Source organism: Roseateles sp. GW821-FHT09G03, from assembly GCF_059416045.1.
In genome coordinates this window covers 133,180-190,850 of sequence record NZ_JBWKOK010000008.1, presented here as the reverse complement: position 1 = coordinate 190,850, position 57,671 = coordinate 133,180, and the positions used below count along the sequence as shown (strand labels likewise).

Genomic DNA, 57,671 nt, shown 5'->3' with positions numbered 1-57,671 from the left:
CCCGAGGGCGCATTCGCTTCGGCCATCCAGGCCATCGGCACGCTGCGCATTGCCGGCGCCACAGTGCTGGCCGTCGACGTCCCCAGCGGCATCGATGTCCGCACAGGCCAGCCACTGGGCGCCGATGCAGTCCATGCACATCACACGCTGACCTTCCTGACGCTGAAGGCCGGCCTGTTCACTGGCGAAGGCCGTGCGCTCGCGGGGCGCGTCTGGTTCGACGATCTCGACATACCGGTCGGCGAGAAGGGCGTAGGCCAGCTCTTCGGCGCCAGCCGCATCGCGCGGTGGCAAGGCGAGTTCGCACGCTCGGCGTCGAGTCACAAGGGGCGGCATGGCGACGTCGTCGTCCTGGGCGGCGCGCCGACGATGCGCGGTGCCGCGTGGCTCGCCGCCACCTCGGCGCTGGCGGCCGGCGCGGGTCGCGTGTACGCCGCACTGCCTGACGACGACGGCCAGCCATGGCCCGCCCGGCCGGAGCTGATGCATTGGGATGCCGCGCGCTGGAGCGCTCCGACCGACACCTGGCGGGACATCGTCGCCGTGTGCGGCTGTGGCGGCGGCACGGCGATCGCACCGTCCCTGTCCACGGTGCTGCACGGCGCGACGCGCATCGTGCTCGATGCCGACGCGCTGAACCTCGTCGCCGCCGACGAGACGCTGCAGCACGCGCTGCGCCGCCGCGCGGCGCACGGCTGGCCGACGATCCTGACGCCGCATCCGCTGGAAGCGGCACGACTGCTGGGTCTGCCTTCCGCCGCAGCCGTTCAGGCCGATCGCCTGGACGCCGCGACGCAGCTCGCCATGCGATTCGCGGCGACCGTGGTGCTCAAGGGATCCGGCAGCATCGTCGCAACGCCCAATCGACGCCTGTCGATCAATGGCACCGGCTCGTCGGCACTGGCGACCGCAGGCACCGGCGACGTGCTGGCCGGCTGGATCGGCGGACTCTGGGCGCAGTCGCCCGGCATCGCGCCGCATGACCTCGCCTGCACGGCCGCGGCATGGCACGGCGCGGCCGCTGAAGGCCATGCCGGCCCGCTGCTCGCCGCCGACCTGATCGACGCGATGGCCGCGCTGCACAACCCCTCCGCCTGAACACCGGCGAGAGCACGCACCAGAAACACGAAGGGCCTGGCATGACCAGACCCTTCTTCATCCGAGGCTCGATCGGCGGCGATCGAGCCCATCAGGCAGCACTCATGCGCCGCGCTTGCGCCGTGACGTCTTGGCTGCCGGCGCGCCACTGCCCTTCGCGGCAACAGACTTCGCCGCGCTGCGGGCCGTGCGCTTGGCCGCCTGAACCGGATGCGTCGACGAGCCCTTCGTCGCGCGCTCCGATTTGCGGCGCTCAGCCTTCAGCACGCGGTCAGCCTGCTCGATGCGTTCGAGCGAGTCGACCGCCGTCGGCGGATCAGGCGGCGGCAACGGCATCGGCTCGACCGTCGCGGCCGGAGCTGCGGCGGCCTCTCGCCGCGCGCGTTGCTCGGCGCGCTTGTCCTGCTTCCTCGCGGGGCCCTTGCCGTCGCCGCCGCGCCGGTCGCCGAACTTGTCGCGGTGCGCGCCGCGCAGCAGGCGCTGTTCGTCCCCATCGCGCACCAGGCGGAAGTCGATCTTCCGGCCATCCAGGTCAACACGGCTCACCTGCACCTGCACGCGTGCGCCGGTGGCGTAGCGGATGCCGGTGCGTTCGCCGCGAAGTTCCTGCCGGACCTCATCGAAACGGAAGTACTCGCCACCGAGTTCGGTGATGTGGATCAGGCCCTCGACATACAAGGCGTCAAGTTGCACGAACAGGCCGAAGCTCGTCACCGCGCTCACCGTGCCGGCGAATTCCTCGCCAAGGTGGTCGCGCATGAAGCGGCACTTCAGCCAGGCTTCGACGTCGCGCGAGGCCTCGTCAGCACGGCGCTCGTTGGCGCTGCAGTGCGCGCCAACGACTTCCCAGCGCTCCGCCTCGGTCGATGCGGAGGCCGGGCTCGGTGCCTTCGAGGCCGGCTTGCCCGGCCGCTTGGGCATCGGGTTCGCGGCTTCCATCTTGTGCGCGTCGAGCGCGTACTTCTTCGAGCCGAGCAGCGCCTTGATCACGCGGTGCACCAGCAGGTCCGGATAGCGCCGGATCGGACTGGTGAAGTGCGTGTAGGCCTGGTAGGCCAGGCCGAAGTGGCCCGCGTTGGCCGGCGTGTAGATCGCCTGCTGCATCGAACGCAGCAGCATCGTGTGGATCTGCTGCGCGTCGGGCCGGTCCTTGGTCGCCTGCGCGATCGCCTGGTACTCGCCCGGCGACGGATCGTCGCTGATGCCCATGCCGATGCCCAGCGCGCGCAGGTAGGCCTGCAGCGTGCCGCGCTTCTCGGGCGTCGGACCTTCGTGGACCCGGTACAGCGACGCATGCTTGCCGCCCGCGATGAAGTCCGCCGCGCAGACGTTGGCGGCGAGCATCGCCTCCTCGATCAGGCGGTGCGCCTCGTTGCGGGTGCGCGGCACGATCTTTTCGATGCGGCCGTTGTCGTCGCAGACGATCTGGGTCTCGGTGGTCTCGAAGTCGATCGCACCGCGCTTGGCGCGCTGCGACAGCAGCGCGCGGTAGACCTCGTGCAGGTGCAGCAGGTGCGGCACCAGCGTCTTGCGCTTGTGGGCCTCGGGGCCGTGCGTGTTGCCGAGGATCGCCGCCACTTCCGTGTAGGTGAAGCGCGCATGCGAGTTGATGACCGCCGGATAGAACTGGTAGGCGTGCAACTCGCCAGACTCGCTGACCAGCATGTCGCAGACCATGGACAGGCGGTCCTGCTCCGGATTCAACGAGCACAAGCCGTTCGACAGCTTCTCCGGCAGCATCGGGATGACGCGTCTGGGGAAGTAGACCGAGGTCGCGCGCTCGTAGGCATCGCGATCCAGCGGCTCACCCGGCTTCACATAGTGGCTGACGTCGGCGATCGCGACCAGCAGCCGCCAGCCCTGGAACGCCGTCTTGCCCCGGCCCTGCTTGTGGGGCTCGCAGTAGACCGCGTCGTCGAAGTCGCGGGCGTCCTCGCCGTCGATCGTCACCAGCGCCACGTCGCGCAGGTCGATGCGGTGCTTCATGTCGACCGCGCGGACCTTGTCGGGCAGCTTCGCCGCCTGCGCCAGCGTGTCGGCGCTGAAGGCGTGCGGAACCTCGTACTTGCGCACGGCGATCTCGATCTCCATGCCGGGGTCGTCGATCTCGCCCAGCACTTCGGTCACGCGGCCGACCGGCTGCGAATACAGCGACGGCGGCTCCGTGAGCTCGACGGCGACGATCTGGCCTGCGGTCGCATTGGCGATCGCATTCTTCGGCACCAGGATGTCCTGGCCGTAGCGCTTGTCTTCAGGGGCGACGAGCCAGATGCCGGACTCGAGCAGCAGGCGGCCGATGATCGGCTTCTTGCGGCGTTCGAGGATTTCCAGCACGCGGCCTTCGGGACGGTTGCGCTTGTCGTGGCGCACGATGCGCACCCGCAGGCGGTCGCCGTGCATGACGGCGTGCATCTCCTGCGAGGACAGATAAACGTCCGATTGACCATCGTCGGGCATCAGGAAACCGTGCCCGTCGCGGTGACCCTGCACCGTGCCTTCGATCTCCCCCATCAGCTGAGCGCTTTGAGCGCCCTGGGGGCTTGCATTCTTGAAGTTTTTGATAGTAGAATCCTTGTCTTTCCTGAAACGCAGAAGCACTTCTGTGTTCCGAGAAACCGAGGGCTCAAGAATACTTCAAGAAGTGACTTGAGCTGGGTTTCCGGGAAACTGGCTTCTGACCTTGCCCAGGTGGCGGAATTGGTAGACGCACTAGTTTCAGGTACTAGCGGGTAACTCCGTGGAGGTTCGAGTCCTCTCCTGGGCACCATATTCGAAAAGCCGGCCATGAGCCGGCTTTTCTCATTGGCGCCTCGTCGAGGACTCGTCAGCGAGACTCGCGACGCCAACAAGAAAAAAGGGCTGACAGTTGTCAGCCCTTCCTTCATCAGATTGCGAACTTCTTCGCCAGCGCATCGGGGCGCAGTGCGTCGTAGTCTTCGAACGGCTGATGGATCCACGGGCTGGTTTCCAGCATCTCGACGTAATAGTCCGGCGTGTACTCCGAAACGCTCTTCGTCCAGATCACGGCCGAACGCAACTCGGTGATCGACGGCATGCCACGCAGCCGCTCCACCACCGCCTTCAGCGTCACGCCCGAGTCCGCCAGATCATCCACCAGCAGCACACGCCCCGCCAGCTCGCCCTTGGGCATGGTGATGTACTTGGCAATATCCAGACGACCCTGGATCGTGCCCGCTTCCGCACGGTACGAGCTGGTCGACATGATGCCCAGCGGCTTGTCGAACACGCGCGACAGCACGTCGCCGGGACGCATCCCGCCGCGCGCCAGACACAGGATCTGGTCGAACTCCCAGCCGGAGGCGTGCACCTTCAGCGCCAGGCGTTCGATCAACAGGTGGTATTCATCCCACGACACGTACAGATGTTTGCCGTCGTCGGTCAACATGGGGGAGGCTCCTCAGCGATGGATGGGGTCAGGTCTGGATAAGACGGAAAACGACAGGGCTCGAGCGGTCGCTCAACCCTGGAACGGATGCTGCAGCAGGATGGTGTGCTCGCGGTCGGGACCGGTGGACACCATGGCGATCGGCGCGCCGATGACTTCTTCCACGCGCTTCAGATAGGCGCGCGCGTTGGCCGGCAGTTGATCCCACTCGGTGATGCCGAAGGTCGATTCGGTCCAGCCGGGGAAGACTTCGTAGACCGGCTTGCAGGCCACGATCTCGTCCGCGTCCAGCGGCAGGATGTCGATCTGCTTGCCGTCGAGCTCATAGCCGACGCACATGCTGATCTCGGCCAGGCCGTCCAGCACGTCCAGCTTGGTCAGGCACAGGCCGGTGATGCCGTTGATGATGATCGAGCGCTTCAGCGCGGCGGCGTCGATCCAGCCGCAACGGCGCGCGCGACCGGTGACGGTGCCGCGCTCCTGACCGACCGTCGACAGGTGGTGACCCACCGTGCCTTCGGTTTCCCAATCCAGCTCGGTCGGGAACGGGCCCGAACCCACGCGCGTCGCGTAGGCCTTCGTGATGCCCAGCATGTAATGCAGCATCTGCGGACCCACGCCCGCACCCGCGGCGGCGTTGCCCGCCACGCAGTTGCTCGATGTCACATACGGATAGGTGCCGTGGTCGATGTCCAGCAACGTGCCTTGCGCGCCCTCGAACAGGATGTTCTGGCCGGCCTGATGCGCCTTGTGCAGCATGTAGCCGACGTCGGCCATCATCGGCTTGATCTGGTCGGCCAGCGACATCGCGTGGTCGAAGATCGGCTGGAACTCCAGCGCCTTCGAATTCAGGTAGCCGGTCAGCGCCGCGTTGTGCAGGTCGATCAGTTCCTTGAGCTTCTTCGCGAAGCGGTCGGGATGCTTCAGGTCCTGCACGCGCAGCGCGCGGCGGGCGACCTTGTCCTCGTAGGCCGGGCCGATGCCCTTGCCGGTCGTGCCGATCTTGCCGCTGCCGCTGCTCTCGCGCAGCGCCTCGCGGGCGCGGTCGACCTCGACGTGGAACGGCATGATCAGCGGGCAGGACTCGCTGATGTAGAGGCGCGAACGCACCTCGACACCGGCCTTCTCCAGGCGCTCGATCTCCGACAGCAGATGCGTCGGGTCCAGCACCACGCCGTTGCCGATGTAGCAGGCGACGCCGTCGCGCATGATGCCCGACGGGATCAGCTGCAGCGCCGTCTTCACGCCCTTGATGACCAGCGTGTGGCCGGCGTTGTGGCCACCTTGGAAACGCACCACGCCTTGCGCGTGGGGAGTCAGCCAGTCGACGACCTTGCCCTTGCCTTCGTCACCCCATTGGGTGCCGACGACCACCACGTTGCGCCCGCGCGCGATCTCACTGCTTTGCATGTCGTTCATCCGATGATTTGGAGGTTGAGGGTGGAGGGGCGAATCGCGTCGCTCACAGCGATCGCAGCACCCATTGACCGCCGGACTGCACCAGCTCGCGGTCGCATTCGAATTCGTCGTTCTCTTGCTCGTGGCCCGGCAGGACGCAGACCACGGTCTCGCCCTGTTCGCGCAGGCGGCGGACCGCCGCGCGCAGGTCGGGATCCTCGCCCCACGGGGCGCGCACCGCGGCCCGCAGCGACGTGGCCGGGATCAGACCCACCAGCGTCTTCAGGTCCAGGCTGAAACCGACGGCGGGACGCCGCCGGCCGAAGACCGCGCCGACCTCGTCGTAGCGGCCGCCGCGCAGGACCGCATCGCTGCCGCCCTCCGCGTACAGCGCGAAGCGCACGCCGCTGTAGTAGCCGAAGCCCGGCAGATCCGCCAGATCGACGCCGATGCGAACGTCGGGATACGCCGCGCGCAGGTGATGGATCAGCCACTCCAGGTCGTCCAGCGCGGCCGTGACCAGCGCATTGACCGGCAGCGCACGACGCGCATCCGCCAGCACTTCGACGCCGCCATACAGGCGCAGCAGCGTCTGCAGCGCGGCGACGACATCCGCCGGCAATTCGTTCGAGAACGCGGCCACACCGGCAGCGTCCTTGGCGGCCATCGCGGCCACCAGCGCATTCAGACGGTCCTCGCCCAGCGCATGCTCGCCCAGCACGCCCCGCACCAGGCGCGCATCGCCCAGGTCCAGCACCAGACGCGTCACACCCGCGCGTTGCATCGCGTCGATGGCAAGCTCCTGCGCTTCCAGATCGGCTTCGAGGCCGGCATGGCCGTAGATCTCGACGCCGAACTGCAGCGGCTCGCGCGTCGCGGTCAGGCCCTCGGCGCGCGTGTGCAGCACGGGCCCGCAGTAGCACAGGCGCGTCACGCCGGCACGGTTCAGCAGGTGGGCATCGATGCGGGCGACCTGCGGGGTCGTGTCCGCGCGCAGGCCCAGGCTGCGACCGGAGAGCTGGTCGACGAGCTTGAAGGTCTTGAGGTCCAGCGCCTGGCCGGTGCCGGAAAGCAGCGAGTCGAGATGCTCCAGCATGGGAGGCATCACCAGCTCGCAACCGTAGGTCCGCGCCATGTCCAGCAATTCGCGTCGAAGTTCTTCGATGCGGCGAGCCTGGGAGGGGAGGACGTCAGCAATGTGCTCGGGCAGCAGCCAAGCAGAGGCCATGGACGTTCAGGGAGGGGGTTAAAAACGGCATTGTACCGGGGTCGCGGCACGCCTTGACCGCCGAGACCCTCGGGCAAGGGTCCGACGCGCGTTCGTCAAGGATTCAGCGAGGCTTCGTGACGGGCCGCGCAGCCTGGTCACCGTCCTTTGCACTCCACTGCCGCATGCCTGCTCAGAGGAGCAACAACAGCAAGCCCCCGCACACCAGGCTCGCCAGACCGAGAAATCGCAACTGGCCGTCGCTCATGGCCAACAACTTCGAGAACAGCTGGCGCCACGCGCCGGGATTCAGGAAAGGCAACAGCCCCTCCATGATCAGCAGCAGCGCCAGCGCCGCCAGCCACTTGTCGCCGCTCATGATGGGGCCGCCCTCCCCGGCTGCTGCCGGTCAGCCTGATGACCAGGGCCGGCCGACCCGGAGGTCGCCAGGGCCGGCCCCGCCCGGGTTCACTTCTTCGACGCTGGCGCTGCCGGAGCGCCCGGACCGCCGTTGCGCATCGCGTTGAAGAACGGGCTCGACGGGTCGAGCACCATCACATCGCTCTTGCCCTTGAACGACGCCTGGTACGCATCGAGCGAACGATAGAACTGCGCGAACTGAGGGTCGCGGCCGAAGGCCTCGGAATACAGCGCCGACGCCTTGGCGTCGCCCTCGCCCTTGATCTTCTGTGCGTCGCTGTAGGCCTCGGCGGTGATCACGTCGCGCTGCTTGTCGGCATCGGCCTTGATCTTCTCGCCCTCGGCCGCGCCGGTGGAGCGCTGCTCATTGGCGGCGCGGGCGCGTTCCGTCTTCATCCGGTTGTAGACGGCCTCGGTGATGTTGGCCGCGAAGTCCACGCGCTTGACGCGCACGTCGACGATCTCGATGCCCAGCTCCTTGGCCGTGCTCTCCAGACGCTTGCGGACGTCCTGCATGACCTTCTCCCGCTCGGTCGCCAGGACGGCGGCCACGGTGCGCTTGGTCACCTCCTCGTTCATCGCGGAATTGACCACCGGGCTCAGTCTCGATTCGAGATTGCGCAGCTGGCTGCCGTTGTTGCGGATGAACTGCTTGGGATCGACGATGCGCCATTTGACGAGCCAGTCAACGACCAGGCTCTTCTTCTCGGCGGTGAAGATCGCGCGGGGTTCGGACGAGTCCAGCGTCTGGACGCGGCGATCGAGGAACACCACGTTCTGCATGGGCGGTGGCAGCTTGAACTTCAGGCCGGGCTCGGCGATCACGTCCTTGATCTCGCCCAGCGAGTAGACGACGGCGTACTGACGCTGGTCGACGACGAACAGGGTCGAACTGGCGATCATGAACAGGATCAGCAGACCGACGACGACGGAGACGATGCGATTCATTGTTGTGGGCTCCTGTCGATCAACGGCCGTCGCGGTCGCGACTGCGCATGCTGTCGCGCGAGCGCGGATCGGTGCTCAGCGAGGGGCTGGCCGTCGACGCATCGGCGGGCGCGACCGGGGTCGGCACGGTCGTCGTGACGGTGCCCGTCTGCTGCTGGATCAGCTTGTCCAGCGGTAGGTACAGCAGGTTGGACCCGCTCTTGGCGTCGACCATCACCTTGGTGACCCGCGAGTAGACCTGCTGCATCGCGTCGATGTAGAGGCGGTCGCGCGTGACGGCCGGCGCCTTCTGGTATTCGGCCAGCACGGACTTGAAGCGCTGCGCATCGCCCTCGGCGTACGAGACGACCCGGGCACGGTAGGCCTCGGCGTCCTCGCGCAGGCGGGCGGCCTGGCCCTGGGCGCGCGGGATGACGTCGTTGGCGTAGGCCTCGCCCTCGTTCTTCAGACGTTCCCGGTCCGCGTTCGCGCGGAAGGCGTCCTCGAAGGCGGCCTGCACCTGCTCCGGCGGCTGCACGCTGTTGAGGTTGACGGCGGAGATCTGGATCCCCGTCTTCAGCCGGTCCAGCTGCTGCTGGATCGACGTCTGCAGTTCGTTCGCGATCTGGTCGCGCTTCTCGTAGAGGACCGCGTTGGCCTCGTTGCGGCCGACGATCTCGCGCACTGCCGATTCGGACGCCAGCGTGACGGCCTCGTCGGTGTTGACGTTCTCGAACAGGTAGTCGCGCGAATCCTTCAACCGGTATTGCACGGTGAAGCGCACGTCGATGATGTTCTCGTCCTGGGTCAGCATCGACGAATCGCGCAGGCCCGTGGCCTGGCCGACCGTGTTGCGGCCGATCTCGACCGAGCGCAACTGCGTGACCGACACGACCTCGTGCGCCTGGAACGGATACGGGAAGCGGTACTGGATGCCGGCGTCCACCGTGCGGCTGTACTTGCCGAACGAGGTGACCACGCCCTGCTGGCCTTCCTGCACGATGAACAGGCCGCTGGCCAGCCAGCCGAGCAGCACCACGCCGACCACCAGGCCGGCGCCGATGCCGGCGCCACGCATGTCGGGCTGGGGATTGCCACCGCCGCCACCCGTCGGGCCGTTGCCGTCATTGCCGCCCCGGCCGCCGAACAGGCGCGAGAGCTTGCGGTTGAAGTCGCGCCACAGCTCGTCCAGGTCAGGCGGGCCTTCGTTGCGGCCATTGCTCATCCAGAGCCCCAGCCGGCGGCGCAGGCTGCCGGCTCCACCCCGCGGGTCACGTCCGCCACCGGCGACGGACATGCGATCGTCTTGATTCATACGCATCCTGATGAGGAAGTCTTGTTGCAAGTATCGGGCATTGGCGAACGGCCTCAGCCTGTGCGTCCCTGCGGATGATCCTGCGGGTCCGACCGATCTTGGGGCAGGTCTTGAGGGTTCAAGTCGACATCGTCGGCGTCGATCGCATCCGCCTCTCCGACCTCGTCGTCGGCATCCGTCATGCCGCTGTATTCGGGCACTGGCGCGGCCTGCATCAGCGACGCGATCATCGTGCGCAGTTCATCCAGGCCCTCGCCCTTGACCGCGCTGACGAAGATCCGCGGCAGGCGCTGTCCGCCGTGCTCGCCGCCGACGCGGGTCAGCCAGTCCTGCAACTGGCGCGGACGCTGGTTGTCTTCCAGCAGGTCGAGCTTGTTGTAGACGAGGATCTGCGGGATGTGCTGCGCGCCGATCTCGGCGAGCACCCGCTCGACCTCCTCCATCTGCTCGGCCAGGACCGGGCTGGCGGCGTCGACCACGTGCAGCAGCAGGTCGGCGTCGGCCGCCTCCTGCAGCGTGGCCTTGAACGCCTCGACCAGCTTGTGGGGCAGATCGCGGATGAAGCCGACGGTGTCGGACAGCGAGACGCTGGTGCCCGCCTCCTCGAGGTACAACGAGCGGGTCGTCGTGTCGAGCGTGGCGAAGAGCTGGTTGGCGGCGTAGGCCTTGGCCTTCGTCAGCGCATTGAACAGCGTGCTCTTGCCGGCGTTGGTGTAGCCCACCAGCGAGACGCGGAACACGCCGTTGCGCGCGCGGGCGCGGCGCTGCGTGGCGCGCTGCTTCTGGACCTTCTTGAGCCGTTCCTTGATCGACTTGATGCGGTCGTCGATCATGCGGCGATCCAGCTCGATCTGGCGCTCGCCGGGGCCGCCGCGCATGCCGATGCCGCCGCTCTGACGCTCCAGATGGCTCCAGCGGCGCACCAGGCGCGTCGAGAGGTACTGCAGCCGCGCGAGCTCCACCTGCAGCTTGCCCTCGAAGCTCTGCGCGCGGGCCGCGAAGATCTCCAGGATCAGCGCGGTGCGGTCGGCCACGGGCACGCCGAGGTGGCGTTCCAGGTTGCGTTGCTGGGCGGGGGAGATGGCCTGATCGAACAGCACGGTGTGGGCGCCGAGCGCCTCCACCATCAGCTTGATCTCGTCGGCCTTGCCGGAACCGATGAACAGCGCCGCGTCGGGCGCCTTGCGCCGGGCGACCACCCGGGCGACCGGGGTGTCACCGGCCGACTCGGCCAGCAGCGCGAGTTCGTCGAGGGTGGGGTCGAAGGCCTCGCCGCGGCCCAGATCGACCCCCACCAGAATGGCGCGCGCCGCCTCGGGGGGCGGCGTCGAATGGGTGGGGTCTTGTGTGGTCAATCAGCTCAGGCAGCGTCGTTGCTCTCGCCGGTGTGGAAGTTCACCGCACGGCCCGGAACCACCGTCGAGATGGCGTGCTTGTAGACCATCTGCGTCACCGTATTGCGCAGCAACACCACGTACTGGTCAAAGGACTCGATGTGGCCTTGCAGCTTGATGCCGTTCACGAGGTAGATGCTCACAGGAACATGCTCCTTGCGCAGCAGGTTCAGGAAAGGGTCTTGCAAGAGTTGTCCTTTGTTGCTCACGATATGCTCCGTGTTGGAAGTGAGGTGTTGGAATGCCACACCTTATCACAGCACCGGGTTTCCCCGGACCGCGCTGTCTTCAGGTTTCGGCGAACGGGTTCTTCGAGGATCGCAGCTCGATCTTCATCGGCGTGCCGACCAGCTTGTAGTGGTCCCGGATGCGCCCTTCCAGATAACGCTTGTAGACGTCGCTGACGCCTTCCAGCGCATTGCCGTGGATGACGACGATCGGCGGGTTCATTCCGCCCTGGTGGGCGTAGCGCAGCTTCGGGCGCGAGATGCCCGAGCGCTGCGGCTGCTGGTGCTGGACCGCCTCCATGATCAGGCGCGTCAGCACCGGCGTCGTCATCTTGCGGTAGGCCGACGAATAGGCGTCCGCCAGCGCCTTCCACAGCGGGCCCAGGCCCTGCCGCTTCAGCGCGGAGATCTTCAGGATGGGCGCGAAGCGCAGGAAGCCCAGCCGCGTCTGGATCTGGCGCTCGATGGTCTCGCGCTGGTAGCTGTCGATCGCGTCCCACTTGTTGATCGCGATGACCACGGCCCGGCCGCTGTCCAGCGCGTAGCCGGCGATGTGCGCGTCCTGGTCGGTGACGCCTTGCGTCGCGTCGATCAGCAGCAGCACGACGTTGGCGTCGGCGATCGCCTGCAGCGTCTTGACGACCGAGAACTTCTCGATCGCCTCGAAGACCTTGCCCTTGCGGCGCAGGCCGGCGGTGTCGATCAGCTTGAACTTCTGGCCGTTGTGCTCGAAGTCGACGCTGATGGCGTCGCGCGTCGTGCCGGGCATGTCGAAGGCGACCAGCCGCTCCTCGCCCAGCCAGGTGTTGATCAGCGTGCTCTTGCCGACGTTGGGACGGCCGGCCACCGCCAGGCGGATCGCCCGTTCGTCGTCGGGACCGGCCCCCTCCGCGGGCTCCTCGTCCTCGGCCGGCGCCTCGAAGCTGTCCAGCACCGCCTCGAGCAGCGAGCGGATGCCCTGCCCGTGCGCGGCGGAGACCGGATGCGGCTCGCCCATGCCGAGTTCATGGAACTCGGCCAGCAGCGGGCTGTCGCTCATGCCTTCGGCCTTGTTGACGGCGATGAAGACGCGCTTGTTGCACTGGCGCAGGTAGCGGCCGATGTCCTGGTCCTGGCCGGCCAGGCCGGTGCGGACGTCCAGCACGAAGATGACGGCATCCGCCTCGGCCACGGCCTGGCGGGTCTGCTTGGCCATCTCCTTGACGATGCCGGTGGTGCTGTCCGGCTCGAAGCCGCCGGTGTCGATGACGATGAACTCGCGATCGCCCAGGCGACCGTCGCCGTAATGGCGGTCGCGCGTGAGGCCGGCGAAGTCCGCGACGATGGCGTCGCGGCTCTTCGTCATCCGGTTGAACAGCGTGGACTTGCCCACGTTGGGGCGGCCCACCAGGGCGATCACAGGTTTCATATCAGTCTTGACGCAGCGCGAACAGGCGTCCGCTGCGAGTGGCGATCAGCACCGTGCCGCCGAGCTGCACCGGCGCCGCGGCGATGCCGGAGCTGTCGGTCTGCAGGCGCTGCACGGTCAGACCCTTGTCCTTGGACAGGAAATGCACGTAGCCCTCGCTGTCACCGACGATGACCGACTTGTCGGTCACCAGCGGCGCGCTGAGCTTGCGGTTCTGGAACTGGTCTGCGGTCCAGACGACATCGCCGGTGCGGGTGCCCCAGGCGGTCAGCCGGTCGGAGGCGTCGCCGCCGACGACGATCGTCGAGTCGGCGCCGACGCCGCGCAGGCCGGCGTTGTTGCGGGTCCAGATCGTGTTGCCGCGTTCGCCGTTGACGCAGGCGACGGCCGACTGGAACGCGCGGGCGCAGAACACGTCGTTGTCGCGGGCCAGCGGTCCGACCAGGTCGGCCAGGCGCTCGACCTCATTGGTGCCGCGCGGGTTGGCGACGGTCGCTTCCCACATCAGCAGGCCGCGGGTGGGATCGATGCCCGCCAGGCGCGAGCCCTGCCCCACCAGCAGCGTGTTCTGGTAGGCGCCGATCACGCCGGCCTGCTGCAGCGTCAGCGGCTCGCCCGGACGGCGCAGTTCCCACAGACGGCGGCCGTCGACCGCATCGAAGGCGAGTACGGCGCGGTCCAGCGTCAGCACGAACACGCGTTCGCCCGCGACGAACGGCGACGTCACGACCGGGGTCGTCATCGTCTTGCGCCACAGGATCTTGTCGCCTTCGGTCACGACCAGCTCGTTGTCGCGCGTCACCGCCGCGGCAAAGCGGCCATCGCTGCCGACGCCCGCCGTCAGGCCCTTGCCGATGTCGGCGCGCCACAGCGTGGTGCCGTCGTTCGCCGAGATCGCGCTGATGACACCGTCCGAGCCACCGACGACGAAGCGGTCGTTGACCGCTGTGATCGTGAGCGGGAACTTGACGCTGTCCACGCGCGCTTCCCAGGCCACGCGGGCCTGCAGCGACGGCGTGATGTTCTCCAGCGCGGCCGGCTTGGGCGCGGTCGAGCTGCTGAACAGCGAGCAGGCGCCCAGCGTCGCCGCGACGCCGCCCAGCAGCAGCGCCCGGGCCAGTCGGCCGAGGGTCAGGCCGGCATTCATTGGGTGGCTCCCGCAGCCGGTTCGTCACCGCCGACGGCCACGCCGAGGCTGGCCAGCTTCACTTCGAGCAGACGGCGATAGTCAAGCTGCTTCTCCAGACCGTCATAGGCCTTCTTGAACTCGGCCTTGGCGACGTCGGGCTTGTTTTGCAGCAGCGCCAGATCGCCACGGCGATCGGCCACCAGCGCCGCAAAGTCCGCGCTCTTGACGGCGTCCAGCGTCTTGCCGGCTTCGTCGAGCTGCTTGGCGTCCATCTGCAGCGCGGCCAGGCGCAGGCGGGCCAGATCGCGGTAGGCCTCGCCCTTCGCATTGGCCGCGGCCCACGTCAGCGTGGCACGCGCGTCGTCAGGCTTTTCCTTGTCCAGCTGCAGCTTGGCGGTCACCAGCGCGGCCTGCGCGGCGTAACCGGTGCCGGCGTAGTCCTGCTTCAGGTTGCCGAACACGGCGACGCTCTTGCCCAGATCGGCGGCCTGCGCCGCACGCTGCAGCTCGCCGTACATCGCGGCGGCCTTGGCGGCCTCGGTGCGTTGCCAGTAGTTCCAGCCGGTCCAGCCGGCGTAAGCCACCAGCGCCAGCGTCAGGAGCCAGGTGATCGGATTGCCCCAGCGCTTCCAGAACGCCTTGAGCTGCTCCAGCTGTTCCTGTTCTTCGAGATCGAGATGAGACGCCATGTGCGAGTGAGGGTCCGGGTTGAAATTCGAGGTCGCGATTATGCGGTGCGCAGATCGGCCGCCCATGCAGCGGCCGTGTTAAGCGGGCGTGTCACTTGTTCGCCGTCGCCGCGCAGCGGCTTGACGGCGACTTCGCCGCGCGCCAGTTCGTCCGCGCCGAACACCAGCGCGAAGCGGGCGCCCGAGGCGTCGGCCTTCTTGAACTGCGACTTGAACGAGCCCCCGCCGGCATGCATCTGCACCACGACGCCTTCCGCGCGCAGCGCCTCCAGCACGGGGATCGCCTGCGGCAGCGCGGCCGCGTCCGGCAGGACCGCGTACACGTCCGGGGCCGACGACGGCACCGGCAGGCCCAGCTCGTCGATCAGCAGCAGCAGCCGCTCGATGCCCAGGCCGAAGCCCACCGCCGGTGTCGGCTTGCCGCCGAGCTGTTCGAACAGCCCGTCGTAGCGACCGCCGCCGCAGACCGTGCCCTGGGAACCGAGCTGGTCGGTCACCCATTCGAAGACGGTCAGGTTGTAGTAGTCCATGCCGCGCACCAGGCGCGTGTTGATGCGGTACTCGACGCCGGCGGCGTCCAGGATCGCGCGCACGGCATTGAAGTGCGCCAGGCTTTCCTCGCCGAGGAAATCCATCAGGTGCGGCGCCGCCTCGACGACCGCCTGCATGGCCGGATTCTTGGTATCGAGGATGCGCAGCGGGTTGGTGTGCAGGCGGCGCTTGCCGTCCTCGTCGAGCTTGTCGGCGTGGGCCTCGAAGTGGGTGATCAGCGCGGCGCGATGCGCGGCGCGCTCCTCCGGCTGACCCAGGGAATTCAACTCCAGGCGCACGTGCTCGCCGACGACCAGACCCAGCTCCTGCCACAGGCGGCGGACCATCAGGATGATCTCGGCGTCCACGTCGGGACCGGCGAAGCCCAGCGCCTCGACGTCCAGCTGGTTGAACTGGCGGTAGCGGCCCTTCTGCGGCTTCTCGTGGCGGAACATGGGACCCATCGTCCACAGTCGCAGCGGGCCGTTGTAGAGCGCGTTGTGCTCGACCATCGCGCGGACGATGCCGGCGGTGGCTTCCGGGCGCAGCGTCAGCTTGTCGCCGTTCATGCTGTCGGTGAAGGAGTACATCTCCTTCTCGACGATGTCGGTCACCTCGCCCAGGCCGCGCACGAACAGCGCGGTCGGCTCGACGATCGGGGTCAGCATGTACTGGTAGCCGTAGCGCTGCAGCACGCCGCGCAGCGTGGTCTCGAACCAGCTCCACAGCTGGCTGCTCGGCAGCTTGTCCTTGCGGTCGACACTGGCCGGGAGGATGTCGTTCATCCCCTTGACGGCCTGGATGTTCTTGCTCATGCGGTGGTGGTGCTCGCGCCGAAGCGCTTTTCAATGTAGGTCTCGACCAGGGCGTGGAACTCGCCGGCGATGTTGTCGCCGCGCAGGGTCAGCGCCTTCTCGCCGTCGATGAAGACGGGCGCCGCCGGCGCCTCGCCGTTGCCCGGCAGGCTGATGCCGATGTCGGCGTGCTTGCTCTCGCCGGGGCCGTTGACGATGCAGCCCATCACCGCGACCTTCATGGTCTCGACGCCGGGGTACTTCTCGCGCCAGACCGGCATCTGCGCGCGCAGGAAATCGTCGATCTGCTTGGCCAGTTCCTGGAAGGTCGTGCTGGTCGTGCGGCCGCAGCCGGGGCAGGCGGTGACGCTCGGGTTGAACGCGCGCAGGCCCAGCGACTGCAGGATCTCCAGCGCGACGACCACTTCCTGCGTGCGCGACTCCCCGGGTTGCGGCGTCAGCGAGACGCGGATCGTGTCCCCGATGCCTTCCTGCAGCAGCACCGCCAGTGCCGTGGCCGAGGCCACGGTGCCCTTGGTGCCCATGCCGGCCTCGGTCAGGCCCAGGTGCAGCGCGTAGTCGCAGCGCCTGCTCAGCGCGCGGTAGACCGAGATCAGGTCCTGCACGCCGCTGACCTTGCAGCTGATGATGATGTTGTCGGGGTTCATGCCCAGCTCGCGGGCATACGAGGCCGACGACAGCGCCGACTGGATCAGCGCCTGGTACATGACCTGCTTGCCGTCCCAGGGCTGCGCGCGCTTCGCGTTGTCGTCCATCATCTGGGCGAGCAGTTCCTGGTCCAGGCTGCCCCAGTTGACGCCGATGCGCACGACCTTGTCGTACTGCATCGCGGCCTCGATCATCTGGGCGAACTGGCGGTCCTTCTTGTCGCCCTTGCCGACGTTGCCCGGATTGATCCGGTACTTCGACAGCGCGCGCGCCATGGCCGGATGCTCGGTCAGCAGCCGGTGGCCGTTGTAGTGGAAGTCGCCCACCAGCGGCACGTCGATGCCCATGCGGTCGAGCTGCTCGCGGATGTGCGGGACGGCGTCGGCGGCCTCGGCGTTGTTGACGGTGATGCGGACCAGTTCCGAGCCGGCCTGCGCCAGCTCCTTGACCTGGATCGCCGTCTCGATGACGTCGACGGTGTCGGTGTTGGTCATCGACTGCACACGCACTGGCGCGTCGCCGCCGATCGTCACCACGCGGCTGCCCCAGCGCACCTGCGCCTGGCGCGAGCGGCGCGCGGACGGCGCGGCGGCGGCGATCAGATCGGAGAGATCGAGGGCTTCAGCGAAATCGGGAGTGGCTGGCTTGTCCATCTTGCGGCGCTCTTGCGAAAGGGTTGCGGCTGGTGCGGCGCCCGTCGGGTCGGGTGGAGTCAGTTCAGTTCGAGGCGCGCGACGTTGTCGCGCGAACGGGCGGCGAGGTCCACGGCCTGGCCACGGAAAACCAGTTCCGTGCCGGACACGTTGCCCACGCGCAGTTTCAGCGGCGCGACGCCGTTGACGTCGACCAGGTCGCCGGGACGCAGCAGTCTCGACAGCAGGACCTGGCCCTTGGCGTCGACCACCTCGACCCACGATTCCGCGCTGGCGCGGACCTTCAACGGCGACGTGCCGGGCGCGGGCGCGCCGGCGTGGACCGGTTGACCGGCCGTCGCGGGTGCCGAAGCCGTCGGCGCGGCAGGCGTGGCCTGGGCGGTGACGGCCGGCGCGGGCGCCGTGGTCGTCGGCGCTGTGGTCGTCGGCACCGTGGCGGCAGGTGCCGTCGTCGCGCCGGCGCCTTGCGGCGGCAGCGTCGATGCTCCGGCGGACACCTGTCCCGCGGGCGAAGGCGAAGTCTCGGAGGCGCTCACCACGGGCGCCTCCACGTTCGTCGGTGGCGTCTCCGTCGCGGCGGGCGGCGTGCCGACCACGCTGCCCGGCCCGGGCGCCGTGGCGGCGGAATCGGCCTGCCGGAAACGCTGCGTGACCTGATCGATCCAGCTCGACGGGATGGCATACACGGCCACGGCGGCGATCAACAGCACGCCGATCCCCAGCACCGCCGGACGCTTGAGCAGCTCCGTCGACAGCGCTGGCTCCTGGCTCACCGAGCGCTCGCGGAACGGCTGGTTCAGACCCGGCGTCACCCGGTCGAGCGAGGCCTCGCCGCCGCCGCTGGGCAGCATCTTCAACACCGGCTCGGCCTCGATCTTCAGCACGCGGCACATCGAGCGCGCCAGCGCGCGCGCGAAGGTCGCGTCGGGCAGGTCCTTGTAGCGGTCGGCCTCCAGCGCCTCCAGCTTCGACTGCGGCACTTTCAAGGTCGCGGCCAGCGCGGCGATGTGCAGGCCGCGCGCTTCGCGCGCGCGACGCAGGGCCTCGCCCGCGGTGACCGGAGCCATTGCAGGAGCGGGTGCCGGCGCGGAAGCGTCCGGCGCCGCCCCGTTCGTCGCCTCATCGGCGGCCGTCGGAGTCATGCGATGTCCCTCATTCATCGAATCGACCGTTGTTCAAAGCTTGTGTCTCGGTCGCCTGCGGATACTTGCGCCGCATCTGCTGGCCGAGCTCGTCCATGCTGGACGTATTCCCCAGGCGGCGCTCGATGCGCAGCTCCAGCCAGAGGCTGGCGGCATTCGCCTGTTCCACGTTGCTGTTGACGCGTCGTGCGTAGAAACGCGCGCGTTCGTACTCACCCTGGCGGTACAGCACCTCGCCCAGGTTCATCGCGATCGTCGGATTGCCCGGCTCGATCTCGAAGGCCTTGGTCAGGTGGGCCTGCGCCGGCACCAGCCGGCCCTCGCGCGCCTCGCAGGCGCCCCAGGCGAGCAGCGTGCGCGACGGCGTGCGGTAGGTCGGGATCGCCACGGCCGCGTCGAACTGCTGGTAGGCCTCGGCGTAGCGCTGGCGCTGGCACAGGAACCAGCCGTAGTTGTGCAGCGAGTCGCCGTTGTTGCGGTCGCGGGCGATCAGTTGCTTGAAGCCGTCCTCGGCCAGCCCGTGCTCGCCCATCGCGGCATAGATCAGGTTGCGCAGGTTGATGGCCTCGGGCAGGTCCGGCTTGGCCGCCATCGCCAGCTTGACCTCGTCCAGCGCCGTCTCGTACTGGCCGCGGGCAAAGTAGCCGCTGGCGAGTTCGAGCCGCACCTGCGCGCGACGGTCGTTGTCGGTCTTGTCGCTCTCCGTGCGCGGTTGCTGCTGTTGCTGCGCGCCTCCCGCGCACCCGGCCAGGGCCGCGGCGATCAGCAGCACGACGGACAGGGTCCGGGCGGAACGACGCGGAAAGAGGAAGCCGGGCGACGGAATGGTCATGGGCGTGGGCCTGTGGGAGTGACGGGAGTCGTGGGCGTGGCGGGCGCGACACCCGACGTGCCCGAAGCACTCGACGTGCCGCCCGATGCCGCGCCGCGCTGTACCACCACGGGCGCGCGCACCATGCGCAGATGGACCCGCGTCCGGTCCTGCACCTCGCCGGCCAGCTGGCCGCAGGCGGCGTCGATGTCGTCGCCGCGCGTCTTGCGCACGGTCGTCACGATACCGGCCTGGATCAGCAGATCGGCGAAGGCCTTCACGCGCTCGTTGGTGCTGCGCTTCAGGCCCGACGCGGGGAACGGATTGAACGGGATCAGGTTGATCTTGCAGGGCACCTTGCCCTTGAGCAGCGCGATCAGTTCGCGGGCCTGCTCCGGCGAATCGTTCACCTCCTGCAGCATGCAGTACTCGAAGGTGATGAAGTCGCGGGGCGCCTTGTCCAGGTAGGCGTTGCAGCTCGCCAGCAGTTCCGCGATCGGGTACTTGCGGTTGAGCGGCACCAGTTGGTCGCGCAGCGGGTCGCTGGGCGCGTGCAACGACACGGCCAGCGCCACCGGCGCGTCCTCGCGCAGGCGGTCGATCATCGGGACCACGCCCGAGGTCGACACCGTCACGCGGCGGCGCGACAGGCCGTAGCCATGGTCGTCCAGCATCATCTTCAGCGCGGGGATGAGCGCGCTGTAGTTCTGCAGCGGCTCGCCCATGCCCATCATCACGACGTTGGAGATGATGCGTTCGTCCTTGCCCAGGCGTTGCCGCAGCGAATGCTCGGCGTACCAGAGCTGGGCGACGATCTCCCAGGTCTCGAGGTTGCGGCTGAAGCCTTGGTGACCGGTCGAGCAGAAGCGGCAACCCACGGCGCAACCGGCCTGGCTGGAGATGCACAGCGTGGCCCGGTCGTCCTCGGGGATGTAGACCGCCTCGACGGCGTTGCCCTGGCCGACGTCGAACAACCACTTGATGGTGCCGTCGGCCGAGACATGTTCGGAGATCACCGGCAAAGCGGTGATGTGGGCGCGCCCGGCCAGCTTGTCGCGCAGCGACTTGGCCAGGTCGGACATCTGGGCGAAGTCCGACGCGCCCTTCTGATGGATCCAGCGGAACAGCTGGGTCGCGCGAAAGCGCTTCTCCCCCAGCTGCTCGCAGTACGCGGCCAGGCCTTGCAGATCGAATCCGAGCAGGTTGACCGTGTCCATCATGCGTTCCTCATTTCCACTCAGGGCCTCATGGCCCGGAGGTCAGAGGCCTTGCCCGGTTCAGCGGGCGTTGATTTCCAGGCCGGAGAAGAAGAAGGCCACTTCCACGGCGGCCGTCTCGGCGGCGTCCGAACCGTGCACGGCGTTCGCGTCGATGCTGTCGGCGAAGTCGGCGCGGATGGTGCCCTTCTCAGCCTTCTTCGGATCGGTCGCGCCCATCAGGTCACGGTTCTTCAGGATGGCGCCTTCGCCTTCCAGCACCTGGATCTGCACCGGGCCGGAGATCATGAAGGTCACCAGGTCGTTGAAGAACGGGCGGGCCTTGTGCACGGCGTAGAACGCTTCGGCTTCGGCGCGCGACAGCTGCTTCTGCTTGGAGGCGATGATCTTCAGGCCGGCGCCTTCGAAGCGGGTGTAGATCTGGCCGATGACGTTCTTGGCCACGGCATCGGGCTTGATGATGGAGAGGGTGCGTTCGATGGCCATGTCTTTTTCCTTGAAAATCTTGGGCTTGGCAAAGCCCGGGATTGTAATGCGTGAAGTCAAGCCCCCAAGTGACATCCCGTTATCGGAGGGCTGTCACCGGAAAGCAAAAAAGCCGGGATGGCACCCGGCCGGTCCGCCCCGCTCCGCCGGGTGGCGGCAACGAGGCGCTCAAACCTGATCAACGGCGACCGCGGCCTCCGCCACCACCACCACCGCCGCCACCACCGCGGCGGCCACCGCCCCGGTTGTTGCCACGGTTGATGAAGGCGTCGGCGCCGATGTAACCCATCGAGGTCTTCATCGGATCCGGTTGTTGTTCGCCGCCCGGGCCTCGCTTGTTGCCCTGATGGGAATGGCCGGAATCGCTGCCGCCCTTGCCGAAGCCCTGCGGGATGCGCTTGCTGCCGGTCGCGAAGCGGCGGTCGAAGGTCTGCTCCAACGGGTTGATGTGCTTCGGGATGAAGTCGTCATCGTCCTCGTCGCGGGGCCGGCGATCGCGTTCACGTTCCTGCTGCTGTTGCTGCGGACGTTGCGCTTGGTTCTGCTGCGGGCGCTGGTCGTTGCGATCGTTGCGCGGCGGACGATCCTGGCGGTCGCCACGCTGATCATTGCGGTCGCCGCGGGGGTCGCCGCGTTGATCGTTGCGGCCACCGCGCTGATCATTGCGATCGCCGCGATGCTCGCCGCGTTGCTCGTTGCGTGACGGCTCGGGGCGGCTCGGACGCGGGCCGTCGCTGTTGCCGCGGCGACGCTTGTCGCCACGATCGTTGCGCTCGTTGTGACGCGGCGGACGCGGCTCGTTGCCGGCCAGTTGGCGGATGATGCGCACGTCGGCGTCGCCGAGCTCGATGTACACGCCACGACGCAGGCCGCGCGGCAGCACGACGGTGCCGTAGCGGATGCGGATCAGGCGGCTGACGGCCAGACCGACGGTCTCGAACAGCTTGCGGACTTCGCGGTTGCGGCCTTCGGTGATGACGACGCGGTACCAGCGGTTCACGCCTTCGCCGCCGCCGTCCTCGATGCTCTTGAAGCTCGCCTGCTGGCCATCGACGTCGACGCCGGTCAGCAGCTTCTCCTTCTGCTCCTTGCTCAGCGAGCCCAGCACGCGCACCGCGTACTCGCGCTCGACGCCGAAGCGGGGATGCATCAGCAGGTTGGCGAGTTCACCGGAGTTGGTGAACAGCAGCAGGCCTTCGGTGTTCAGGTCCAGACGGCCGACCGACTGCCACTTGCCCTGCGGCAGACGCGGCAGGCCGCGGAAGACCGTCGGACGACCTTCGGGATCGTTGAAGGTCACGACCTCGCCGACGGGCTTGTGGTACGCCAGGATCCGCGGCGCCACCGGCGCGATGCGGACCTTGATCGGCTTGCCCGCCACGGCGACGCGGTCGCCGTAGGAGATGCGCTGACCGACGTGGGCGACCTCGCCGTTCACGGTGATCTGGCCCTTGGCGATCATGTCCTCGATGTCGCGGCGCGATCCGACGCCAGCCTGCGCCAGCACCTTCTGCAGCTTGGGCGCATCGGCATCGGGCGCGAGCACGCGCTTGGCGGGCTGATCGCCGGCCTCGGACTCGCCGTCGTCGGACGACGCCTCGACCTTGGCGACCTCAGCGGATTCGGCACCGTCGTCCTCGACGTCGGCATCGAAGGCCCCGGACACCAGCGCGTCGAAACGCGCCTGGGCTTCGGCCTGGAGCTGGGCACTGTCGGCCTGCGATGGCGCGGATTCAACGCCTTCGCCCCCTTCCGGAGCCTCGCGTTGCCCCTGCGCCTGTTGACCGTCACCCGGTTCGCGATCACGGTCGCGACCCCGGCGGCGGCGATTGCGGCCACGGCCTTCACGCTCACCGCCTGCTTCGCTGTCGGCACCGTCGGCACCTTCACCGACCACCGGACCCGCTTCACGCGATTCGTGGGAGACAAGCTCGCCGACCGCCTCGGCCATCGGCGAGACCGGCGCGGGCGACACCTCGACGGTCGCGACCGGCACGTGAATGGTGGCGCGCGCGGTCTCAACCTCTACCGGGGCAACCTCCGCGTCAGCCACCTTCTTCGTGGTGCGGCGCTTGGGCTTGGGCGCTTCCGCCTCTTCGGCGGCGGGCGCCTCGGCCGGAGCCTCGACCGCAGCGGCCGTCTTGCGGCGTGCGCGCGGCTTCGGCGTCTCCTCGACCGCGGGCGCGACGCCCGTGTCGGTCGCCTCCGCCGGGGCCGCGGCAGCCTTGCGGGTGCGCTTGGGTTTCGCGGGCGCGTCGACCGGGTCGGTCGTCAGCGTCTCGGGCTTGGAATCGTCGATATCGTTGGAATTCATGTGTCGGCTTGCACCTTGTCAGCGGTGGACACGGCCCCTTCCCGGGGCGCTCAAGTGGGCTCGGGGTTGACAGCCCCGGCCTGTGGTTCTTCACCCGGATCGCGCGCGGCGGCCGGCTTGGATTCGTCTTCAGTGGCAGCGTCCGTGGATTCGGGCGCCGCCAGGTTCGCTTCTGCAGTCCCGGCGGCCTCTGCGGCCTCCTGGATTTCCGCCGTCTCCGCAACTTCCGTCGCGTCGGCGGCTTCGGCGGTCTCGGCCATTTCAGCGGCCTCCGCCACCGGCTCGCCCGGCTGGGTCTCCGGCTCCGGCGGCTCGACCTCGACGATCACGTCGCCGGGCGGATCCTCCAGCAGCGAGGCCTGCAGCGCCCCGGCGATCGGCGTCGGGTCGCCGCCCTGGATCAAGGCCGGCAACTGCTCCAGCGAATGCAATCCCAGGTCGTCCAGGAAATGCTTCGTCGTCGCATACAGCGCCGGCCGGCCCGGCGCCTCGCGATGCCCGATGACCTCGATCCAGTCGCGGTCCTCGAGCTGCTTGATGATGGGCGTCGCCACCACCACGCCGCGGATGTCTTCAATGTCGCCCCGCGTCACCGGTTGACGGTAGGCGATGATCGCCAGCGTCTCCAGCACCGCCCTTGAATACTTCGGCGGTTTCTCCGGGTGCAGCCGGTCCAGGTGCTCGCGCATCTCGGGCCGGCTCTGGAAGCGCCAGCCGGAGGACAAGGCCACCAGTTCGACGCCGCGCCCTTCCCATTCGCGCAACAGCTCGTCGAGCAGCGTCCGCACGCTGTCGCCGTTGAGTTCTTCCGCGAACAGCGAGCGCATGTCGCGCAGCGTCAGCGGCGCCTGCGCGCACAGCAACGCCGTTTCCAGGACCCGCTTCGCCTCCTGCGTATTCATGGGCTCAGCATGGGCTCAGTTCGTGACGCCGGCCTGGAGGCCGGTCAAATCGGTGTGTGTCGCCATCTTGGGCGTCGACGACGGCAACGGGCCGCGCCGGACGGGTTCGATCTGCTTGCTTGGGAGCTCTTTGCTCCAACGGCCGCCGCTCAGTGGGTGGATCCGGCCGGTCAGTGGGGCGCCGCATCGGTGCGCGGCCTGCGCTGCGAACGGGGTCGACTGCCAGCCCGCCGCCGTCTTGCGCACGCTCTTCACGTTGATGTCAGCGCAAGTACTGGGAGGCATTGTAGCGCGAGCGCACGCACTGCTCTCAGAACGCCGGATCGGGCAAACCCGCGACGCGCCAGCCGGACGCCAGGTCGGCCGGCAACGGGGCCTCGAAACGCAGGGCCTCGCCGGTGACCGGATGGGCGAAACCGAGCCGCGCGGCGTGCAACGCCTGGCGCGGCACGCCCAGGGCCCCGGCCCCGCCATAGAGCGCGTCCGACACCAGCGCGTGCCCGCGGTGCGCGGCATGCACGCGGATCTGATGCGTGCGGCCCGAATGCAGCACACAGTGCAGCGCGGACACCGTCCGGTTCAAACCGCGCGCATCCTGCCACTCGCCTTCGGCCAGCTTGAAGAAGTCGGTGCGCGCCGGCTTGCCGCCACCGACCACGGCCATGCGCGTGCGCGACTGGGGATCGCGTCCGATCGGCGCGTCGACGATCCACTCGTCGGGCGTGCGGCCATGGACCAGCGCCAGGTACTCGCGGTGGACCTCGCGGGCCGCGATCATGCGCACCAGCGCGGTGACCGCCGGCAGCGTCTTGCCGACGACCATCAGTCCCGAGGTGTCCTTGTCCAGCCGGTGGACGATGCCCGCGCGCGGCAGGGTCGCCGCCTTCGAGTGATGCGCCAGGAGCCCGTTCATCAGCGTGCCGGACCAGTTGCCCGCGGCCGGATGGACGACCAGCCCCGCCGGCTTGTTCACCGCGAGCAGGTGCTCGTCCTCGAAGACGATGTCGAGCGGCAGCGGCTCCGCACGGAAGGCCAGGGCCTCCTCGGTCGGGACCAGCTCGACCACCAGCGTCTGCCCGAGCCGGGGCTTGCGCGACGCGTGGGTGACGAGCTGCCCGTCCAGGGTGACGCAGCCGCGCTCGATCAATCCCTGCAGGTGGCTGCGCGAGAACTCCGGCGCCATCTGCACCAGCCATTTGTCCAGGCGCAAGGCAATCTCGTCCCGGCCGGCCTCGGCGCTGCGGCGTTCGGGGACGTCGGCGCCGACGTCCTGCGCGTCGTCGACGCCTTCGGGGAGCGCTACGTGCGCCGGTGCATCACCTGAATCTCCACCAGGGTAAAGCCCGTCCTGCGCCGCCGGGTCGTGACCGACCTGAACCATATAATCGCCGCTCCAATTTCAGATGAGGGCCGCCGTGGCGCGCGCCCTGTGGACCATGATCGAGACTCGGGTGTTGCGCCGCCGGACCGCGGATTCTTCTGAAGCGTCCGGGACCTGGCGCGCCGCGTGGCGCTGCGTGGCGATGACCGCCGCGACGGCTGCCGTGCTGGGGCTGGCGGCCTGTTCGTCGCCCCCCAAGGAGGACCCGAATTCCCAGGCCAACCTGGAGAAATTGTACGCAGAGGCCAAGGAGGACATGCTCTCCGGCTCCTACGACCGGGCGATCAAGACGCTGGAACGCATCGAAGGCCGCGCCGCGGGCACGACGCTGGGCCAGCAGGCGCAGCTGGACCTGGCCTGGGCGAACTACAAGAGCGGCGAGCGCGTGCAGGCCGTGACGGTGCTGGACCGCTTCATCAAGCTCAACCCGTCGAGCCCGGCGCTGGACTACGCGCTGTACATGAAGGGTCTGGTCAACTTCAACGACGACCTGGGCCTGTTCGGGCGCATCGCCCGCCAGGACATCAGCGAGCGCGACCAGCAGGCCGCGCGCGATTCGATGCAGGCGTTCAAGCAGCTGGTCGAGCAGTTCCCGGAATCGAAGTACTCCGAGGACGGCCGCATCCGCATCGACTACATCACCAACAGCCTCGCGGCCTATGAGGTGCATGTGGCGCGCTACTACTACAACCGCGGCGCCTATCTCGCGGCGGCGAACCGCGGCCAGGCGGCGTTGATGGAGTTCCAGAACGCGCCCGCGCTGGAAGAGGCGCTGTTCCTGATGGTGCAGAGCTACGACAAGCTGGGGCTGGAACAGCTGCGCGATGACAGCCGCCGCGTGCTGCAGGCGAGCTTCCCGGAGAGCTACTACCTGACGACTGGAAAAGCCAAGCCGAAGGAAAAGTCCTGGTGGGTCATCTGGTGAGCTGACGCTCGCCAGATCCAGCGCCATCGGAATGAATTCAGCCCGCTCTCGAGCGGGCTTTTTCATTCATGCGTCGTGAGACGCTTTCAGCTCGGCGAGCCACGCCTGCGCCGTCGTTTCGTCCGGCACCTGCGTCATCGGCGGGAGCGCCCCGCGCAGACGCTTGCCGTAATGCGAGCCTGCCAGGCGCGGATCGCAGACGACCAGCAGACCGCGGTCGGTCTCAGTGCGGATCAAGCGGCCGGCCCCCTGCTTCAGCGCGATCGCGGCCTCGGCGACGAAGTACTCCATGAAGGGGTTACGGCCCTCGGACTCCAGCCGCGCGACGCGCGCCTCGACGAGCGGATCGTTCGGCGGCGGGAACGGCAGCTTGTCGATGACCACGCATTGCAACGAATCACCCGGCACGTCGATGCCTTCCCAGAAGCTCGCCGAACCGACGAGCACCGACGCCGGCTGGTCGACGAACTGCTGCAGCAGTTGCCGCTTCGGCATCGTGCCCTGCACGAGCACCTCGATGCGATGGCCGCCTTCCTCGAAACGCTGACGCAGCACGTCGGCCACCGTCTGCAGTTGACGCAGCGTCGTCGTCAGGATGAAGGTGCGGCCACCGAGCCGCGCCGCCAGGCGCGCACCGAGCCAGCCCACCGATTCCCCATGGTCGGGCTCCGAGGGCTTCGGGAAGTGCTTGGGCACGTAGAGCCGCGCGTGCGACGCGTAGTCGAACGGACTGCCGACCCGCAGCGTGCGCGCCTGACCCAGACCAGCGGGCTCGGTGAACCACGTGAGCGCCTCGTCCTCGCCCAGCGTCGCCGACGTGAATATCCAGGCCTTGGGCGTGCTGGCGAGCGCTTCCTGCATCGCTTCGCGGATGTCCAGCGGCGACTCCATCAGGCGGACCTGATGCGTGCCGACGTCGACCCAGCGCACCGCGCCCGGATCCGCCGCGCGCGCGAACAGCTGCGCCGTCTTGTAGAGCTCGACGGCGCGCTCGTGCAGGCGCACGAGGTCCGGCCCGACTTCCATCACCGTCGCCAGGGCGTCCACGCTGAGCTCGATCGCCTGCGTGACCTGCACCAGCGCCTCTTCGAAATCGGCACGGCCCGAACATTCGCTCCAGCGCAGCTTGAGCACGCCGCGCAGTTCGCGTCCACCGGCGCAGGCCAGCCGCAGGGCACGCGCCGCGCGCTCGACGCCACCGGAGATCGCCTGCCATTCCTGCAGCCCGCGCGCATGCGCCAGCCCTTGCGCGAGCATGTCGCGTCCGAAGTCGAACAGCTGTGCGCTGCCCAGCAGCCGGCCGAGGAAGTTCAGGCCGGCTTCGGGCAGTTGATGGGCCTCGTCGAAGATCGCGACCTCGACGCTGGGCAGCAGCTCCGCGACGCCGCTGTCGCGCAGCACGAGGTCGGCAAAGAACAGGTGATGGTTCACGACGACGAGGTCGGCCTCCATCGCCTCGCGCCGCGCCTTCACGACGTGGCAGTCGCGGTAGGAGGGGCAGTCCGTGCCCAGGCAGTTGTCGCGCGTCGAGCTGACGATCGGGATCACGGGCGAACGCTCGTCCATGCCGTCGATCTCGGCGAAGTCGCCGGTGTGGGTCGTCAACGCCCAGCGCTCGATGCGCGCGAGCTGCGCGACGGCGCGCCGGTCGGGCAGCTCCGCGCTGTGGCGCGCCTGCTGAAGCCGGTGCAAGCAGAGGTAACTCCCTCGCCCCTTCAGCAACGCGGCGCGCAAGGGCAGCGCGAAGGTGTCCAACAGCCGCGGCAGGTCGCGCATGAAGAGCTGGTCCTGCAGGCTTTTCGTCGCGGTGCTGATCAGCGTACGGCCGCCGCTGAGCAGCGCCGGCACCAGGTAGGCGAAGGTCTTGCCGACGCCGGTGCCGGCCTCGACGACCAGCGTGTCTCGCCCCGCGATCGCCTGCGCGACGGCCAGCGCCATGCGCTGCTGGGGCTCGCGCGGGGCATACCCGGGGCCATGTCGTGACAGCGGACCGCCCGTGTCGAACGCGGCGATCACGGACTGCTCCAGCTCGCCCGGGCGGAGCTCTTCGGCCGCCGCGCGGGCGCGCGACGCCGCCAGCGCCGGCGACGCCTCGCCGGCGCCCCACGGGGCCTCTGCCATCAGGTCGTCGGTCGAATCCTCGGTGGAGCGGTCGGTCGAGTCGTCGATGGCGGGATCGTGACCGTCAGGCAGGCTCATCGGGATCACTGGCCCGCTCGAGCCGCGCAATCTCGTCGCGCAGGGCCAGGCGTTGCTTCTTGAGGCGACGCAGCGTCAGTTCGTCGACGGGCGGCACAGCCAGCTCGACGCCGATCGCCGGGTCCGCCGTGAACGCCGTGGCCGTGGTGAGCGGACTGATGTCCACGACCACGTCGGCGCGCAGGACGCCCATCAGCGCGTCGATACGGCCGTCCAGCTCCGCATGCGCGATGCGAAGTTCAATCAGACGGCGCGCTGGAGAGTGAAGTTGTTCATCCATAAACGGGGAACCACCCGACCGGGAAGCCGAGCGGGACGATTATAGTTTTGGGATGAGTCGCAACACCCCAGGCTATCGCCTCAGCGCCGCCACCGGCATCCATCGCGGCGATCGTCTGTACCAGCAGGATCAGGTCCAGGTCATCGCGCATCCCAGACAGAGCGGCTGCGTCCTCGGCATCGTCGCCGATGGCATGGGCGGCAAGAGCGGCGGCCGCAAGGCCGCCGACCAGGTCATCCTCACCGCGCAACAGCTGTTCGAACGCTTCGTCCCCGGCGAGGAGGACGAATCCGAGCTGCTGCGCCAGATCGTCTCCGAATCCCACCTGATGATCCGCCTGACGGCGATCTCGGCCGAGGAGGAACCGCACAGCACGCTGGCGGCCTACCTGCTGACGTCCGACCGGCGCTGCTACTGGATCCACACGGGCGACTCGCGGATCTACCACTTCCGCGGCCCCAACATGGTGACGCGCTCGCTGGACCAGTCCTACGTGCAGCGTCTGGTCGACGAGGGCCAGATCACCGAGGACGAAGCGCTGGTCCATCCGCAATCGAACCTGCTGACCGCCTGCCTGGGCACGGTGCAGGAACCGACCCCGGTCGAGTCCTTCATCGAGCACCTCGAACACGGCGACACGCTGATGTGCTGCAGCGACGGCCTGTGGCACTACTTCTCGCCGGCCGAGCTCGGCACGGTGATGCACAGCCTGCCGCCGCGCGACGGCGCCGAGCTGCTGGTCAACAAGGCGCGCCAGCGCGCCAAGGGCACCGGCGACAACCTGTCGCTGGCGATCGTGCGGGTGGATCCGCTCGAGTAAGCGGCGGGCGTCGACGCCCTCCCCGCCTCCATGAAGAACGCCGGTCGACAGACCGGCGTTTTGCGTTGGGCGCCAATGAAGATCGCGCCGGACTTCAGCGTCCGTTGCGGCGTTTCAGGGCTTGGGCAGGGCCCGGATATCGGAGGCCGACGGCGTCGGCAGATGCGCCGCGGGCGGCTTCGTGTTCTTGCCGACCGGCGCGGACGCCGCGGAGGCGGCCTTCTCCGCCAGGCGCCCCTGGAGCTCACCCGCCTTGCGTTGGCGCTCCAGCGCCTTCTGACGGCGCTCAGCAGCGGCTTCCCGGCGCTTGGCCGCCTCGGCCTTCGCCTCGGCATCCAGCTGCGCCTCGCGGCGCTGATGCAGCTCGGGATTGGCGCGTGGCGTGCGTGCGCCGGGTGCTGCGGGGACCGACGCGGGCTGAGCAGCCTCCCGCACCGATTCGGTCTTGCGCCGGGCCTCGTCCTTGGCCGCTTCGCGTTCATTCTGCTCGACGCGCTCGCGCGCGGCAGCGCTGCGGCGCTGGCGTTCCTCGGCGTTGACCTGGTGTTCGGCGTGGTCCAGCGGACGCAGCTGGCGGATGCGTTCGTCGCGGGCGTCCTCCAGACAGCCGGTCACGACGAAACGCTGGTTGCACTCGCGCACCTTGGCCTGGTAGGTCTGCTCGATGCGGGCGCGGGCGGCGCCGATCTCGGCACGGGTCATCTCCGCCGCGCACACCGCGGTGCCCGACAACGCCATCGGCAGGAGAACAAGGACGGAGCGGAAAGTCATGGCCGCGATCATCGCATCCGGCGACGCCCGTTCCAGTGACACGGCGGCCCGTGACTTCCCTACTCCCCATTCGGAGGGAACGGGGAAACGCTGCGCGAAGTGACCGCTTCAGGTCAGCCGCGTGTCGACGTCCCGGCGCTCCAGCTCCAGATATTCCTTCGACTGCATCTCCTGCAAACGCGACACGGTGCGCGGGAATTCGTGCGCCAGCGGACCTTCGGTGTACAGCTGCTCCGCCGGCACGGCCGCGGAGATGATCAGCTTCACGCGCCGGTCGTACAACACGTCGACGAGCAGCGTGAAGCGGCGCGCTTCGCTCGCCAGCCGCGGCGGCATCGCCGGCACGTTGGACAGGATGATGGTGTGGAACTGCGTCGCCAGCTCCAGGTAGTCGTTCTGCGAGCGCGGCCCGCCGCACAGTTCCGAGAAGTCGAACCACACCACCCCACCCGCGCGGCGACGGGAGCGGATCTCGCGGTGCTCGATGTGCAGGACCGGGTCCTCGTCGCGCGCCTCGGCGAGCGATTCGAAGGCCGTCGTCAGCGCCTGCTCGGTCTGCTCGTTCAGCGGCGTGTGATAGAGCTCGACGTGCTCCAGCGAGCGCTGCCGGTAGTCGGTGCCGTTGTCGACGTTGATGACTTCCAGATTCGCCTTCAGCAACTCGATGGCGGGCAGGATGCGGTCGCGGTGCAGCCCGTTCGGATAGAGCCCGTCGGGATGGAAGTTGGACGTCGTCACGATGGACACGCGGTTCTTGAACAGCGCGTCGAGCAGCCGGTACAGGATCATCGCGTCGGTGACGTCGGCGACGTGGAACTCGTCGAAGCAGATCAGCCGGAAGCGCCGCGCGATGCGCTTGCCCAGCTCGTCCAGCGGGTCCTGGATGCCTTTGAGCTCCTGCAGCTCGCGGTGGACCTCGCGCATGAACTCGTGGAAGTGGAGCCGGGTCTTGCGCGTCAGCGGGACGGCCTGGAAGAAGCAGTCCATCAGGAAGCTCTTGCCGCGGCCGACGCCGCCGAACATGTACACGCCGCGCGGCAGCGGCGGCCGCACCAGGAACTTGGTCACCGCGTTGGAGCGCCGCGCCTTGTAGTCGGCCCATTCGTCCTGGCAGCGCTGCAACGAGGCGACGGCACGCAGCTGCGCCGCGTCGGCGGTGTAGCCGCGTTCGGCCAGGGTCTGGTGGTAGAGCTCGGTAACGGTAGTCATGCGGCGGCGTTCGAGACGTTCGAATCAGGGAAGCTGCGCAGCGCGGACAGGAAGGAAAAAGGGGCGACTCTCGCCGCCCCTTCCGTTCACGCGTCCGATGCGCTTCGAGCCGGAGCTCAGAAGTTCAGCGTGCGCTTGTCGATGGCCAGGGCCGCTTCCTTGGTCGCTTCGCTCAGCGACGGGTGCGCGTGGCAGATGCGGGCGATGTCCTCGGCCGAGGCCTTGAACTCCATCGCGACCACGGACTCGGCGATCAGCTCCGAGGCCATCGGGCCGATGATGTGCACGCCCAGGATCTCGTCGGTCTTGGCATCGGCCAGGAACTTGACGAAGCCGGTCGTGTCGCCCAGCGCGCGGGCGCGGCCGTTGGCCAAGAACGGGAACTGGCCCGCCTTGTAGGCCACGCCGTCCGCCTTCAGCTGCTGCTCGGTCTTGCCGACCCACGCGATCTCGGGGCTCGTGTAGATGACCCACGGGATCGTGTTGAAGTTGACGTGACCGTGCTGGCCGGCGATGCGCTCGGCCACGGCAACGCCTTCTTCCTCGGCCTTGTGCGCCAGCATCGGGCCGCGCACGACGTCGCCGATCGCCCAGACGCCCGGCAGGTTGGTCTTGCACTCGTCGTCCACGATCACGGCGCCGCGCTCATCGAGCTTCAGGCCGACGGCTTCGGGGTTCAGGCCGATGGTGTTGGCGGTACGGCCGATCGAGACGATCAGCTTGTCGACCGCCAGCGTCTGCTCGCCGCCCTTGGCGTCGGTGTACTTCACCGTGACGCCGTCCTTGCCGTTCTCGACGCTGGTGATCTTCACGCCCAGCTCGATGTTCAGGCCCTGCTTCTTGAAGACCTTGGCGGCTTCCTTCGCGACGGACTCGTCGGCGGCGCCCAGGAAGGCGGGCAGCGCTTCCAGGATCGTCACTTCCGCGCCCAGACGGCGCCACACCGAGCCCATTTCCAGGCCGATGACGCCGGAGCCGACCACGCCCAGCTTCTTCGGCACGGCCGGGATGCGCAGCGCGCCGTCGTTGGACAGGATGTTGGTCTCGTCGAACGGGGCACCCGGCAGCTGGCGGGCGTTGGAGCCGGTGGCGACGATCACGTGTTTGGCCGTGATGGTCTCCTCGGCGGCGCCGGCGACCTTCAGCTCGTACGTGCCGTCCTTGGCCGCCACGAACGAACCGCGGCCGTGGAAGAAGGTGACCTTGTTCTTCTTGAACAGGTACTGCACGCCGTCGTTGTTCTGCTTCACGACGGTGTCCTTGCGGCCGATCATCTTGGCGATGTCGATCTTCAGGTCGTTCATCGAGATGCCGTGGTCGGCGAAGCCGTGGCCGGCGTGCTCGAAGTGCTCGCTGGACTGCAGCAGGGCCTTGGACGGGATGCAGCCGACGTTGGTGCAGGTGCCGCCGAGGGCGGGACCGCCCTTGTCGTTCTTCCACTCGTCGATGCAGGCCGTGTTGAAGCCCAGCTGTGCCGCGCGGATCGCCGCGATGTAGCCGCCGGGGCCGCCGCCGATGACGACGACGTCGAATTGCTTGCTCATGTCGTGATCGTCCTTGGCTTAGATGTCGAACAGGAGGCGCGACGGATCTTCCAGCGCATCCTTCATCGCGACCAGGCCCAGCACGGCTTCACGGCCGTCGATGATGCGGTGGTCGTAGGACATCGCCAGGTAGTTGATCGGACGGATCACGATCTGGCCGTTCTCGACGACGGCGCGGTCCTTGGTCGCGTGCACGCCCAGGATGGCCGACTGCGGCGGGTTGATGATCGGCGTCGACAGCATCGAACCGAAGGTGCCGCCGTTGGAGATCGAGAAGGTGCCGCCGGTCATCTCTTCGATGCCGAGCTTGCCTTCCTGGGCCTTCTTGCCGAACTCGGCGATCTTCTTCTCGATGTCGGCGAAGCTCATCTGGTCCGCGTTGCGCAGGATGGGCACGACCAGGCCGCGCGGCGAGCCGACGGCGATGCCGATGTCGAAGTAGCCGTGGTAGACGATGTCGTTGCCGTCGACCGAGGCGTTCAGCACCGGGTACTTCTTCAGCGCGTGCACGGCGGCCTTCACGAAGAAGCTCATGAAGCCCAGCTTCGTGCCGTGCTCCTTGGTGAAGCTGTCCTGGAACTTCTTGCGCAGCTCCATCACCGGGGCCATGTTCACTTCGTTGAACGTGGTCAGGATGGCGTTGGTCGATTGCGATTGCAGCAGGCGCTCGGCGATGCGGGCGCGCAGGCGGCTCATCGGCACGCGCTGTTCCGGACGGTCGCCCAGGTTGGCGGCCACGGGCGCGGCAACGGCCTGCAGCGGCGCCTTGGCGGGAGCGGCCGGGGCCTGCACCGGTGCGGGGATCACCGCCGGCTTGGCGCCGCCTTCGATCGCGCCCAGCACGTCGCCCTTGGTCACGCGGCCATCCTTGCCGGTGCCCGGAACGGAGCCGGCGGCCAGGTTGTTGTCGGCCATGATCTTCGCGGCGGCGGGCATCGCGACGCCGGCCTTGCTGTCCGACGAGGCGGCAGCGGCGGCCGGGGCGGGCGCAGCGGCGGCAGGTGCCGGAGCGGCGGCGGCAGGCGCGGCGGCGCCGGCCTTGCCTTCGGAGTCGATCTTGGCGATGACCTGGTCCGACGTGACGGTGCCGCCGTCGGCGACGACCAGTTCGGACAGCACGCCGGCGGACGGCGCCGGCACTTCGAGCACGACCTTGTCGGTCTCGATCTCGATCAGGATCTCATCGATGGCCACGGCGTCGCCGGGCTTCTTCTTCCACTGGAGCAGGGTCGCTTCGGCGACCGATTCGGACAGCTGGGGGACTTTGACTTCAACGATTGCCATGATGTTTTTTCTCTCGGTTTTTCAGTAAACCGGAGCCTTGCGCCTGCCGGTCGCCGGGGAGCGTGTGCCCGTCCCCGGCGCCGGTGTCATTGCGGCGCGCGGCGTCCGCAATGACTCACTTGGTCAGCACGAAACCCTTCAGTTTCCCGAAGGCCTGCTCCAGCAGCGCCTTCTGCTGTTCCTGGTGCAGGTGGGCGTAGCCGACGGCCGGCGAGGCCGAGGCGGGGCGGCCCGCGTAGCCGAGCTTCTGGCCGTCGGCCATGTTCTCGTGGATGTAATGCTGCACGAAGAACCAGGCGCCCTGGTTCTGCGGCTCGTCCTGGCACCACACGATCTCGGCCAGGTTGGGGTACTTCTTCAGCTCGGCCGCGAACGCCTTGTGCGGGAAGGGGTACAGCTGTTCGACGCGGATGATCGCGACGTCCTTCTTGTCGCCGCGGGCCTTGATCAGGTCGTAGGCCACCTTGCCGGAGCAGGCGATCACGCGCTTGACCTTGCTCGCGTCGATCTCGGCGCTCGTCTCGCCGATGACGGTGCGGAATTCACCCTTGGTGAATTCGCTGACCGGGGACGTGGCGTCCTTGGCGCGCAGCAGCGACTTGGGCGTCAGGATGACCAGCGGCTTGCGGAACATGCGCAGCATCTGGCGACGCAGCAGATGGAAGATCTGCGACGCGCTCGTCGGCTGGACGATCTGCATGTTGTTGTCGGCGGCCAGCTGCATGAAGCGCTCCAGGCGGGCCGAGCTGTGCTCGGGGCCCTGGCCTTCGTAGCCGTGCGGCAGCATCAGCGTCAGGCCGTTGGAGCGGCCCCACTTCACTTCGCCCGAGGCGATGAACTGGTCGATCACGACCTGCGCACCGTTCACGAAGTCGCCGAACTGCGCTTCCCAGATGGTCAGCGTGTGCGGGTCGGCGGCCGCGTAGCCGTACTCGAAGCCCAGCACCGCCTCTTCCGACAGGATCGAGTCGATCACGACGAACGGGGCCTGGCCTTCCGCGACGTTCTGCAGCGGGATGTAGATGCCTTCGTCGAAGCGTTCGCGGTTCTGGTCGTGCAGCACCGCGTGGCGGTGCGTGAACGTGCCGCGGCCGCAGTCTTCACCGGACAGGCGGATCGGGTAACCCGACGCCACCAGCGAGGCGAAGGCCATGTGCTCGCCCATGCCCCAGTCGACGTTGATGTCGCCGCGGCCCATGGCGGCGCGGTCGCCGATGACCTTCTCCACCAGCGTGTGGGCCTTGAAGCCGCCCGGCAGCGTCGTGACCTTCTCGGCCAGGCGCTTCCACTCGGCCACCGGCAGCGCGGTGTCGCAGCTGTCGGTCCACTTCTTGCCGAGGAACGGGGTCCAGTCGGTCGCGTACTTGCTCTTGAAGTTGGTCAGCACCGGGTCGACGGTGTGACGGCCTTCGTCCATCGCGGCGCGGAAGGCCTTGACCATGCCGTCCGGACCTTCGGCGTCCAGCACGCCCTGGGCCACCAGCTTGTCGCCGTACAGGCGGCGGGTGCCGGGGTGCTTGGCGATGGTCTTGTACATCAGCGGCTGCGTCAGCGCGGGCGTGTCCTGCTCGTTGTGGCCCAGCTTGCGGAAGCAGACGATGTCGACGACGACGTCCTTCTTGAACTGCTGGCGGTAGTCCAGCGCCAGCTGCGTGCACAGGACAACCGCTTCCGGATCGTCGCCGTTCACGTGCAGCACCGGGGCCTCGATCATCTTGACGACGTCGGAGCAGTACAGCGTCGAGCGCGTGTCGCGCGGGTCGCTGGTGGTGAAGCCGATCTGGTTGTTGATGACGATGTGGACGGTGCCGCCGGTGTAGTAGCCGCGCGTCTGCGCCAGCGCCAGCGTCTCCATCACGACGCCCTGGCCGGCGAAGGCCGCGTCGCCGTGCACCAGCACGGGCAGCACCTGCTCGCCGGTCTTGTCGCCGCGGCGGTCCATGCGCGCCTTGACCGAGCCCTCGACGACCGGGTTCACGATCTCCAGGTGCGACGGATTGAAGGCCAGGCTCAGGTGGACGGGGCCGCCGGGGGTGGTCACGTCGCTGGAGAAGCCCTGGTGGTACTTCACGTCGCCGGACGGCAGGTCTTCAGGGGCGGTGTGGTCGAACTCGGCGAACAGGTCCTTGGGCATCTTGCCCAGGGTGTTCACCAGCACGTTCAGGCGGCCGCGGTGGGCCATGCCGATCACGATCTCCTGCACGCCACGGACGCCGGCGCACTTCACCAGCTCGTCCATCGAGACGATGAAGCTCTCGCCGCCTTCCAGCGAGAAGCGCTTCTGGCCGACGTACTTCGTGTGCAGGTAGCGCTCCAGGCCTTCGGCGGCCGTCAGGCGCTCCAGGATCTGCTGCTTCTTCTCGGCCGTGTAGGTCGGCTTGCTGCGGATCGCCTCGAGGCGCTCCTGCCACCAGCGCTTCTCGGTCGGCTCGGTGACGTGCATGAACTCGGCGCCGACGGAGCCGCAGTAGGTGTCACGCAGGGCCTGCACGATCTCGCGCAGGGTCATGCGCTCGGCCTTGGTGAAATAGGTGTTGGTCGCGCTGAAGGTCCGGTCCATATCGGCTTCGGTGAGGCCGTAGGACGAGGGTTCCAGTTCCGCGATCTTGGCGCGTTCGGTGCGCTTCAAGGGGTCCAGGTCGGCCCAGCGCGAGCCCAGCGTGCGGTACGCGGCGATCAGCGACTGGACGTGCACCTGCTTGCCGGCCACTTCGAGCTCGGCGGAGGACACCTGGTTGTTGAAGGCGTTGGCCTTGGCGCGTTGCGCGAAGGACTCGACGACGGGGGCGTGGGCCACGTCCCGCTTGTCGCTGCCGTCCACCGCGGGGACGTGCTGCAGCGCGTCGAAGTAGGCGCGCCAGTTGTCGGGCACGGCGCCCGGGTTGTCGAGGTACTGCTCGTACATCTCCTCGACGTAGGGAGCATTGCCCCCGAACAGGTAGGAGTTCGAGCTGTATTGCTGCATCATCTTTCGCTCACCTCTGCCCCGGCTTCCAGGGCTATCGGCTGGTTATGAACCTTCCGCGACACGGCTTGACCGGTTGGCGGATTGCGACCCGCCTTTGCTGTTGCCAGAAAAGGGGTACGGGAAGGACCTGAAGTCACAAGCGCAGGACTGTAGCACCACGCTGGAACCCGTGCTGTTGCTGGTTCGCCCACTTCTTGTGCGCCCTGTCCATGACAGGAATCAGGCGAACGGATGCTCACATCCTCCTCACACCTCACAAACGTTTGCGAGGCGACAACTCCAAGCAGTAGACTGCGGGTTGGCGTACCGCCCCGACATTGAATGGCGGACTGCCCGGGACACAGGAGATCCCACATGCAAGTTCGAGTCGTCGACTACCGCGCCGCGGATGCGGCCGAGCAATTCACCCGCTCCCTGCACGAGACAGGCTTCGGCGTCCTGGTGAATCACCCCCTCCCCCAGGAGCTGGTCGAGAAGATCTATGCCGACTGGCTCGGCTACTTCAACGGCAGCGAGAAGCACGAACTGGCGTTCTCCAAGGAGACGCAGGACGGCTACTTCTCCACCGAGATCTCGGAGACCGCCAAGGGCCACACGCAGAAGGACATCAAGGAGTACTTCCACATCTACCCGTGGGGAAGGATCCCGGCGTCGCTGAAGGACGACGCGATGCGCTACTACCGCATCGCCAACGACCTGGCGGCGGAGCTGCTGTCGTGGGTGGAGAAGCACACCCCGGCCGACATCGCGAAGAACTATCGCGAGCCGCTGTCCCACATGATCAAGGACAGCCGGCACACCCTGCTGCGCGTGCTGCGCTACCCGCCGCAGACCGGCAACGAGCCGGCCGGCTCGCTGCGTGCCGCCGCGCACGGCGACATCAACCTGCTGACCATCCTGCCGGCCGCCAATGAGCCCGGCCTGCAGGTGCAGGGCAAGGACGGCGAATGGGTCGACGTGCCGGGCGATTTCGGCATGCTGATCATCAACATCGGCGACATGCTGCAGGAGGCCTCGCAGGGCTACTACCCGTCGACGCAGCACCGCGTGGTCAACCCGACCGGCGACGGCGCGAAGAAGAGCCGCGTGTCGCTGCCGCTGTTCCTGCATCCGCGCGAGGACGTGGTCCTGTCGGACCGCTACACCGCGCATGAGTACCTGGAAGAGCGGCTGCGGGAGCTGGGCGTCAAGACCTGACCCCGCCCCGGGATCGCTGAAGCAAGGCCCCTTCCCTCCCGGGAACGGGCCTTGTTCCTTTAGAGGCTCTTCAGCGGCACGACGTCCTTGCCCTTGAGCGTGAACACCGTGACGGCGGACGACTTGAGGTCGTGCTTGTCGTCATAGGCGTACTCGCCGGCCACGCCGGTGTAGGTCGACTTCGCGATCTGCTCGCCGACCTTCTTCGGATCGGTGGACTGCGCCGCTTCCATGGCCCCTGCCAGCAGGTAGGCGCCGTCGTAGAAGGACGCGGCATAGGTCAGCGGATCGCGCTTGAACTCGGCCTTGTACTTGTCCAGGAACTGCTTGCCCTTGGCGCTGCGGTCGATCAGCGCGCCACCCTGCGTGCAGTAGGCGTTCAGATCATTCGCGATCTGCGACAGCGTCGCGGTCTCCGACGAGCAGATGCCGTCGCCGCCCAGCAGCGGCACGGTGATGCCGAGGCCGCGCATCTGGCGCAGCATCGGACCGCCCTGCGCCGAATAGCCGCCGTAGAACACGGCGTCGGGCTTGGCGGCCTTCACGGCGGTCAGGATGCTGCTGAAGTCGGTGGCCTTGTCGTTGGTGAATTCCTTGGACACGACCTTGATGCCGAGCTTGGTCGCCTGCGCGGTGAACTCCTGCGCGACGCCCTGACCGTAGGCGGTGCGGTCGTCGATGACGGCGACCGTCTTCACCTTCAGGTCCTGCGCCGCGTACACGGCCATCTTCGCGCCGAGCTGGTTGTCGGTCGCGCCGATGCGGAACAGGTTGGACTGGTTCGGCTGCTGCGTGATGCGCGGGTTGGACGCCACGGTCAGCACGATCACGCCGCCGTCGGAGAACACGCGCGAGGCCGGCATGGTCACGCCCGAGTTGTAGGGGCCGAGCACGAACTTGATCTTCTTGTCGACCAGCGCCTGCGCCACCTGCACGCCCTGGCGCGGATCGGCCACGTCGTCGTTGACGTCGAGCTCGAACACGACCGGCTTGCCGCCGACCTTCACGCCCTTCGCGTTCAGCTCCTTGATGGCGAGCGCGGCGCCGTCGCGGTTGTCGATGCCGTAGCCGGCCTGCGGACCGGTGACCGGGCTCATGAAGCCGATGCGGACGCGTTCCTGCGCGTGGGCGCCCAGCGCGGCGAAGCCGGCGGCGAGCACCAGCAGTTTCAGAGAGAACTTCTTCATATGTCTTCCTCGGTAAGGGCTTCCCCGGTAAGGGAGAGGTCGAGTCTACGTAATGCAGCCGTGAAGCGGCTGCGGCGCGACGGGCAAGCGCGCCCGTGAAAGAGGCGACGCGCGTCCGTCTACAGTGGGGCATGTCCGCCCGATCAGGCAGCGTCATCTGGATCCATCCGGAAGCGCCACCCAAACCCGCCGTCGGCGCGCCGTGCAACGGCTGCGGCGTGTGCTGCCTCGCCGAGCCCTGCCCGCTCGGCATGCTGGTCAGCCTGAAGCGCCAAGGCGCGTGCCGTGCGCTGCAGTGGTCCGAGGACGACCGGCAGTACCGATGCGGCATGCTGGTGCATCCGACGCGCTATGTCGGGTTGCGAACGTTCAAGCCGGAGGGGCTCGTCAACCGCCTGATCCGCCGCTATGCGCGGCGCATGATCGCCGCCGGCATCGGCTGCGACGCGGACATCGAGCCGACGACCGCGCCCGCCTCACCGACCTCACCGACCTTGCCGACCTCGCCGACTTCCGGCGCTTCATCCGCGCCATCTCCGGAGAAGCGCTAAGCAACGCCTGCCCCCGCCGGGCATAGCATGGGCCGAGCATCGCCTGACCAGGCTTCATCGGAGTCCACCCATGTCCTGCTTCCAGACCTTCTGCTTTCCGAGAGCTTCCCGATCCGTCCGCGCCCGCACGGCGCTGTCATTGGCCATCGCGGTCGGCGCGATCGCCGCCGCGCCCGGTGCGCACGCCGTGCCGCTGCGCTGGGCCGCGCAGAACGACGTGCTGACGCTGGACCCGCACTCGCAGGACCACACCACCACCAGCGCCATCCTGCAGCACGCCTACGAAGGCCTGACCCGCTACAACGAGCAGTGGGAGATCGAGCCCTGCCTGGCCACGAAGTGGACGCAGATCAGCCCGACGCAGGTCCGCTTCGAGCTGCGCAAGGGCGTGAAGTTCCATGACGGCTCGCCGTTCACCGCGGACGACGTGATCTTCAGCTTCGACCGCGTCCGCCAGCCGCAGGGCACGATGCAGATCTACGTCACCGGCATCAAGGAGATCAAGAAGGTCGACGACTTCACCGTCGACCTGATCCTCGACTCGCCGCAGCCGATCCTGCTGCGCAACCTGGTCGACTTCCGGATCATGAGCAAGGTCTGGGCGGAGAAGAACAAGGCGACGCAGATGGCCGACTACAAGGCCAAGGACGAGAACTACGCCAGCCGTCACACCGACGGCACCGGCCCGTACGAGATCATCTCGTGGCAGCCCGACCAGAAGATCTCGATGACGATCAACAAGGCCTGGTGGGACAAGAACAAGGGCAACATCACCGAGGTCAGCTACATCCCGATCAGGTCCGATCCCACGCGCGTCGCGGCGCTCACCTCGGGCGACGTGGACCTGCTGACCGAAGTGCCGACCCAGGACGTCGGCGCGGTGAAGGCTGATGCGAAGCTCAAGTCGATCGAAGGCCCGGAGACCCGCACCATCTTCTTCGCGATGGACCTGGGCAGCGACGAATTGCGCGGGGCCTCGGTGAAGGGCAAGAACCCGTTCAAGGACCTGCGCGTGCGGGAGGCGCTGTCCATCGCGATCGACCGCGAGGCCATCAAGCGCAGCATCATGCGCGGCCTGTCGGTGCCGGCATCGCTGATGGTGCCGCCGGGCGTCAACGGCTACGACGCCGCGCTGGACAAGCCCGCCAAGCCCGACCTGGCCCGCGCGAAGAAGCTGCTCGCCGAGGCCGGGTATCCGAACGGCTTCGAGCTGCCGCTGAACTGCCCCAACAACCGCTACGTCAACGACGAGAAGATCTGCCTGGCCGTCGTGTCGATGTGGAGCAAGATCGGCATCACGGCGCGGCTGACCGCGCAGCCGATGTCGCAGCACAGCCAGCTGTTCCAGCGCTTCGAGGCCCCGCTCTACATGTTGGGCTGGGGCGTGTCCACGCGCGACGCGCTCTACTCGCTGCAGGCGCTGGCGCGCACGCGCAGCGGCGGCGCGGATGGCAGCTTCAACTTCTCCAAGGTCAGCGACCCGGCCCTGGACAAGCTGATCGACGCCGCCAAGAGCGAGATCGACACCGCCAAGCGCGACGCGATCCTGCGCGATGCGCTGGTGCGCACGCGCGACCAGTACCTGTTCATCCCGCTGCACCACCAGGTGCGCCCGTGGGCGATGCGCGCCAACGTGCAGACGCTGCATCGCTCGAACGACCGGCCGGAAGCGCGGTTCACGACCATCAAGTGACCGGTCCCTTGGACGATTGATGCGCGGAACCCGGATGTCCTTCCTCGGCGGCTGAATTTTCCGGTCCGCCCTTGGGGCAATCCCCAGGGTGGACCGGCCTCCCGACGAGGGTCCCGGCGGCTAGCATCCAGGCGACTTCACGTTTGCTTAACGACGTTGCCAAGGGAGCTACCGCTCATGTCGAGGAATCACTCCGGATCGATCCGATCCGCTCGTACCGCTCTGACCGCCCTCTGCGTCGCCGCCCTCGCGGCGATGGTGGGGATCGCCCAGGCCGCCCCGCTGCGCTGGGCCGCGCAGAACGATGTGCTGACGCTGGATCCGCACTCGCAGAACCACAGCACCACGAACGCCATCGCGCAGCACGCCTATGAAGGCCTGACGCGCTACGACCGCCAGTACCAGGTCGAGCCCTCGCTGGCCACGAAATGGACGCAGGTCAGCCCGACGCAGGTCCGCTTCGAGCTGCGCAAGGGCGTGAAGTTCCATGACGGTTCGCCGTTCACCGCGGACGACGTGGTGTTCTCGTTCCAGCGCATCAAGCAGCCCGTGGGCACGATGCACCCCTTCGTGGCCGGCGTGACCGAGATCAAGAAGGTCGACAGCCACACCATCGACGTGATCCTGGCCGCGCCCAATCCGATCCTGCTGCGCCAGTTCGTCGACTTCCGCATCATGAGCAAGACCTGGGCGGACAAGAACAAGGCAACCAACCTGCCGGACTTCAAGGCCAAGGAAGAGACCTTCGCGACGCGCAACGCCAACGGCACCGGCCCGTACCGCATCACCGGCTGGCAGCCGGACCAGCGCATCACGATGGTCCAGAACAAGGACTGGTGGGACGCGAAGAACGCGACCAATGTCGACGAGGTCATCTACACGCCGATCAAGTCCGATCCGACGCGCGTCGCGGCGCTGCTGTCGGGCGACGTGGACCTGCTGTCCGACATCCCGACGCAGGACGTCGGCCGGCTGAAGGCCGATCCGAAGCTCAGCGTCGCGGAAGGCAGCGAGACGCGCACGATCTTCATCGGCATGGACCAGGGCAGCGAGCAGCTCAAGGGCAGCAGCGTGACGGGCAAGAACCCGTTCAAGGACAAGCGCGTGCGCGAGGCGATGTCGCTGGCCATCGACCGCGAGGCGATCAAGCGCGCGACGATGCGCGGCCTCTCGGTGCCGGCCGGCATCATGGTCGCGCCGGGGGTCAACGGCAACGCGCCGGACATCGACGTGCCGACCAAGGTCGACGCCGAGCGCGCGAAGAAGCTGCTCGCCGACGCCGGGTACCCGAACGGTTTCGAGGTGCCGATGAACTGCCCCAACAACCGCTACGTCAACGACGAGGAGATCTGCCTCGCGGTGGTGTCGATGTGGAGCAAGGTCGGCATCAAGGCGCGGCTGCAGACCGAGTCGTTCAGCACTTTCAGCCCGAAGCTCCAAGCCTTCGAGTACCCGCTGTTCCTGTACGGCTGGGGCGTGCCGACCTATGACGCGCTGTACACGATGCAGTCGCTGGCGCGCACGCGTGCGGGCGGTGCGGACGGCAGCGGCAACTACTTCCGGCTGAGCGACGCGAAGCTCGACCAGATCATCGACGCCGCGAAGGTCGAGGGCGACGTGGCCAAGCGCAACGCGCTGCTGAAGGAAGGCCTGGTGCGCATCCGCGACGAGGTGTTCTTCATCCCGCTACACCACCAGGTGCGCCCGTGGGCGATGAAGAAGAGCGTCACGACGCCGCACCGCTCCGACGACCGGCCGGAGGCGCGGTTCACGACGATCAAGTGATCTGGTCCGGACGGCGGCCACGCCGCCGTCCCCTCACGCGTGCGCGGAAGCGCGCGCGGACCGTCGTCGAGGGCTCTTCGGTTTTGCGGCTGTCGCTGCCGGCTCCACAGCCTCGGCCGCCAAGCGCAACGCGCGCCGTGCGGCTGCGTCATCACGCACGCGCTGCCGCCACATGGGCAACTCGACTCCGGCGCGATCGGCCAGCCACTTGATGAACCTGGGCATCTCGATGGCCGCCTGCAGCATCAGCGTGGTGCTGTCGTCGGGATAGCTGGCCTCGTTCTCATAACGAGAGAACGCGATCTTCCCCTTGCCGAAGATCTTCGCGGCAGCCTGCTGTGTCAGGCCGTAGCGCTTGCGCAGTGCAACGATCTCCTCCCCCATGAGCAAGCCGTCATAGCGGGTCTTCCGTGCGGCGAGGCGCTTCAGGTTCTCATCATGCTGCGACCAAGTGCCGGCTTCGTGGCCGCAAGCGAGGCACTTCGTGCCCAGGAGCTTCACCACGACCTCTGTCCCGCGGGGGCGGTAGGTCTCCTCAAACGTCACGGACTTCAGTCGCGTCGAACCGCAGTTCGGGCAGACAGGTTTGCTGCGTTCAGCCATGCGCTTCCTCAATTTGAATCGTGACACGAAGCGACCAGGATCGTCATGTCACCAGCCTCATCGATCGAGAACTTCAGATAGACAGGTTGCGCATGCCGATGGCGTCGTCGCGTCAGACTGTCGTAGAACGTCTGATAGACGTCGCACGGCACCCATCGCCTGCCGCTGTCGATCCGAGCCCATTCCGACTTCGCGTAGTCCCCGACCAGCAGATTCACGATCATCTGAAGCACGTCGTGCGTCGTCCATCGCTCTCGACGCATGTCCTTCAGTACATCGCGATTGGCAGGCAACAGTCGATCGGTATCGAACTCACCGCTTCGCAGAATTTCTTGCAGTGGCTTCAGGCGGAACAGCGGGCCTCGCTGGATGTTCCTGCATTGACTGTCCGTACCGTCGAAATCCGGAAGATGCTTGAAGCGGGCATTCCTCAGAACTGAACTTGATTTTATCACCGTGATAAGTCCTCGATCAACGCGCGCCGAGGACCGACCCGGCAGCTCGTGACGGCGAAGAATCGACCGAAGAACAGATCCGTACTTTGAGCGATCGCAAAATTCCGATCGGAACACCACGAATTGATACATCGCAGTCATCGGGAGATGACCTATCCAAGTCATCCCCAGTGGTGGAACAGAAACGCCCCGCGCTGCGGGGCGTTCGTGTTGAATCGATGTCTGTTCAGTCCTGGCCGCTGAATCGCAGCGCCTGACGGACCAGCTCCGCCTGCTGCCACCGGTGGATCACCGGAGACGCTGTGGCGCCCGCCGCGGTCACGGCGCGGGAGACCTCGCACAGCCACGCGCCGTCGGGCAGGAGCGCCTCCAGTTCGTCACGGACGAAGTGCCATGCGCCCTGGTTGCGCGTTTCCTCCTGCGTCCAGACCAGTTCCTCGAGGAGCGGGTAACGCCGCAGGACCGCCGACAGCGACTCGCTGGGGAACGGATAGAGCTGCTCGATCCGCACCAGCGCGGTGGCGCCCGCCATCGGATCGGCGAGTGAGCCGGCCATCGCCTGGCGCGCGCTAAGCAGGTCGTAGTGCACCTTGCCACTGCTCAGCACCACCCGGCGTACGCGGCCCGCCTGCGCGTCGTCGACGGTGTCGTCATCGAGCACCGGCTCGAAGCGGCCGGCCGCGAGCACGCCGACGGGCGTGTGGCTGCGCGGCTCCGACAGCAGCACCGCCTTGGGCGTCATCACGATCAGCGGCTTGCGCACCGGATCGAGCGCCTGCCGCTGCAGCAGCGCCGCGTATTGGCCCGACGTCGACGGCATCGCCACCCGCAGGTTGTCCGCGCCGCACAGCTGCAGGATGCGCGCGAGGAAACCGTTCGAGTGCTCCGGCCCCACGCCCTCATAGCCATGCGGCAGCAGCACGGTCAGCGCAGAGGTGTCGCCCCACTTCTCTTCGCCGGAACTGAGGTACTGGTCGAGGTAGACCTGCGCGCCATTGACGAAGTCGCCGAACTGCGCCTCCCACACCGTCATCACATCGCGGGCCTGCACGCTGTGCCCGTACTCGAACCCGAGCACCGCCTCTTCGGCCAGCAGCGAGTTCACCACCTCCAGCCGCGCCCCCTCGGAGACGAAGCGCGACAGCGGCGTCCACGTCGACAAGGCACTCGACGCCGGGACACTCCCGCCATCGACCTCCCGTCCCTGGTGGTGCCACACCGCATGCCGATGGAGGAACGTGCCGCGCTGCACGTCCAGGCCGGAGATCCGCACGCTCATGCCCGCGCGCAGGACCTGCGCCCAGGCGAGCGTCTCCGCCGTGCACCAGTCGGCGGGACGGCGGGCGTCATCGGCCATCCCGCGCCAGCGGCTGGCCTGATCGCGCAGCAGCGGGTGCGGCTCGAAGCCCTCCGGCAGTTGCGCCAGCGCTTCCAGCACATCGTGCAGATCACCGACGGGCGCGTGCTTCTCAGGCGGCGGCGCCGCGTCATCGACGATCGGCGCACCGCTCTCCAGTGGCCGCGAGGGATCGAACGCATCGACCGCCGCGGCAAGGGCCGCCGCCTCCGCCGAGGGGAGCCGCCCCGCCGTGCTCAGGCGCTCCGCATAGAGCGCGGTCACGCCCGCCTTTGCCGGCATCCTCCGATACAGCGCCGGACTGGTCAGCAGCGGCACGTCGTGTTCCGAATGACCGAGGCGGCGATAACCGACGAGGTCGATGACGACGTCGGTACCGAAGCGTGCCCGGTAGTCGACCGCCATCCGCGCGGCGCGCAGCACTGCCTCGGGATCGTCGGCATGCACACGCAGCACCGGCGCATCCACGCCACGCGTCGGATCGGTGCAGTAGCGCGCCGACGCTACATCCATCGGGTTCGGCTCGGTGAAACCGAGCTGGTTGTTGATGACGACGTGGATCACGCCGCCCACCTCGTAGCCTGGCTTCAGGCCGAGCGCCAGCGTCTCCATGACCACGCCCTGCCCGGCGAAGGCCGCGTCGCCGTGCATCACCACGGCCATGCAGCGTTCTGGCCGGTCGCCCGCCGCCGAGCGCGCCGCGCGCGCCATGCCGACGACGACCGGATAGACGCTCTGCAGGTGCGAGGGATTGCTCGCCAGGCGCAGGCGCACCGCGCCGTGCACGGTCTGCACGCGCGAGGTGCCGCCGAGGTGGTAGACGAGGTCGCGCTGTCGTTCCGGATGCTGGGGCGCGGGCTCGAAGTAGTCGATCAACGCGTCGATCGGATGACCCATCAGATTGGCCAGCACGTTCACGCGGCCGCGATGCGGCATGCCCATCAGCACCTGGTCCACCCCCTGCGCCGCGCCGGCTTCCAGCACCGCGTCGAGCAGCGGCAGCAGCGCCTCATTGCCCTCCAGCGAGAAACGCTTGCCATGCGGAAAGCGATCGGCCAGATGCCGCTCCCAGCCTTCGACGCGCGCGAGCCGGCGCAGCAACGTGCGTGCCGCATCGGCGGACAGCAGGTCATCGTCCGCCTCGAAACGCGCGCTCCACCAAGCGCGGCGCGACTCGTCGCGCACCGCGCTCAGGTCGAGCGCCAAGGCGCCGCAGTACAGCGCGCTCAGGCGCTGGCGAAGCGCCCGCGCGTCGGTGACGCCGAGCACCGAGGCGCCTGCCTCCGCGACAGCGTCATCGTCCGCGAGGCCGAATCGCGACAGATCGAAGACATCGCCGTTCGCGTCGATCGCGACACCTGCGTCGGTCTCTGTCTGGTTGCCGATGCCGGCGCCCATGCCGGTCGAAGCGTCGCCGCCCGGATCGGGTTCGGCGCCCGCATCCGCTCCGGTCGGAGGCCCGGCCAACGGATCGAGCCGCGCGCGGCGATGTCCGTGTTGACGGAAGGCGTCGATCAGCGCGGCGATGCCGGGCCGCAGACGCGGTGAAGAAGACGGTGATGCGGCCGGCGATGCGCTCGCGTCCGACGGATCGGTGTCGCGATCGAAACGGCAGCGGAGCGCCCAGGCGTGGCGCCCGAACGAGGTGTTCACGGACATGTCGACTCCCTTGACGTTGACTGACGCGGCTCGGATGAGCCCTGCTCGTCACGCCTCCGGGCGACCCCCGGCGCTCTGCGGCACCTGTGCCTGTCCCTCGCGGCCCGCGCGGGCCTGCGATGGAACGGCGGTCGGATCCTCCCGGGCCTGCGTGACCTCCCGGCTCTGCGGCCGATCCTGTCTCCAGTCCCCTCCAACCTGGAGCGACGGCGCGTGGCCGTCGCTCGCGGATTCAAATCTCGATCACGGCGCGCTCAAGCGACGCGCACGCATGGCGTCCTCATAGCGCGAAGGCACGCACGGCGTCGTTGAGCTGATGTGCCTGCTCCTGCAGCGCGCGCGCGGCGGCCGTGCTCTGCTCGACCATCGACGCGTTCTTCTGCGTGGAGTCGTCCATCTGCACCACCGCCGCATTGACCTGTTCGATGCCGGCACTCTGCTCGCGGCTGGACGCGCTGATCTCGGTCACGATGTGGCTCACGTGCCGGATGCTGCCCACGACCTGCTGCATCGTCTGCCCAGCCTGCTCGACCATGCGGCCGCCGGCCTCGACCTGCGACACCGAGTCGTCGATGAGCCGCTTGATCTCCTTGGCCGCCGTCGCGCTGCGCTGCGCCAGGCTGCGCACTTCCGACGCCACGACCGCGAAGCCGCGGCCCTGCTCGCCCGCGCGCGCCGCCTCGACCGCCGCATTGAGCGCCAGGATGTTGGTCTGGAACGCGATGCCTTCGATGACACCGATGATCTCGACGATGCGGCGCGACGCCGCGGAGATCGAGCTCATCGTCTGCACGACTTGGCCCACCACCTCGCCGCCCTGCGTCGCGATGCCGGACGCGGACGAAGCCGAGCGATCGGCCTCGCCGGCGTTGTCGGCGCTCATGCGCACCGACGCCGTCAGTTGCTCCATCGCCGACGCCGTCTCTTCCAGCGCAGCGGCCTGCTGCTCGGTGCGTGCTGCCAGATCCTGGTTGCCTTGCGCGACTTCCTGCGCCGCGTTGGCGATGGTGTCGGCGCCGGTGCGGACCTCGGTGACGATGCGGTGCAGGTTCTCGACCATGTTCTGCAGCGCGGACATCAAGCGCGCCACCTCGTCCTTGCCGCTGGCGCGGATGCGATAGGTCAGGTCACCGGCGGCGACGCGCTCGGCCAGCTCGATGGCGCCCTCGATCGGCTGCGTGATCGAGCGTGTGATGAAGAACGCGGTCGCCACGCCCATCAGCAGCGCCAGCGCCGACGCGACGATCATGTCGAGCTTGGCGCCCTGCGAGCGCTCGTTGGCCTCGGCCACGTCCGCCGCCATGCGGGCGGCCTGGAAGTCCACCATCTTGTCGATCAGCGCGTAGTAGCGCGCCTGGGGCCCCACCATCTGGTCCTGGTAGACCGTCATCGCGCCGTCGCGGTCGCCCGCGGCCAGCAGGTCGAAGATCTTGCGCACCACCGCGCCGTAGTCCTTGCGCGCGGCGGATTGCTCGGCGAAGAGCTGCTTGCTCTCGTCGTCCGCGAGCATCTTCTCGAGCCGGGCCAGGTTGTCCGAGTTGGTCTGGCGAATGCCGGCGTACTCGTCCATGTACTTCTTGGTCGCCTCGGGCGTCCCCGCCAGCAGCAGCCGGCCGATGGTGATCGCGCCGCGGTCCCCCACGCTCTTGACCTGCGTGGTCAGCGCGATCAGCGCGTAGCGGTCCTCCACCACGCGCCCCATCGTCGCGTTGACCCCGTCGATCACGCGGATCCCCACGCCGAGGATGACCAGCAGCAGGACGAAGACGACCGCGAATGCCGCGGCAAGACGTGACCCGATCCGGACGTCGGCCAATTTCATTTGTTTGCTCTCCCTGACGACGAAATGTCCGCTCATGAAACCACCGCTTACATTTCAGGTCTATCGAGTTCAGCAATGCGAAAGTAGCAATCACGTTGTGAAATCCATGAGCCGTGAAGTTTTCAACGGAACCAGGCGGGAATCGGCCTCAGAGGTGGTCGATTGGCAGCTCAGCGAGTCCGTCAATCGCGCAAAGCGGGCGATGTACGGCACTTGTCCACCCCCTGACGAGGGGGCATTCACCGTCAGATCGTGAACGGACGCACAACCGGACGGAGTACGGCGGGGGATATGCGAAATGGAAGAAGGAAACGGACAACCGGAAGAGGCAGAAACGACGACGCCCCGCTAGGCGGGGCGTCGAGGGGTGAAGCGGGGTGCGGGTACGGTCGTCAGGCCAGCGCGAGGCGCTCACGCGCCGCCTGGTATTCGCGACCGAAGCGGGCCACCAGGTCGCCGGCCGGCAGCACCTCGCGGATCGCGCCGATGCCCTGGCCGCTGCCCCAGACGTCCTTCCAGGCCTTCGCGCCGGTGCCGCCGAAGTTCATCTTCGTCGGATCGCTTTCGGGGAGGTTCTCCGGATCCAGGCCGGCCTTCACGATCGAGCCCTTCAGGTAGTTGCCGTGCACGCCGGTGAAGAGGTTGCTGTAGACGATGTCGTCGCTGTTGCTCTCGACGATCATCTGCTTGTAGTCGTCCGACGCGCGCGCTTCCTGCGTCGCGATGAAGGCCGAGCCGATGTACGCGAGGTCCGCGCCCATCGCCTGCGCCGCGAGGATCGCGTCGCCGCTGGCCATGGAGCCTGACAGCGCCAGCGGGCCGTCGAACCACTCGCGGATCTCCTGGATCAGCGCGAACGGGCTCTTCACGCCGGCATGGCCGCCCGCGCCCGCCGCCACGGCGATCAGGCCGTCGGCGCCCTTCTCGATCGCCTTCTTCGCGAACTTGTTGTTGATGATGTCGTGCAGCACGATGCCGCCCCAGCCGTGCACCGCGGCGTTGACGTCCTCGCGCGCGCCCAGCGAGGTGATCACGATAGGCACCTTGTACTTGGCGCACAGGGCCATGTCGTGATCGAGCCGGTCGTTGCTCTTGTGCACGATCTGGTTGATCGCGAAGGGCGCGGCCGGCGACTCCGGATGCGCGCGGTCATGCGCGGCCAGCGTCTCGGTGATCTCGGCGAGCCAGTCGTCGAGCAGCTCGGCCGGACGCGCGTTCAGCGACGGCATCGAGCCGACGATGCCGGCCTTGCATTGCGCGATCACCAGCTTGGGGTTGCTGATGATGAACAGCGGCGAGCCGATGACCGGCAGACGCAGCTTGTTGAACAGCGGGGGAAGTGCCACCTCGTGTCTCCTCTTCGATGAATCTGGTCAGAACGCGTCGATGGGCAACGCCATCACGCTGTCCGCGCCATTGACGACCGCGTCGCGCTGCGCGGCGCAGCGGGGCAGGATGTGCTCGGCGTAGAAACGCGCGGTGGCGATCTTGGCGTCCATGAAGGCGACGTCCTCGCCGGCTGCCTTCAGCTCCTGCGCGGCGAGCAGCGAACGCGCCAGCTGCCAGCCCGCCATCAGGTTGCCGCCGACCATGAGGTAAGGCACCGAGCCCGCGAAAGCCGCGTTCGGCTTGGCCTTGCCGTTGGCCGCGATGAAATCGACGACCTCGACGAAAGCCGCGCGTGCCGCCGCCAGCTGCGTGCGCACCGCCTGCGCGTCGGCGCTGCCGTTGGCGGCCAGCGCGCCTTCGGTCTCCTCGACCTGCGCCGCCACGCTGCGCGCGAAGGCGCCGCCGTCGCGCACCGTCTTGCGCCCGACCAGGTCGTTGGCCTGGATCGCCGTCGTGCCTTCATAGATCGGCAGGATGCGCGCGTCGCGGTAGTACTGCGCCGCGCCGGTCTCCTCGATGAAGCCCATGCCGCCGTGCACCTGCACGCCCAGCGAGGTGACCTCCAGGCTCATCTCGGTGCTGTAGCCCTTCACCAGCGGCACCATGAACTCGTAGAAGGCCTGCGCCTGCTGGCGCGTCTCGGCATCCTCGTGGTGATGGGCCATGTCGTAGGCGGCGGCGGCGTCGATCGCCATCGCGCGGCAGCCTTCGACCAGCGCGCGCTGCGTCATGAGCATGCGTCGCACGTCGGGGTGATGGATGATCGCCGCGGCCTCCTTCGAGGAGCCGTCGACCGGACGCGACTGCACGCGGTCCTTCGCGTACTCGACCGCCTTCTGGTATGCGCGATCCGCCACCGCGATGCCCTGCACGCCGACGCCGAAGCGGGCCGCGTTCATCATGATGAACATGTATTCGAGGCCACGATTCTCTTCGCCGATCAGCGTGCCGATGGCGCCGCCGTGGTCGCCGAACTGAAGGACGGCCGTCGGGCTCGCCTTGATGCCGAGCTTGTGCTCGATCGACACGCAGTGCGCGTCGTTGCGGGCGCCCAGCGAGCCGTCGGCGTTCACCAGGAACTTCGACACCAGGAACAGGCTAATGCCCTTCACGCCTTCCGGCGCGCCGGGCACGCGCGCGAGCACCAGGTGGACGATGTTGTCCGCCATGTCGTGCTCGCCCCAGGTGATGAAGATCTTCGTGCCGAAGACCTTGTAGGTGCCGTCGCCCTGCGGCTCGGCGCGGGTGCGCACCATCGCCAGGTCCGAGCCGGCCTGCGGCTCGGTCAGGTTCATCGTGCCGGTCCACTCGCCGGAGATGAGCTTGGGGATGAAGGTCTGCTTCTGCTCCTCCGAGCCCGCGACCAGCAGCGCCTCGATCGCGCCGTCGGTCAGCAGCGGGCACAGCGCGAAGCTGACGTTGGCCGCCTGCACGATCTCGCCGCAAGCCGCGCCGATGGTCTTGGGCAAGGCCTGACCCCCGTAGGCCTCCGGATGCTGCAGCCCCTGCCAGCCGCCCTCGGCGTACTGCTTGAACGCGGCCTTGAAGCCCGGCGTCGCGAAGACCTCGCCGTTCTTCCAGTACGACGGGTTCCTGTCGCCTTCGACGTTCAGCGGCGCGATCACGTCCTCGTTCAGCTTGGCCGATTCCTCGAGCACCGCCTGCGCGGTGTCCAGGCCGTGGTCGGCGAACGCGGGGATCTGCTCGGCCAGCGTCTGCAGGCCGGCCAGGGCCTGCATGTCGAACAGCATGTCCTTGATCGGGGCGCGGTAGGTCATGGGGGTTGTCTCCGGATGAAAAAAGGGCGCCGCGCGTCGTCGGCGGGCGCCCTTGGTCTTGTCGGCGACGGTCTTCGCCGTCGCGTTTCTCAGCGATCGATTACAGCGCCTTGACGAGTTCGGGGACGGCCACGAACAGGTCAGCTTCCAGACCGTAGTCGGCCACCGAGAAGATCGGCGCTTCCGGATCCTTGTTGATCGCGACGATCACCTTGGAGTCCTTCATGCCGGCCAGATGCTGGATCGCGCCGGAGATGCCGGCGGCGATGTACAGCTGCGGCGCGACGATCTTGCCGGTCTGTCCGACCTGCCAGTCGTTGGGCGCGTAACCCGCGTCCACCGCGGCGCGCGAGGCGCCCAGCGCGGCGTTCAGCTTGTCGGCCAGCGGGGTCAGCACTTCGTTGAACTTGTCGCTGCTGCCCAGCGCGCGGCCGCCCGACACGATGATCTTCGCGGCGGTCAGCTCGGGGCGATCGCTCTTCGTCACCTCACGGCCGACGAAGCTGCTCTTGCCGCTGTCGGCCACGCCGGACAGCGATTCAACGGCGGCGCTGCCGCCTTCGGCCGCGGAGTCGAAACCGGTCGTGCGCACGGTGATCACCTTGACGGCGTCCGTCGACTGCACGGTCGCGATCGCGTTGCCGGCGTAGATCGGGCGCTCGAAGGTGTCGGGGCTGACGACCTTGGTGATGTCGCTCACCTGGCCGACGTCCAGCAGCGCGGCGACGCGCGGCGCGACGTTCTTGCCGGCGGCGGTCGCCGGGAACAGCAGATGCGAGTAGTCCTTGGCGATGGCGATCACCTGGGCGGCGACGTTCTCGGCCAGGCCGTCGGCGAACTGCGCGCCGTCGGCGTGCAGCACCTTGGCGACGCCCGAGATCTTCGCGGCGGCCTGCGCGGCGGCGCCGGCGTTCGAGCCGACGACCAGCACGTGCACGTCGCCCCCGATGGCGGCGGCGGCGGTGACGACGTGGTGCGTGGCGCCCTTGAGCGAAGCGTTGTCGTGTTCAGCGATGACGAGGATGGTCATGTCTTATCTCCGGATCTTGTTCTGCGGCTCAGATGACCTTGGCCTCGGTCTTCAGCTTCGTGACCAGCGTGGCCACGTCCGGCACCTTGATGCCGGCGCTGCGCTTGGGCGGCTCTGCGACCGACAGCGTCTTGATGCGCGGCGACACGTCCACGCCCAGGTCGGCGGGCTTGACCACGTCGAGCTGCTTCTTCTTCGCCTTCATGATGTTGGGCAGCGTCACGTAACGCGGCTCGTTCAGGCGCAGGTCGGTCGTCACGACCGCGGGCAGCGTCAGGCTGACCGTCTCCAGGCCGCCGTCGACTTCACGCGTCACGTTGACCTTGCCGTCGGCGACTTCCACCTTCGACGCGAACGTGCCTTGCGGCAGGCCGGTCAGCGCGGCCAGCATCTGGCCGGTCTGGTTGCAATCGTCGTCGATGGCCTGCTTGCCCAGGATCACCAGCTGCGGCTGTTCCTTGTCGACCAGCGCCTTCAGCAGCTTGGCCACGGCCAGCGGCTGCAGCTCGAGGTCGGCGGGGGTCTCGACCAGGATCGCGCGGTCGGCGCCGATGGCCATCGCCGTGCGCAGCGTTTCCTGGCACTGCGTGACGCCGCAGGAGACGGCGATCACCTCGGTGACCACACCCTTCTCCTTCAGGCGGACGGCCTCCTCGACGGCGATCTCGTCGAAGGGGTTCATGGACATCTTCACGTTGGCGATGTCCACGCCGGTCCCGTCACTCTTGACGCGCACCTTGACGTTGTAATCGACGACTCGTTTGACGGGGACCAATACCTTCATCGAAGCACTCCAAGCGGATTGACGTTAACGTTAATCAGATTCTATGGGAGCCCCGGGGCGCTCCCGTGTCTCCCAGCCGTCATGCACCCCTGCTCCCGTCCCGGGCATCCCGGAAAACCGCGAGCGTCTCCTCGGCGCTGGCTCGAAAATAAAACGAACGATCGTTCTATTCTAGCCATCGATTGGCGGCTGCCAAGCGGTTCGCGGCAGGAATGAGGGATTCCTCTAGACTCCGCTCCCGACACGCCACCCCCACGATGACGACGACGAGTTCCGTGCCGCCCCTGACCGCTCCATCGACCTCCCCCGCGGACGCCCCCCAGCCCGACCCGCGCGTCCCCTGCATCGGGGTCTTCGATTCCGGCGTCGGCGGACTGACCGTGCTGAAGGCGCTGCGCGAGCAACTGCCCGAGGTGCCGCTGCACTACGTCGCGGACACCGCGCACGCGCCCTATGGGGATCGCAGCAGCGCGTACATCGTCGAGCGCAGCGTGCGCGTGGCCGAGCGCCTGCGCGAGGTCGGCGCCCGAATGGCGGTCGTGGCCTGCAACACGGCGACAGCGCACGCGGTGCAAGCCATGCGCGAGCGTTGGCCGGACTGGCCGGTCGTGGGCATCGAGCCGGGCGTGAAGCCGGCCGTGGCCGCGACGCGCAACGGTCGCATCGGCGTGATGGCCACGACGGCGACGATCGCGAGCCAACGCTTCGAGCAGCTCGTCGCGGCACACGCTGGCGATGTCGAGTTGATCAGCCAGCCTTGCCCGGGACTGGTCACGCTGATCGAGCAAGGCGATCTGCGCAGCGCCGAACTCGGCGATCTGATCGAGCGCTTCTGCGTGCCGCTGCGGGCACGCGGCGTCGACACGGTGCTGCTCGGCTGCACCCACTATCCGCTGGTGCAAGCGCGCATCCAGGCCGCGCTCGGTGACGGCGTGCAGTTGCTCAACATCGAGGACGCCGTGGCGCGTCAGGCGAGGCGTGTGTGGGAGGGCCTCGGCCTCAGCGCGTCGGGCCCTGCGGCGATCGTGCTCGAAAGCACTGGCGATCCCGCGTCACTGCAGCATCTGGCGCGCGAGGCGCTCGGGTGGCGCGACGCGACGGCGACGCGCATCGCGGCCTGAACCTCTCGGCGAGACTCGCGTCGGATCGGACTCAGATCAGCGCCCGCGCGAGTCCACGCGTCATGTCGACGCGCCTCAGCAACCAGTATCCCAGCACGAAGAAGACGCCGGTCGCGAGGATCGCGAGCCGGTGGTTGCCCGCTGTCAGCACCGTGACCGCGCCGTAGGTCAGCGGGCCGATGATCGCGGCGAGGCGCGTGGCGAAGGTCCACAGGCCGAAGAACTCGGCGAGGCGGTCGTGCGGCGCGAGTGCGCCGGCAAGCGCGCGTCCGCAGGACTGGCTGGAACCCATGCACAGGCCCGCGATCACCGCGGCGATCCAGAAGAGCCAGGCGCTCGTCGCCAGGAAGGCCAGCAGCGTCATCACCATCCAACCGACCAGCGTCACCGCGAGCGCGGGCTGGTGACCGATGCGGTCCTCGTAGTAGCCGAACAGGAAGGCACCGACGGCAGAAGCGATGTTCACGAGGAACACCAAGGTCATCGTCTGTGCCTGTGTGAAGCCGAGCGCCTGCTCCGCATAAACGGCGGCAAGTGCGATGACGACAGCGATCCCGGCCTGGTAGCTCGTCCCGCAGGCCAGCAGCCGCAGAAAGTCGGGATACGCACGCGCACGCTGCCAGGACGCCCACAGTTGGGAAAGACCTGACCCCATGCGCGCCGCGCGGCGCGTGGCGCAGGGGTCGGCGCGCTCGCGCAGCAGCAGGAAGGTCGGCAGCGCGGCGAGGAGATACAAGCCGGCGGTGATCAGCATCGTGACCGGCACGAAGTGATCGGCCGTGTCTCCACGCGCCTGCGCGCTCAGCACATAGCCCAGACACAGGCCGAGCGCGAGCATCCCGCCGAGATAACCGAAAGCCCAGCCCCAACCCGACACGCGGCCGAGCGCATCGCGCCGCGCGAGTTCCGGAAGGAAGGCCGCGATCAGCGATTCGCCATAGGAGAAGAACACGTTGGAGATCACGACCGCCGTCGCGGCCCACCACAACTGCCCAGCGCCGAACACCGCCAGCGCGGCGGTCGACAGTACGCAGCCGAGCGTGCAGAGCCCCAGCAGTTTCTTCTTCGCCCCATGGGCGTCAGCCCACGCCCCGAGGCCCGGCATCGTCACCATCACGAGGAAGCTGGAGACGGCGATCAGCACGGTCCAGAGCAGCGTCGCCGACGGCTGGCCCTTGGCGATCACGCCGACGAAGTAGGCGTTGTAGACGGCGGTCAGGACGACGGTCGTGTAGCCCGAGTTGGCGAAGTCATACATCGACCAGCCGAAGACTTCGCGTTTGCGAACGCCCGGGTTCAACAGTTCCTGCACAAACATGCCCATGCGCTGCGGTCTCTGGAAGCCGGTCGCTTGGTGCCTCGAACGGGACTCGAACCCGTACGCCGGTTGAGGGCGGCGGATTTTAAGTCCGCTGTGTCTACCAATTTCACCATCGAGGCGCGACGACTCCGCATCGATTCCATGTCGGAGTGAGCGCGCATTATCACGGCCACCGACAAAGAAAAAAGGGAAGCCGGATGGGCTTCCCTTTGGAGTGTTTGGAGCGGGAAACGAGGCTCGAACTCGCGACCTCAACCTTGGCAAGGTTGCGCTCTACCAACTGAGCTATTCCCGCATCGCAGGACAGCGGAATGATGAATCACCCCACCGACCTTTGGTGTCGTTGGAGCGGGAAACGAGGCTCGAACTCGCGACCTCAACCTTGGCAAGGTTGCGCTCTACCAACTGAGCTATTCCCGCA

At 67.8% G+C, this 57,671-nt stretch carries 46 protein-coding genes and 4 tRNA genes (1 of these 50 running past the window's edge); 9 read left to right on the top strand and 41 right to left on the bottom strand.

The features are described 5' to 3' along the window. Window positions 1-1,098, top strand: partial view of an NAD(P)H-hydrate dehydratase gene (locus AC07OZ_RS25230; RefSeq protein ID WP_495469803.1) — the 3' portion only. It extends 417 nt beyond the left edge of the window; 1,098 of the gene's 1,515 nt are visible here — the last part of the coding sequence; the start codon falls outside the window, past its left edge; the stop codon is at window positions 1,096-1,098. A gap of 102 nt (window positions 1,099-1,200) precedes the next feature. On the opposite strand, the gene rnr is transcribed toward AC07OZ_RS25230, so the two are convergent. Continuing rightward, a complete protein-coding gene (gene rnr, locus AC07OZ_RS25225; RefSeq protein WP_495469802.1) occupies window positions 1,201-3,609 on the bottom strand; it encodes a ribonuclease R in 2,409 nt (802 codons plus the stop codon). A gap of 171 nt (window positions 3,610-3,780) precedes the next feature. On the opposite strand from rnr, the gene AC07OZ_RS25220 reads away from it, so the two are divergent. After that, a tRNA-Leu gene (locus AC07OZ_RS25220) sits at window positions 3,781-3,865 on the top strand. 117 nt (window positions 3,866-3,982) lie between these two features. Here the strand turns inward: AC07OZ_RS25220 and AC07OZ_RS25215 are convergent. The 20 genes from AC07OZ_RS25215 to AC07OZ_RS25120 all read right to left on the bottom strand — a co-directional run bounded on the left by AC07OZ_RS25215 (window position 3,983) and on the right by AC07OZ_RS25120 (window position 25,518). Next, window positions 3,983-4,504, bottom strand: a complete 522-nt coding sequence (locus tag AC07OZ_RS25215; protein WP_495469801.1) for a phosphoribosyltransferase — start codon at window positions 4,502-4,504, stop codon at window positions 3,983-3,985. A 72-nt stretch (window positions 4,505-4,576) separates the two neighbouring features. Further along, a complete protein-coding gene (locus tag AC07OZ_RS25210; RefSeq protein ID WP_495469800.1) occupies window positions 4,577-5,914 on the bottom strand; it encodes an adenylosuccinate synthase in 1,338 nt (445 codons plus the stop codon). A 52-nt stretch (window positions 5,915-5,966) separates the two neighbouring features. After that, a complete protein-coding gene (locus tag AC07OZ_RS25205; protein ID WP_495469799.1) occupies window positions 5,967-7,130 on the bottom strand; it encodes an ATP phosphoribosyltransferase regulatory subunit in 1,164 nt (387 codons plus the stop codon). A gap of 172 nt (window positions 7,131-7,302) precedes the next feature. Then, the gene (locus AC07OZ_RS25200; protein ID WP_495469798.1) at window positions 7,303-7,488 is read right to left on the bottom strand and encodes a DUF2065 domain-containing protein; all 186 of its coding nucleotides are present in this window, start codon (window positions 7,486-7,488) and stop codon (window positions 7,303-7,305) included. A gap of 89 nt (window positions 7,489-7,577) precedes the next feature. Continuing rightward, entirely contained in the window at window positions 7,578-8,477 is a 900-nt protein-coding gene (gene hflC, locus AC07OZ_RS25195) for a protease modulator HflC (protein ID WP_495469797.1), read from the bottom strand. Window positions 8,478-8,496: 19 nt separating this feature from the next. Next, complete coding sequence (gene hflK, locus AC07OZ_RS25190; protein ID WP_495469796.1) at window positions 8,497-9,771, bottom strand: FtsH protease activity modulator HflK; 1,275 nt, start codon at window positions 9,769-9,771, stop codon at window positions 8,497-8,499. A gap of 53 nt (window positions 9,772-9,824) precedes the next feature. After that, window positions 9,825-11,126, bottom strand: coding sequence for a GTPase HflX (hflX, locus tag AC07OZ_RS25185; protein WP_495469795.1), 1,302 nt, complete (start codon window positions 11,124-11,126; stop codon window positions 9,825-9,827). A 5-nt stretch (window positions 11,127-11,131) separates the two neighbouring features. Next, on the bottom strand, window positions 11,132-11,374 hold the full coding sequence (gene hfq, locus AC07OZ_RS25180) for an RNA chaperone Hfq (RefSeq protein WP_495469794.1): 243 nt from the start codon (window positions 11,372-11,374) through the stop codon (window positions 11,132-11,134). A 79-nt stretch (window positions 11,375-11,453) separates the two neighbouring features. After that, entirely contained in the window at window positions 11,454-12,800 is a 1,347-nt protein-coding gene (gene der, locus AC07OZ_RS25175) for a ribosome biogenesis GTPase Der (RefSeq protein WP_495469793.1), read from the bottom strand. Between the two features lies 1 nt (window position 12,801). Continuing rightward, the gene (gene bamB, locus AC07OZ_RS25170) at window positions 12,802-13,947 is read right to left on the bottom strand and encodes an outer membrane protein assembly factor BamB (RefSeq protein WP_495469792.1); all 1,146 of its coding nucleotides are present in this window, start codon (window positions 13,945-13,947) and stop codon (window positions 12,802-12,804) included. Beyond that, complete coding sequence (locus AC07OZ_RS25165; protein ID WP_495469791.1) at window positions 13,944-14,618, bottom strand: YfgM family protein; 675 nt, start codon at window positions 14,616-14,618, stop codon at window positions 13,944-13,946. The genes bamB and AC07OZ_RS25165 overlap by 4 nt, the downstream gene beginning before the upstream one ends. 38 nt (window positions 14,619-14,656) lie before the next feature. Beyond that, a complete protein-coding gene (hisS, locus tag AC07OZ_RS25160; RefSeq protein WP_495469790.1) occupies window positions 14,657-15,964 on the bottom strand; it encodes a histidine--tRNA ligase in 1,308 nt (435 codons plus the stop codon). Beyond that, entirely contained in the window at window positions 15,961-17,265 is a 1,305-nt protein-coding gene (ispG, locus tag AC07OZ_RS25155) for a flavodoxin-dependent (E)-4-hydroxy-3-methylbut-2-enyl-diphosphate synthase (protein WP_495469789.1), read from the bottom strand. Before ispG ends, hisS begins: the two co-directional genes overlap by 4 nt. Before the next feature lie 59 nt (window positions 17,266-17,324). Next, window positions 17,325-18,407, bottom strand: a complete 1,083-nt coding sequence (locus AC07OZ_RS25150) for a helix-turn-helix domain-containing protein (protein WP_495469788.1) — start codon at window positions 18,405-18,407, stop codon at window positions 17,325-17,327. A 10-nt stretch (window positions 18,408-18,417) separates the two neighbouring features. Next, a complete protein-coding gene (gene pilW / locus AC07OZ_RS25145) occupies window positions 18,418-19,239 on the bottom strand; it encodes a type IV pilus biogenesis/stability protein PilW (RefSeq protein WP_495469787.1) in 822 nt (273 codons plus the stop codon). Further along, window positions 19,236-20,435, bottom strand: coding sequence for a dual-specificity RNA methyltransferase RlmN (rlmN, locus tag AC07OZ_RS25140; protein WP_495469887.1), 1,200 nt, complete (start codon window positions 20,433-20,435; stop codon window positions 19,236-19,238). The genes pilW and rlmN overlap by 4 nt, the downstream gene beginning before the upstream one ends. 60 nt (window positions 20,436-20,495) lie before the next feature. Next, entirely contained in the window at window positions 20,496-20,921 is a 426-nt protein-coding gene (gene ndk / locus AC07OZ_RS25135; protein WP_421037977.1) for a nucleoside-diphosphate kinase, read from the bottom strand. A 178-nt stretch (window positions 20,922-21,099) separates the two neighbouring features. Then, a complete protein-coding gene (locus AC07OZ_RS25130; RefSeq protein WP_495469786.1) occupies window positions 21,100-23,235 on the bottom strand; it encodes a pseudouridine synthase in 2,136 nt (711 codons plus the stop codon). Between the two features lie 50 nt (window positions 23,236-23,285). Beyond that, window positions 23,286-24,137 (bottom strand): SMC-Scp complex subunit ScpB, encoded by an 852-nt coding sequence (gene scpB, locus AC07OZ_RS25125; RefSeq protein WP_495469785.1) that lies wholly within the window; start codon window positions 24,135-24,137, stop codon window positions 23,286-23,288. 310 nt (window positions 24,138-24,447) lie between these two features. Further along, the gene (locus AC07OZ_RS25120; protein WP_495469784.1) at window positions 24,448-25,518 is read right to left on the bottom strand and encodes an RluA family pseudouridine synthase; all 1,071 of its coding nucleotides are present in this window, start codon (window positions 25,516-25,518) and stop codon (window positions 24,448-24,450) included. A 142-nt stretch (window positions 25,519-25,660) separates the two neighbouring features. Between AC07OZ_RS25120 and AC07OZ_RS25115 the strand changes: the two genes are divergently transcribed. Further along, on the top strand, window positions 25,661-26,443 hold the full coding sequence (locus AC07OZ_RS25115; protein ID WP_495469886.1) for an outer membrane protein assembly factor BamD: 783 nt from the start codon (window positions 25,661-25,663) through the stop codon (window positions 26,441-26,443). Between the two features lie 66 nt (window positions 26,444-26,509). Here the strand turns inward: AC07OZ_RS25115 and yoaA are convergent, their stop codons facing one another. Both yoaA and AC07OZ_RS25105 read right to left on the bottom strand, forming a co-directional pair. Beyond that, the gene (yoaA, locus tag AC07OZ_RS25110) at window positions 26,510-28,642 is read right to left on the bottom strand and encodes a DNA repair helicase YoaA (protein WP_495469783.1); all 2,133 of its coding nucleotides are present in this window, start codon (window positions 28,640-28,642) and stop codon (window positions 26,510-26,512) included. Continuing rightward, window positions 28,629-28,922, bottom strand: coding sequence for a YdcH family protein (locus AC07OZ_RS25105; RefSeq protein WP_495469782.1), 294 nt, complete (start codon window positions 28,920-28,922; stop codon window positions 28,629-28,631). The genes yoaA and AC07OZ_RS25105 overlap by 14 nt, the downstream gene beginning before the upstream one ends. A gap of 52 nt (window positions 28,923-28,974) precedes the next feature. On the opposite strand from AC07OZ_RS25105, the gene AC07OZ_RS25100 reads away from it, so the two are divergent. Continuing rightward, window positions 28,975-29,742 carry a PP2C family protein-serine/threonine phosphatase gene (locus tag AC07OZ_RS25100; protein ID WP_495469781.1) on the top strand — a complete coding sequence of 256 codons (768 nt, stop codon included), beginning with the start codon at window positions 28,975-28,977 and terminating at the stop codon, window positions 29,740-29,742. A gap of 114 nt (window positions 29,743-29,856) precedes the next feature. Here the strand turns inward: AC07OZ_RS25100 and AC07OZ_RS25095 are convergent, their stop codons facing one another. The 5 genes from AC07OZ_RS25095 to AC07OZ_RS25075 form a co-directional block, all read right to left on the bottom strand. Next, entirely contained in the window at window positions 29,857-30,513 is a 657-nt protein-coding gene (locus AC07OZ_RS25095) for a hypothetical protein (protein ID WP_495469780.1), read from the bottom strand. Window positions 30,514-30,621: 108 nt separating this feature from the next. Then, a complete protein-coding gene (gene zapE, locus AC07OZ_RS25090) occupies window positions 30,622-31,722 on the bottom strand; it encodes a cell division protein ZapE (RefSeq protein WP_495469779.1) in 1,101 nt (366 codons plus the stop codon). A gap of 116 nt (window positions 31,723-31,838) precedes the next feature. Continuing rightward, window positions 31,839-33,266 (bottom strand): dihydrolipoyl dehydrogenase, encoded by a 1,428-nt coding sequence (gene lpdA, locus AC07OZ_RS25085; RefSeq protein ID WP_495469778.1) that lies wholly within the window; start codon window positions 33,264-33,266, stop codon window positions 31,839-31,841. Window positions 33,267-33,284: 18 nt separating this feature from the next. Next, a complete protein-coding gene (gene odhB / locus AC07OZ_RS25080; RefSeq protein ID WP_495469777.1) occupies window positions 33,285-34,550 on the bottom strand; it encodes a 2-oxoglutarate dehydrogenase complex dihydrolipoyllysine-residue succinyltransferase in 1,266 nt (421 codons plus the stop codon). 115 nt (window positions 34,551-34,665) lie between these two features. Beyond that, window positions 34,666-37,518 carry a 2-oxoglutarate dehydrogenase E1 component gene (locus AC07OZ_RS25075; protein ID WP_495469776.1) on the bottom strand — a complete coding sequence of 951 codons (2,853 nt, stop codon included), beginning with the start codon at window positions 37,516-37,518 and terminating at the stop codon, window positions 34,666-34,668. Window positions 37,519-37,872: 354 nt separating this feature from the next. On the opposite strand from AC07OZ_RS25075, the gene AC07OZ_RS25070 reads away from it, so the two are divergent. After that, entirely contained in the window at window positions 37,873-38,715 is an 843-nt protein-coding gene (locus AC07OZ_RS25070; protein ID WP_495469775.1) for an isopenicillin N synthase family dioxygenase, read from the top strand. 59 nt (window positions 38,716-38,774) lie between these two features. Here AC07OZ_RS25070 and AC07OZ_RS25065 read toward each other — a convergent pair whose 3' ends face one another. Further along, a complete protein-coding gene (locus AC07OZ_RS25065; RefSeq protein ID WP_495469774.1) occupies window positions 38,775-39,902 on the bottom strand; it encodes a branched-chain amino acid ABC transporter substrate-binding protein in 1,128 nt (375 codons plus the stop codon). A gap of 131 nt (window positions 39,903-40,033) precedes the next feature. Between AC07OZ_RS25065 and AC07OZ_RS25060 the strand changes: the two genes are divergently transcribed. From AC07OZ_RS25060 to AC07OZ_RS25050, 3 genes are all read left to right on the top strand, one after another. Next, entirely contained in the window at window positions 40,034-40,453 is a 420-nt protein-coding gene (locus tag AC07OZ_RS25060) for a hypothetical protein (RefSeq protein ID WP_495469773.1), read from the top strand. A gap of 70 nt (window positions 40,454-40,523) precedes the next feature. Beyond that, window positions 40,524-42,146 (top strand): ABC transporter substrate-binding protein, encoded by a 1,623-nt coding sequence (locus AC07OZ_RS25055; protein ID WP_495469772.1) that lies wholly within the window; start codon window positions 40,524-40,526, stop codon window positions 42,144-42,146. Window positions 42,147-42,323: 177 nt separating this feature from the next. Beyond that, window positions 42,324-43,931: an ABC transporter substrate-binding protein gene (locus AC07OZ_RS25050; protein WP_495469771.1), complete on the top strand. Its 1,608-nt coding sequence runs from the start codon at window positions 42,324-42,326 to the stop codon at window positions 43,929-43,931. Window positions 43,932-43,964: 33 nt separating this feature from the next. On the opposite strand, the gene AC07OZ_RS25045 is transcribed toward AC07OZ_RS25050, so the two are convergent. From AC07OZ_RS25045 to AC07OZ_RS25010, 8 genes are all read right to left on the bottom strand, one after another. Further along, window positions 43,965-44,534 (bottom strand): type II TA system antitoxin MqsA family protein, encoded by a 570-nt coding sequence (locus AC07OZ_RS25045; RefSeq protein ID WP_495469770.1) that lies wholly within the window; start codon window positions 44,532-44,534, stop codon window positions 43,965-43,967. An 8-nt stretch (window positions 44,535-44,542) separates the two neighbouring features. Continuing rightward, window positions 44,543-45,130: a hypothetical protein gene (locus tag AC07OZ_RS25040; protein WP_495469769.1), complete on the bottom strand. Its 588-nt coding sequence runs from the start codon at window positions 45,128-45,130 to the stop codon at window positions 44,543-44,545. Between the two features lie 85 nt (window positions 45,131-45,215). Continuing rightward, window positions 45,216-48,005, bottom strand: a complete 2,790-nt coding sequence (locus AC07OZ_RS25035; RefSeq protein WP_495469768.1) for a 2-oxoglutarate dehydrogenase E1 component — start codon at window positions 48,003-48,005, stop codon at window positions 45,216-45,218. Window positions 48,006-48,285: 280 nt separating this feature from the next. Continuing rightward, the gene (locus AC07OZ_RS25030; protein WP_495469767.1) at window positions 48,286-49,827 is read right to left on the bottom strand and encodes a methyl-accepting chemotaxis protein; all 1,542 of its coding nucleotides are present in this window, start codon (window positions 49,825-49,827) and stop codon (window positions 48,286-48,288) included. 392 nt (window positions 49,828-50,219) lie between these two features. Further along, window positions 50,220-51,173, bottom strand: coding sequence for an NAD(P)H-dependent flavin oxidoreductase (locus AC07OZ_RS25025; RefSeq protein WP_495469766.1), 954 nt, complete (start codon window positions 51,171-51,173; stop codon window positions 50,220-50,222). Window positions 51,174-51,200: 27 nt separating this feature from the next. Continuing rightward, complete coding sequence (locus AC07OZ_RS25020) at window positions 51,201-52,994, bottom strand: acyl-CoA dehydrogenase (protein ID WP_495469765.1); 1,794 nt, start codon at window positions 52,992-52,994, stop codon at window positions 51,201-51,203. Window positions 52,995-53,094: 100 nt separating this feature from the next. Next, window positions 53,095-54,024 (bottom strand): electron transfer flavoprotein subunit alpha/FixB family protein, encoded by a 930-nt coding sequence (locus AC07OZ_RS25015; protein WP_088403558.1) that lies wholly within the window; start codon window positions 54,022-54,024, stop codon window positions 53,095-53,097. A 28-nt stretch (window positions 54,025-54,052) separates the two neighbouring features. Further along, complete coding sequence (locus tag AC07OZ_RS25010) at window positions 54,053-54,808, bottom strand: electron transfer flavoprotein subunit beta/FixA family protein (RefSeq protein ID WP_088403557.1); 756 nt, start codon at window positions 54,806-54,808, stop codon at window positions 54,053-54,055. Between the two features lie 275 nt (window positions 54,809-55,083). Here AC07OZ_RS25010 and murI point away from each other — a divergent pair, with 275 nt between their 5' ends. Then, complete coding sequence (gene murI / locus AC07OZ_RS25005) at window positions 55,084-55,929, top strand: glutamate racemase (protein WP_495469764.1); 846 nt, start codon at window positions 55,084-55,086, stop codon at window positions 55,927-55,929. A 31-nt stretch (window positions 55,930-55,960) separates the two neighbouring features. Here murI and AC07OZ_RS25000 read toward each other — a convergent pair whose 3' ends face one another. The 4 genes from AC07OZ_RS25000 to AC07OZ_RS24985 form a co-directional block, all read right to left on the bottom strand. Continuing rightward, entirely contained in the window at window positions 55,961-57,253 is a 1,293-nt protein-coding gene (locus AC07OZ_RS25000) for an MFS transporter (protein WP_495469763.1), read from the bottom strand. A 28-nt stretch (window positions 57,254-57,281) separates the two neighbouring features. Further along, window positions 57,282-57,369: transfer RNA gene (locus tag AC07OZ_RS24995), tRNA-Leu, on the bottom strand. Between the two features lie 100 nt (window positions 57,370-57,469). Further along, window positions 57,470-57,545 (bottom strand) — tRNA-Gly (locus AC07OZ_RS24990). Window positions 57,546-57,594: 49 nt separating this feature from the next. Continuing rightward, a tRNA-Gly gene (locus tag AC07OZ_RS24985) sits at window positions 57,595-57,670 on the bottom strand. Window position 57,671 lies beyond the last annotated feature (1 nt).

Coding starts and splice junctions, on each gene's coding strand:
- rnr (WP_495469802.1), bottom strand. CDS start 3,609: ATGGGGGAGATCGAAGGCACGGTGCAGGGTCACCGCGACGGGCACGGT.
- AC07OZ_RS25215 (WP_495469801.1), bottom strand. CDS start 4,504: ATGTTGACCGACGACGGCAAACATCTGTACGTGTCGTGGGATGAATAC.
- AC07OZ_RS25210 (WP_495469800.1), bottom strand. CDS start 5,914: ATGCAAAGCAGTGAGATCGCGCGCGGGCGCAACGTGGTGGTCGTCGGC.
- AC07OZ_RS25205 (WP_495469799.1), bottom strand. CDS start 7,130: ATGGCCTCTGCTTGGCTGCTGCCCGAGCACATTGCTGACGTCCTCCCC.
- AC07OZ_RS25200 (WP_495469798.1), bottom strand. CDS start 7,488: ATGAGCGGCGACAAGTGGCTGGCGGCGCTGGCGCTGCTGCTGATCATG.
- hflC (WP_495469797.1), bottom strand. CDS start 8,477: ATGAATCGCATCGTCTCCGTCGTCGTCGGTCTGCTGATCCTGTTCATG.
- hflK (WP_495469796.1), bottom strand. CDS start 9,771: ATGAATCAAGACGATCGCATGTCCGTCGCCGGTGGCGGACGTGACCCG.
- der (WP_495469793.1), bottom strand. CDS start 12,800: ATGAAACCTGTGATCGCCCTGGTGGGCCGCCCCAACGTGGGCAAGTCC.
- bamB (WP_495469792.1), bottom strand. CDS start 13,947: ATGAATGCCGGCCTGACCCTCGGCCGACTGGCCCGGGCGCTGCTGCTG.
- AC07OZ_RS25165 (WP_495469791.1), bottom strand. CDS start 14,618: ATGGCGTCTCATCTCGATCTCGAAGAACAGGAACAGCTGGAGCAGCTC.
- hisS (WP_495469790.1), bottom strand. CDS start 15,964: ATGAGCAAGAACATCCAGGCCGTCAAGGGGATGAACGACATCCTCCCG.
- ispG (WP_495469789.1), bottom strand. CDS start 17,265: ATGGACAAGCCAGCCACTCCCGATTTCGCTGAAGCCCTCGATCTCTCC.
- AC07OZ_RS25150 (WP_495469788.1), bottom strand. CDS start 18,407: ATGACTCCGACGGCCGCCGATGAGGCGACGAACGGGGCGGCGCCGGAC.
- pilW (WP_495469787.1), bottom strand. CDS start 19,239: ATGACCATTCCGTCGCCCGGCTTCCTCTTTCCGCGTCGTTCCGCCCGG.
- rlmN (WP_495469887.1), bottom strand. CDS start 20,435: ATGGACACGGTCAACCTGCTCGGATTCGATCTGCAAGGCCTGGCCGCG.
- ndk (WP_421037977.1), bottom strand. CDS start 20,921: ATGGCCATCGAACGCACCCTCTCCATCATCAAGCCCGATGCCGTGGCC.
- AC07OZ_RS25130 (WP_495469786.1), bottom strand. CDS start 23,235: ATGAATTCCAACGATATCGACGATTCCAAGCCCGAGACGCTGACGACC.
- scpB (WP_495469785.1), bottom strand. CDS start 24,137: ATGAATACGCAGGAGGCGAAGCGGGTCCTGGAAACGGCGTTGCTGTGC.
- AC07OZ_RS25120 (WP_495469784.1), bottom strand. CDS start 25,518: ATGGTTCAGGTCGGTCACGACCCGGCGGCGCAGGACGGGCTTTACCCT.
- AC07OZ_RS25115 (WP_495469886.1), top strand. CDS start 25,661: ATGACCGCCGCGACGGCTGCCGTGCTGGGGCTGGCGGCCTGTTCGTCG.
- yoaA (WP_495469783.1), bottom strand. CDS start 28,642: ATGAGCCTGCCTGACGGTCACGATCCCGCCATCGACGACTCGACCGAC.
- AC07OZ_RS25105 (WP_495469782.1), bottom strand. CDS start 28,922: ATGGATGAACAACTTCACTCTCCAGCGCGCCGTCTGATTGAACTTCGC.
- AC07OZ_RS25100 (WP_495469781.1), top strand. CDS start 28,975: ATGAGTCGCAACACCCCAGGCTATCGCCTCAGCGCCGCCACCGGCATC.
- AC07OZ_RS25095 (WP_495469780.1), bottom strand. CDS start 30,513: ATGACTTTCCGCTCCGTCCTTGTTCTCCTGCCGATGGCGTTGTCGGGC.
- zapE (WP_495469779.1), bottom strand. CDS start 31,722: ATGACTACCGTTACCGAGCTCTACCACCAGACCCTGGCCGAACGCGGC.
- lpdA (WP_495469778.1), bottom strand. CDS start 33,266: ATGAGCAAGCAATTCGACGTCGTCGTCATCGGCGGCGGCCCCGGCGGC.
- odhB (WP_495469777.1), bottom strand. CDS start 34,550: ATGGCAATCGTTGAAGTCAAAGTCCCCCAGCTGTCCGAATCGGTCGCC.
- AC07OZ_RS25075 (WP_495469776.1), bottom strand. CDS start 37,518: ATGATGCAGCAATACAGCTCGAACTCCTACCTGTTCGGGGGCAATGCT.
- AC07OZ_RS25070 (WP_495469775.1), top strand. CDS start 37,873: ATGCAAGTTCGAGTCGTCGACTACCGCGCCGCGGATGCGGCCGAGCAA.
- AC07OZ_RS25065 (WP_495469774.1), bottom strand. CDS start 39,902: ATGAAGAAGTTCTCTCTGAAACTGCTGGTGCTCGCCGCCGGCTTCGCC.
- AC07OZ_RS25060 (WP_495469773.1), top strand. CDS start 40,034: ATGTCCGCCCGATCAGGCAGCGTCATCTGGATCCATCCGGAAGCGCCA.
- AC07OZ_RS25055 (WP_495469772.1), top strand. CDS start 40,524: ATGTCCTGCTTCCAGACCTTCTGCTTTCCGAGAGCTTCCCGATCCGTC.
- AC07OZ_RS25050 (WP_495469771.1), top strand. CDS start 42,324: ATGTCGAGGAATCACTCCGGATCGATCCGATCCGCTCGTACCGCTCTG.
- AC07OZ_RS25045 (WP_495469770.1), bottom strand. CDS start 44,534: ATGGCTGAACGCAGCAAACCTGTCTGCCCGAACTGCGGTTCGACGCGA.
- AC07OZ_RS25040 (WP_495469769.1), bottom strand. CDS start 45,130: ATGACTGCGATGTATCAATTCGTGGTGTTCCGATCGGAATTTTGCGAT.
- AC07OZ_RS25035 (WP_495469768.1), bottom strand. CDS start 48,005: ATGTCCGTGAACACCTCGTTCGGGCGCCACGCCTGGGCGCTCCGCTGC.
- AC07OZ_RS25030 (WP_495469767.1), bottom strand. CDS start 49,827: ATGAAATTGGCCGACGTCCGGATCGGGTCACGTCTTGCCGCGGCATTC.
- AC07OZ_RS25020 (WP_495469765.1), bottom strand. CDS start 52,994: ATGACCTACCGCGCCCCGATCAAGGACATGCTGTTCGACATGCAGGCC.
- AC07OZ_RS25015 (WP_088403558.1), bottom strand. CDS start 54,024: ATGACCATCCTCGTCATCGCTGAACACGACAACGCTTCGCTCAAGGGC.
- AC07OZ_RS25010 (WP_088403557.1), bottom strand. CDS start 54,808: ATGAAGGTATTGGTCCCCGTCAAACGAGTCGTCGATTACAACGTCAAG.
- AC07OZ_RS25000 (WP_495469763.1), bottom strand. CDS start 57,253: ATGGGCATGTTTGTGCAGGAACTGTTGAACCCGGGCGTTCGCAAACGC.